The organism is Luteimicrobium sp. DT211, from assembly GCF_049844995.1.
In the GTDB taxonomy this organism is placed as follows: domain Bacteria; phylum Actinomycetota; class Actinomycetes; order Actinomycetales; family Cellulomonadaceae; genus Luteimicrobium.
This window is the reverse complement of the sequence record NZ_JBNCMC010000003.1, coordinates 522194-579864: the sequence shown is the minus strand read 5'-3', so window position 1 is coordinate 579864 and position 57671 is coordinate 522194. Positions and strand designations below refer to the sequence as shown.

The 57671-nt window shown below is 75.3% G+C and carries 48 protein-coding genes and 1 tRNA gene (1 of these 49 cut by a window edge); 19 read left to right on the top strand and 30 right to left on the bottom strand.

From position 1 onward, the window contains the following. Together ACLQ14_RS10205 and ACLQ14_RS10200 are read right to left on the bottom strand one after the other, a co-directional pair. Nucleotides 1-198 carry the beginning of a carbohydrate ABC transporter permease gene (locus ACLQ14_RS10205; RefSeq protein WP_425812545.1) on the bottom strand. The gene continues 828 nt to the left of window position 1, outside the view, so only the first 198 of its 1026 coding nucleotides appear in the window; the start codon lies at nucleotides 196-198; its stop codon lies off the left edge, out of view. A gap of 9 nt (nucleotides 199-207) precedes the next feature. Further along, nucleotides 208-1524: an ABC transporter substrate-binding protein gene (locus tag ACLQ14_RS10200; protein WP_425812543.1), complete on the bottom strand. Its 1317-nt coding sequence runs from the start codon at nucleotides 1522-1524 to the stop codon at nucleotides 208-210. A 157-nt stretch (nucleotides 1525-1681) separates the two neighbouring features. Between ACLQ14_RS10200 and ACLQ14_RS10195 the strand changes: the two genes are divergently transcribed. After that, a complete protein-coding gene (locus tag ACLQ14_RS10195; RefSeq protein WP_425812882.1) occupies nucleotides 1682-2671 on the top strand; it encodes a LacI family DNA-binding transcriptional regulator in 990 nt (329 codons plus the stop codon). 417 nt (nucleotides 2672-3088) lie between these two features. On the opposite strand, the gene ACLQ14_RS10190 is transcribed toward ACLQ14_RS10195, so the two are convergent. The 8 genes from ACLQ14_RS10190 to ACLQ14_RS10155 form a co-directional block, all read right to left on the bottom strand. Beyond that, on the bottom strand, nucleotides 3089-3352 hold the full coding sequence (locus ACLQ14_RS10190; RefSeq protein ID WP_425812541.1) for an acylphosphatase: 264 nt from the start codon (nucleotides 3350-3352) through the stop codon (nucleotides 3089-3091). Next, nucleotides 3349-3882 (bottom strand): dsRBD fold-containing protein, encoded by a 534-nt coding sequence (locus ACLQ14_RS10185; protein ID WP_425812539.1) that lies wholly within the window; start codon nucleotides 3880-3882, stop codon nucleotides 3349-3351. The genes ACLQ14_RS10190 and ACLQ14_RS10185 overlap by 4 nt, the downstream gene beginning before the upstream one ends. A gap of 14 nt (nucleotides 3883-3896) precedes the next feature. Then, nucleotides 3897-4025, bottom strand: a complete 129-nt coding sequence (locus tag ACLQ14_RS10180) for a hypothetical protein (protein ID WP_425812537.1) — start codon at nucleotides 4023-4025, stop codon at nucleotides 3897-3899. Between the two features lie 2 nt (nucleotides 4026-4027). Next, entirely contained in the window at nucleotides 4028-4426 is a 399-nt protein-coding gene (locus ACLQ14_RS10175; RefSeq protein ID WP_425812535.1) for a DoxX family protein, read from the bottom strand. 112 nt (nucleotides 4427-4538) lie between these two features. Further along, a tRNA-Met gene (locus ACLQ14_RS10170) sits at nucleotides 4539-4615 on the bottom strand. A gap of 85 nt (nucleotides 4616-4700) precedes the next feature. Beyond that, nucleotides 4701-7754, bottom strand: coding sequence for a UPF0182 family protein (locus tag ACLQ14_RS10165; RefSeq protein WP_425812533.1), 3054 nt, complete (start codon nucleotides 7752-7754; stop codon nucleotides 4701-4703). A 127-nt stretch (nucleotides 7755-7881) separates the two neighbouring features. Beyond that, nucleotides 7882-8958: a YlbL family protein gene (locus tag ACLQ14_RS10160; RefSeq protein WP_425812531.1), complete on the bottom strand. Its 1077-nt coding sequence runs from the start codon at nucleotides 8956-8958 to the stop codon at nucleotides 7882-7884. Nucleotides 8959-9052: 94 nt separating this feature from the next. Next, nucleotides 9053-10132 carry a nucleoside-diphosphate sugar epimerase gene (locus ACLQ14_RS10155; protein ID WP_425812529.1) on the bottom strand — a complete coding sequence of 360 codons (1080 nt, stop codon included), beginning with the start codon at nucleotides 10130-10132 and terminating at the stop codon, nucleotides 9053-9055. 173 nt (nucleotides 10133-10305) lie between these two features. On the opposite strand from ACLQ14_RS10155, the gene ACLQ14_RS10150 reads away from it, so the two are divergent. Beyond that, nucleotides 10306-11820, top strand: coding sequence for a zinc-dependent metalloprotease (locus tag ACLQ14_RS10150; protein WP_425812527.1), 1515 nt, complete (start codon nucleotides 10306-10308; stop codon nucleotides 11818-11820). 19 nt (nucleotides 11821-11839) lie between these two features. Here ACLQ14_RS10150 and ACLQ14_RS10145 read toward each other — a convergent pair whose 3' ends face one another. After that, a complete protein-coding gene (locus tag ACLQ14_RS10145) occupies nucleotides 11840-12346 on the bottom strand; it encodes a SprT-like domain-containing protein (RefSeq protein WP_425812525.1) in 507 nt (168 codons plus the stop codon). 165 nt (nucleotides 12347-12511) lie between these two features. Here ACLQ14_RS10145 and ACLQ14_RS10140 point away from each other — a divergent pair, with 165 nt between their 5' ends. After that, a complete protein-coding gene (locus ACLQ14_RS10140; protein WP_425812523.1) occupies nucleotides 12512-13606 on the top strand; it encodes a thiamine biosynthesis protein ThiF in 1095 nt (364 codons plus the stop codon). A 23-nt stretch (nucleotides 13607-13629) separates the two neighbouring features. Here the strand turns inward: ACLQ14_RS10140 and ACLQ14_RS10135 are convergent, their stop codons facing one another. Both ACLQ14_RS10135 and ACLQ14_RS10130 read right to left on the bottom strand, forming a co-directional pair. After that, entirely contained in the window at nucleotides 13630-14007 is a 378-nt protein-coding gene (locus ACLQ14_RS10135; RefSeq protein ID WP_425812521.1) for a WhiB family transcriptional regulator, read from the bottom strand. A 456-nt stretch (nucleotides 14008-14463) separates the two neighbouring features. Continuing rightward, nucleotides 14464-16554: an ATP-dependent helicase gene (locus ACLQ14_RS10130; protein ID WP_425812519.1), complete on the bottom strand. Its 2091-nt coding sequence runs from the start codon at nucleotides 16552-16554 to the stop codon at nucleotides 14464-14466. Nucleotides 16555-16765: 211 nt separating this feature from the next. On the opposite strand from ACLQ14_RS10130, the gene ACLQ14_RS10125 reads away from it, so the two are divergent. Next, entirely contained in the window at nucleotides 16766-16984 is a 219-nt protein-coding gene (locus tag ACLQ14_RS10125) for a mycoredoxin (RefSeq protein ID WP_425812880.1), read from the top strand. 19 nt (nucleotides 16985-17003) lie between these two features. Here ACLQ14_RS10125 and ACLQ14_RS10120 read toward each other — a convergent pair whose 3' ends face one another. After that, the gene (locus ACLQ14_RS10120; protein WP_425812517.1) at nucleotides 17004-17858 is read right to left on the bottom strand and encodes a class I SAM-dependent methyltransferase; all 855 of its coding nucleotides are present in this window, start codon (nucleotides 17856-17858) and stop codon (nucleotides 17004-17006) included. Continuing rightward, the gene (gene nudC / locus ACLQ14_RS10115) at nucleotides 17855-18865 is read right to left on the bottom strand and encodes an NAD(+) diphosphatase (RefSeq protein ID WP_425812515.1); all 1011 of its coding nucleotides are present in this window, start codon (nucleotides 18863-18865) and stop codon (nucleotides 17855-17857) included. The genes ACLQ14_RS10120 and nudC overlap by 4 nt, the downstream gene beginning before the upstream one ends. An 82-nt stretch (nucleotides 18866-18947) precedes the next feature. On the opposite strand from nudC, the gene ACLQ14_RS10110 reads away from it, so the two are divergent. Continuing rightward, complete coding sequence (locus ACLQ14_RS10110) at nucleotides 18948-19874, top strand: macrolide 2'-phosphotransferase (RefSeq protein WP_425812513.1); 927 nt, start codon at nucleotides 18948-18950, stop codon at nucleotides 19872-19874. Between the two features lie 22 nt (nucleotides 19875-19896). Here the strand turns inward: ACLQ14_RS10110 and ACLQ14_RS10105 are convergent, their stop codons facing one another. The 3 genes from ACLQ14_RS10105 to ACLQ14_RS10095 form a co-directional block, all read right to left on the bottom strand. Continuing rightward, complete coding sequence (locus tag ACLQ14_RS10105) at nucleotides 19897-23454, bottom strand: UvrD-helicase domain-containing protein (protein WP_425812511.1); 3558 nt, start codon at nucleotides 23452-23454, stop codon at nucleotides 19897-19899. Then, complete coding sequence (locus ACLQ14_RS10100) at nucleotides 23451-26861, bottom strand: ATP-dependent helicase (protein WP_425812509.1); 3411 nt, start codon at nucleotides 26859-26861, stop codon at nucleotides 23451-23453. Before ACLQ14_RS10100 ends, ACLQ14_RS10105 begins: the two co-directional genes overlap by 4 nt. A gap of 127 nt (nucleotides 26862-26988) precedes the next feature. Next, nucleotides 26989-27273: a hypothetical protein gene (locus tag ACLQ14_RS10095; protein ID WP_425812507.1), complete on the bottom strand. Its 285-nt coding sequence runs from the start codon at nucleotides 27271-27273 to the stop codon at nucleotides 26989-26991. Between the two features lie 232 nt (nucleotides 27274-27505). On the opposite strand from ACLQ14_RS10095, the gene ACLQ14_RS10090 reads away from it, so the two are divergent. Then, a complete protein-coding gene (locus tag ACLQ14_RS10090) occupies nucleotides 27506-28186 on the top strand; it encodes a TetR/AcrR family transcriptional regulator (protein ID WP_425812505.1) in 681 nt (226 codons plus the stop codon). Between the two features lie 439 nt (nucleotides 28187-28625). Then, a complete protein-coding gene (locus ACLQ14_RS10085) occupies nucleotides 28626-28850 on the top strand; it encodes a DUF3107 domain-containing protein (RefSeq protein WP_425812503.1) in 225 nt (74 codons plus the stop codon). Nucleotides 28851-28911: 61 nt separating this feature from the next. On the opposite strand, the gene ACLQ14_RS10080 is transcribed toward ACLQ14_RS10085, so the two are convergent. Further along, entirely contained in the window at nucleotides 28912-29664 is a 753-nt protein-coding gene (locus tag ACLQ14_RS10080; protein ID WP_425812501.1) for a ferritin-like fold-containing protein, read from the bottom strand. Nucleotides 29665-29957: 293 nt separating this feature from the next. Between ACLQ14_RS10080 and ACLQ14_RS10075 the strand changes: the two genes are divergently transcribed. Both ACLQ14_RS10075 and ACLQ14_RS10070 read left to right on the top strand, forming a co-directional pair. After that, nucleotides 29958-31631 (top strand): DEAD/DEAH box helicase, encoded by a 1674-nt coding sequence (locus ACLQ14_RS10075; RefSeq protein ID WP_425812499.1) that lies wholly within the window; start codon nucleotides 29958-29960, stop codon nucleotides 31629-31631. 172 nt (nucleotides 31632-31803) lie between these two features. After that, nucleotides 31804-33150: a uracil-xanthine permease family protein gene (locus ACLQ14_RS10070; RefSeq protein WP_425812497.1), complete on the top strand. Its 1347-nt coding sequence runs from the start codon at nucleotides 31804-31806 to the stop codon at nucleotides 33148-33150. A 22-nt stretch (nucleotides 33151-33172) separates the two neighbouring features. On the opposite strand, the gene ACLQ14_RS10065 is transcribed toward ACLQ14_RS10070, so the two are convergent. Both ACLQ14_RS10065 and ACLQ14_RS10060 read right to left on the bottom strand, forming a co-directional pair. Beyond that, complete coding sequence (locus ACLQ14_RS10065; protein WP_425812495.1) at nucleotides 33173-33919, bottom strand: dienelactone hydrolase family protein; 747 nt, start codon at nucleotides 33917-33919, stop codon at nucleotides 33173-33175. An 85-nt stretch (nucleotides 33920-34004) separates the two neighbouring features. Then, nucleotides 34005-34724 carry a GTP pyrophosphokinase gene (locus ACLQ14_RS10060; RefSeq protein WP_425812493.1) on the bottom strand — a complete coding sequence of 240 codons (720 nt, stop codon included), beginning with the start codon at nucleotides 34722-34724 and terminating at the stop codon, nucleotides 34005-34007. Between the two features lie 125 nt (nucleotides 34725-34849). On the opposite strand from ACLQ14_RS10060, the gene ACLQ14_RS10055 reads away from it, so the two are divergent. Beyond that, nucleotides 34850-35176 carry a DUF3467 domain-containing protein gene (locus tag ACLQ14_RS10055; RefSeq protein WP_425812491.1) on the top strand — a complete coding sequence of 109 codons (327 nt, stop codon included), beginning with the start codon at nucleotides 34850-34852 and terminating at the stop codon, nucleotides 35174-35176. Nucleotides 35177-35453: 277 nt separating this feature from the next. Here ACLQ14_RS10055 and ACLQ14_RS10050 read toward each other — a convergent pair whose 3' ends face one another. The 3 genes from ACLQ14_RS10050 to ACLQ14_RS10040 are packed head-to-tail and all read right to left on the bottom strand — an operon-like array spanning nucleotide 35454 to nucleotide 38437. Beyond that, complete coding sequence (locus ACLQ14_RS10050) at nucleotides 35454-36902, bottom strand: pentapeptide repeat-containing protein (RefSeq protein WP_425812489.1); 1449 nt, start codon at nucleotides 36900-36902, stop codon at nucleotides 35454-35456. 43 nt (nucleotides 36903-36945) lie between these two features. After that, nucleotides 36946-37563 carry a MarC family protein gene (locus ACLQ14_RS10045; protein WP_425812487.1) on the bottom strand — a complete coding sequence of 206 codons (618 nt, stop codon included), beginning with the start codon at nucleotides 37561-37563 and terminating at the stop codon, nucleotides 36946-36948. Between the two features lie 7 nt (nucleotides 37564-37570). Further along, entirely contained in the window at nucleotides 37571-38437 is an 867-nt protein-coding gene (locus tag ACLQ14_RS10040; protein ID WP_425812485.1) for a PHP domain-containing protein, read from the bottom strand. 116 nt (nucleotides 38438-38553) lie between these two features. On the opposite strand from ACLQ14_RS10040, the gene ACLQ14_RS10035 reads away from it, so the two are divergent. Together ACLQ14_RS10035 and ACLQ14_RS10030 are read left to right on the top strand one after the other, a co-directional pair. Beyond that, entirely contained in the window at nucleotides 38554-39417 is an 864-nt protein-coding gene (locus ACLQ14_RS10035; RefSeq protein ID WP_425812483.1) for an alpha/beta fold hydrolase, read from the top strand. 34 nt (nucleotides 39418-39451) lie between these two features. Continuing rightward, a complete protein-coding gene (locus ACLQ14_RS10030) occupies nucleotides 39452-41035 on the top strand; it encodes an aminopeptidase P N-terminal domain-containing protein (protein ID WP_425812481.1) in 1584 nt (527 codons plus the stop codon). Nucleotides 41036-41069: 34 nt separating this feature from the next. On the opposite strand, the gene ACLQ14_RS10025 is transcribed toward ACLQ14_RS10030, so the two are convergent. Beyond that, nucleotides 41070-42062, bottom strand: coding sequence for a general stress protein (locus tag ACLQ14_RS10025; protein WP_425812479.1), 993 nt, complete (start codon nucleotides 42060-42062; stop codon nucleotides 41070-41072). Between the two features lie 78 nt (nucleotides 42063-42140). Then, nucleotides 42141-43157 (bottom strand): ROK family protein, encoded by a 1017-nt coding sequence (locus tag ACLQ14_RS10020; RefSeq protein ID WP_425812477.1) that lies wholly within the window; start codon nucleotides 43155-43157, stop codon nucleotides 42141-42143. A 104-nt stretch (nucleotides 43158-43261) separates the two neighbouring features. On the opposite strand from ACLQ14_RS10020, the gene ACLQ14_RS10015 reads away from it, so the two are divergent. The 6 genes from ACLQ14_RS10015 (at nucleotide 43262) to galK (ending at nucleotide 49757) form a co-directional block, all read left to right on the top strand. After that, nucleotides 43262-44599 (top strand): magnesium transporter MgtE N-terminal domain-containing protein, encoded by a 1338-nt coding sequence (locus tag ACLQ14_RS10015; protein WP_425812475.1) that lies wholly within the window; start codon nucleotides 43262-43264, stop codon nucleotides 44597-44599. Continuing rightward, on the top strand, nucleotides 44592-45122 hold the full coding sequence (locus tag ACLQ14_RS10010) for a DUF1003 domain-containing protein (RefSeq protein WP_425812473.1): 531 nt from the start codon (nucleotides 44592-44594) through the stop codon (nucleotides 45120-45122). Before ACLQ14_RS10015 ends, ACLQ14_RS10010 begins: the two co-directional genes overlap by 8 nt. A 139-nt stretch (nucleotides 45123-45261) precedes the next feature. Beyond that, a complete protein-coding gene (locus ACLQ14_RS10005) occupies nucleotides 45262-46416 on the top strand; it encodes a P-loop NTPase (protein WP_425812471.1) in 1155 nt (384 codons plus the stop codon). 49 nt (nucleotides 46417-46465) lie between these two features. Then, nucleotides 46466-47257, top strand: coding sequence for a DeoR/GlpR family DNA-binding transcription regulator (locus ACLQ14_RS10000; RefSeq protein WP_425812469.1), 792 nt, complete (start codon nucleotides 46466-46468; stop codon nucleotides 47255-47257). Continuing rightward, entirely contained in the window at nucleotides 47254-48489 is a 1236-nt protein-coding gene (gene galT / locus ACLQ14_RS09995) for a galactose-1-phosphate uridylyltransferase (RefSeq protein WP_425812467.1), read from the top strand. Before ACLQ14_RS10000 ends, galT begins: the two co-directional genes overlap by 4 nt. After that, on the top strand, nucleotides 48486-49757 hold the full coding sequence (gene galK / locus ACLQ14_RS09990) for a galactokinase (RefSeq protein WP_425812465.1): 1272 nt from the start codon (nucleotides 48486-48488) through the stop codon (nucleotides 49755-49757). The genes galT and galK overlap by 4 nt, the downstream gene beginning before the upstream one ends. A 61-nt stretch (nucleotides 49758-49818) precedes the next feature. Here the strand turns inward: galK and ACLQ14_RS09985 are convergent, their stop codons facing one another. Beyond that, complete coding sequence (locus ACLQ14_RS09985; protein WP_425812463.1) at nucleotides 49819-50427, bottom strand: helix-turn-helix domain-containing protein; 609 nt, start codon at nucleotides 50425-50427, stop codon at nucleotides 49819-49821. A 53-nt stretch (nucleotides 50428-50480) separates the two neighbouring features. Between ACLQ14_RS09985 and ACLQ14_RS09980 the strand changes: the two genes are divergently transcribed. Further along, nucleotides 50481-51773 (top strand): MFS transporter, encoded by a 1293-nt coding sequence (locus ACLQ14_RS09980; protein WP_425812461.1) that lies wholly within the window; start codon nucleotides 50481-50483, stop codon nucleotides 51771-51773. Here ACLQ14_RS09980 and ACLQ14_RS09975 read toward each other — a convergent pair. The 3 genes from ACLQ14_RS09975 to ACLQ14_RS09965 all read right to left on the bottom strand — a co-directional run bounded on the left by ACLQ14_RS09975 (nucleotide 51761) and on the right by ACLQ14_RS09965 (nucleotide 57532). Beyond that, on the bottom strand, nucleotides 51761-52582 hold the full coding sequence (locus ACLQ14_RS09975) for an exodeoxyribonuclease III (RefSeq protein WP_425812459.1): 822 nt from the start codon (nucleotides 52580-52582) through the stop codon (nucleotides 51761-51763). The genes ACLQ14_RS09980 and ACLQ14_RS09975 overlap by 13 nt on opposite strands. Before the next feature lie 70 nt (nucleotides 52583-52652). Further along, nucleotides 52653-55592, bottom strand: coding sequence for a hypothetical protein (locus ACLQ14_RS09970; RefSeq protein WP_425812457.1), 2940 nt, complete (start codon nucleotides 55590-55592; stop codon nucleotides 52653-52655). 59 nt (nucleotides 55593-55651) lie between these two features. Then, entirely contained in the window at nucleotides 55652-57532 is a 1881-nt protein-coding gene (locus tag ACLQ14_RS09965; RefSeq protein ID WP_425812455.1) for an HSP90 family protein, read from the bottom strand. Between the last annotated feature and the right edge of the window lie 139 nt (nucleotides 57533-57671).

Genomic DNA, 57671 nt, shown 5'->3' with positions numbered 1-57671 from the left:
GATCACGAACGCGACGAAGACGACGATCGCTGGGCCCGACAGAAGAGTGATCTCGAGCCGCTGCTTCCATCCGATGCCACGCCGACGGCGGCCCGCCGGGGACGGCGCGACGTGCGCGCCGTCCCCGGTGGTGGAGAGATTCGCGGTCGAATCCACGTTCTGCACAGCCAGCGAGTTCTCGACCGGAGAATCGCTCATGTGCTCAGATCACCCCTTCGCCGCGGCCGCGTTGACGGTCGAGATGATGTCGGCGACGGAGCCCTTGCCCGCGAGCAGGTTGACGACGGCGGTGTTGAGCGCGTTGCCGACGTTCGCGCCGTACAGCGTGTCGAGCCACAGCGAGACGTACGGGGCCTGGTTGTAGGCCGCGATGGCCTCCTTGAGGTACGACTCGGTCACGACCGACTGCGCGTCGTGGTTGACCGGCGGCGCGTTGAACGCCTTGTAGAACTGCTCCTGCGTGTCCTTCGTGACGAGGAAGTTGAGCACGTCGGCGCACGCCTGCTTGGGCGCCTTGGCCGAGCACGAGAAGCCGTCGACGCCGCCCATGATCGCCTTCGGGTCACCCTTGCCCCCGGTCACGGCCGGGAAGCCGTAGAACCCGAGGTCGGGCAGCGGCTTCTGGTCCGGGGTGAGCGACGCGACCTGGCCGGGCTCCCAGGCACCCATGAGCTCCTGGGAGGCCTTGTGGTTGGCCAGCATGCCGGCAGAGCTGCCGGCGCCCTGCTGGGCCGACGTGCTGAGGAAGCCCTTGTTGAAGGGGTCCGTCTTGGCGAAGTTGTCGAGGTCCTCGCCCGCCTTGGTCCAGCACGGGTCGTCGAACTTCAGGCTGCTCGCGGTCGAGTTCAGCGTGTCCTCGGAGCACTCCCGGAGGGCGAACCAGTAGTACCAGTGCGCGGCGGGCCATGCGTCCTTCGCGCCGAGCGCGATCGGCGTGATGTTCTTGGCCTTGAGCTGGGTGACCGCGGTGTTGAGCTCGTCGATCGTGGTCGGGTTGCTCGTGATGCCGGCCTTCTGGAACAGGTCCTTGCTGTACCACATGCCGCCGGGGGTCACGGTGTACGGCATGGCGTAGGTCTTGCCGTCGATCTGCTCGGACTTGAGGACGCCGTCGCCGATCGCCTTCGTGGTCTCGTCGGTGATGAGGTCGGACAGGTCGAGGACCTGACCGGCGTCGACCATGTCGCCCATCTTGCCGCCGCCGCGCTGGTAGAAGATGTCCGGCGCCGACCCCGAGTTGATCGCGGTCTGGAGCTTGCCGTCGTAGTTCTCGTTCTGGATGTTCTGGATGTCCAGGGTGATGTTCGGGTACTTGGCGTGGACGTCCTTGGCGAACTGGGCGAAGTACTCGGTGCCCGGTCCGGTCGAGGCGTTCGTCCACATGTGGAGCGTGACGGGCGAGTTCGAGTCCCCGCTCGCGCCGCCGCCGCCGTTGTCGCCGCCGCCGCCCGAGCAGGCGGTGAGCGCGAGGGCCGCGCTCGCACCGAGCGCGAGCAGTGCCGCGCCACGGAACTTTCTGGTCATCGTTGAGCCTTTCGTCGTCGTCGACGGATCGAACCTGAGGTGACGGCTGCGAGTCTGGCGCGTCACGCACCGCGGTGTCAACCGATATCGATAACGTTTTAGCGACGACACCGATGCCACCTATGATCGGGGAGTGAACCTCGCCCCCCGGGTCAAGATGGCCGACGTCGCCCGCGAAGCCGGCGTCTCCGTGGCCACGGTCTCCAAGGTCGTCAACGGCCGCTACGGCGTCGCGCAGGAGACCCTCGACCGCGTCCAGGGCGTCATCGAGCGGCTCGGCTACGAGGCGAGCCTCGGGGCGCAGAGCCTGCGCTCGCGCCGCACCCACGTGCTCGGGATCCTCGTCGCTGAGTTCGAGCCGTTCTCCGCCGAGCTCCTCAAGGGCGCGTCGGACGCGATCACCGGGACGGGCTACGAGCTGCTCGCCTACTCGGGCGGCAGCCGGGGCGCCGACGTCGGGTGGGAGCGCCGCTACCTCTCGCGGCTGTCCGGGACGCTCATCGACGGCGCGGTCATCGTCACCCCGACCGTCGTCGACACCAACCACGGCGTGCCCGTCGTGGCCGTCGACCCCCACACCGGCCCGTCCGGGCTGCCCACGATCGACTCCGACAACTACGCCGGCGCGGTCGCCGCCACCCGCTACCTCCTCGACCTCGGCCACTCGCGGATCGGCTTCCTCGCCGGTCGTGGCGACCTCGAGTCGTCGCGGCTGCGCGAGGCCGGGTTCCGCCAGGCCATGGCCGACGCCGGTCTCGAGGTCGACCCGAGCCTCGTGCGCGTCGGCTCGTACATCCGCGACGCCGCCGCCGGCCCGGCCCGCGACCTCCTCAGCCGGCCCGACCGGCCCACCGCGATCTTCGCGTCCAACGACCTCTCGGCGCTCGCGACCATGGAGGTCGCCCGCGAGCTGGGCGTCCGCGTGCCCGACGACGTCTCGATCATCGGCTTCGACAACGTGCCCGAGTCGGCGCTCGCCACCCCGCCCCTCACGACCATCAGCCAGCCGCTGCACCAGATGGGCGCCGAGGCGCTGCGCCTGCTCGTCGACCTCATCGACGGCGTCGAGCGGGACGTCCACGTCCGGCTGCCGACGGCGCTCGTCGAGCGCGCGACCTGCCGGCGGATCGGCGCGCCCGTCGCGTGACGGCGGTTCGCCGTGACGTAGGCGTCCGTGGTCGGTGACGTAGGCGTCCGTGGTCGGGTCCGCGGGTGGGTTCGGGCAGGCGGTTCGGACCAACCGCATGCTCGGCACGCTGACGGGTCGCCCCGCGCCGAGGTCGAGGGTTCTGCGTCGAGGACGAGGGTCTCGGGCTCGTGCTCGGCGAGAAACCTCGTACTCGGCGCACGGTCCGCCGCGGGGATGAGGGGGGCCGGCCTCCTGCGGAGGTGCGACGGCCGCAAAAGGGTGGGACGGGGTGTGGCGCGCGGTCGTGGAGGGCCTGGCGGGAGCCGGAGCGAGGAACGAGCGCAGCCGGATGGAAGACCGCGTGCCACACCCCCGAACCGCCCGCCCCGACCACGGGACGTCACCGTCGGCGAACCGAGCGTCACCGTCGGCGACCTAGCGCTCGACGTCGACCCGTTCCACGCTGCCCGGCGGGCCGGACGGACCGACTCCTCGCAGCCAGGCGACGAGCACGTCGAGCGCCGCCGCCGGGCCCGAGGCCGTGACGACGACCGTCCCGTCTGACCGGTTCTCGGCGCTGCCACGAAGGTCCAGGCGCGCGAGCTCGCGGTCGGTCGACCAGCGGAAGCCCACGCCCTGCACGCGGCCGTGCACCACCGCGCGCAGCGAACCGCTCCCGTCCGGGGTGCCCGCCGTCATGCGTGGACGTGCGAACGATCGCCGGTCGCGTGCGCGATGTCCTGCTCGGCGTCCCCGAGCAGCCGGTTCGCGAGCCGGCGCAGCGCCCGGCCGACCGCGAGCTCGTCGCCGACCAGCGGCATGTCGGGGTCGCCGGGCGCACGCCTCGCCTGGCCGACGGACCGGAGCTCGTCGAGCCCCGACGCCAGGTCCTCGCCCGGCGCCACGAGCAGCGCCTGCGCGTGCGTGTGGCCACCGTGCTCGAAGACGTCCACCTGGACCCGCCACGTCGTGTGCGGCGCTGGCGCGCTCGCCGCCTCGTCCGGGTCGCCCGCGGACAGGTCCCCTCCTCCCGGCGCCGCGCCGTCGTCGTGCTCGAGCACCGTGTCCGGGCCGGGGAAGACCACGCTGCGCTCCCCCGTGTCGGCCCACTCCACGACGAACGGCGGCGACCCGTCCAGGTGGCGCAGCTCGACCACGCGCCCCTCGCGCGCGGGCGTCCCGATCGTGCCCGAGACGGTGATGACGCGGTCCCCGATCGAAGCCTTCATCGCTCCCACCTCCGTCACTCCATCATGCGCGCCCGACGACGCAACCACCACGAGGCGAGGGCGACGACGGCCGAGCACGACGAGGGTGCGGCTGCGGCGGCTCCCTCGCCCGCCGCCAGGTTGGACCACGTCGCGCCGACCATGTTCACGAGGAAGCCCGCACAGGCGCCCCCTCGAGCGGCAGGAACCGGGGCAGCAGACCCGCGGCGCGCAGCACGAGGACCCCGGCCGCCAGCAGCTTCGCGGTGCCGAGCATGGTCGCCAGGTACGGCGGGTAGCCGAGCCGTACGAGAGTGGGGAAGAACGGCGGCTGACGTGCGAGGTAGAGCACGCCGCCCACGGCGCACTCGGCGATCACGATCCCCGTGGTCGCCCGCCGGGCGACCCGCTCGACCACGGGGACCGCGCTCCCGCGCCGAGGCGGCCCGGCAGTGGCGCCGCACCAGCGCGGGCCCGGCTTGCTCTGCTCGCGCTCGTCGCCCGCGGTCGGCTCGTGGGGGCGCTCGGCTTCAGCAGTGACGGCGCGGGATCGGCGGATCGACATGCTGAACACGCCCGCAGCGCGGCGTCGCGTCGCCCTCGTCGACTTCGGCGAGACCTGATCGCTCCGGGCAAGGCGAAAGGCCCCCGACCGCTTCCGGTCGAGGGCCTTTCTCTGGTGGCGGGGGCGGGATTTGAACCCGCGACCTCTGGGTTATGAGCCCAGCGAGCTACCGAACTGCTCCACCCCGCGTCGACTCCGTAACCATACGTGACGACCGGGGGCAGGACCAAATCGGCCTGCCCCCGGTCGTGTGCACGGCGTCGGGAGCGGCCCGTCAGCCGCCCGAGCCCGACGTCCCCGTGGGCGTCGGCGTCGGCGAGGCGGTCGGGGTGGACCCGCTGCCGTCCAGCTCGTCGGACGCCTTGGTGGCCGCCTCGATCGCGGACTGGAGGCGCTTCTGCGCCTGGCCGTAACCGGCGAAGTCGCCGGCGCTGAGGGCCTTCTGACCGTCCTCGATCGCCTGGTGGGCGTCGGCGAGCGCGGAGTCGAGCTGGGCCTGCGCGCCCGAGCTCGTCCCGCCGTTCCCGCCGGTCCCCCCGGTCCCGCCGGTGCCGCCGGTCTGGCCGGAGCCCTCCCCCGTGCCGCCGGTGCCCTGGTTGCTGTCGTCGGCGCTGGTGCCGGAGTCGCCCTTGAAGACCTGGTTGAGCGCCTCGTCGAGCGTGTTGGCGAACCCGACCTGCTCGCCGAAGCCCACGAGGACCTTGCGCAGCAGCGGGAACGACGTGCCCGACTTCGACTGCACGTAGACCGGCTGGACGTAGAGCAGGCCGCCGCCGACGGGCAGGGTGAGCAGGTTGCCGAGCGTCACGTCGGAGTTGCCCTGCTTGAGCAGGGTGATCTGCGACGACACGGTCGGGTCGGAGTTGAAGTTGTTCTGCACCTGACCCGGCCCGGGCACCGTCGCGTTGCGCGGCAGCTCGAGGAGCCTGAGCTTCCCGTACCCGGACGACACCTTGCCCGTCTGGTCGCCCGCGTCGGCGTCCACCGCCAGGAACCCGGTCAGGATCTGTCTGTCGGTGTTGCCGCCTGGGACGAACGCCGACGTCAGGGAGAACGTCGGTGACTTCTGGTCCGGCATCTGGAGCGTCAGGTAGTACGGCGGCTGGTACGGCTGGGAGGACGCGGGCGTCGCGGACGAGCTCGTCGTCGGGTCCTTGGGCACGCTCCAGAAGTCCTGCCCGAGGAAGAACCGGGACGCGTCCTCGACGTGGTAGCGCGTGAGGAGCGTGCGCTGGACCTTGAACAGGTCCTCCGGGTACCGGACGTGGCTCATGAGGGCGCCGGAGATCTGCGACATCGGCTCGACCGTGTTGGGGAAGATGGACTGCCAGGCCTTGAGCACCGGGTCCTCGTCGTCGAACGCGTAGAGCGTCACCTTCCCGGTGTACGCGTCGACGGTCGCCTTCACGGAGTTCCGGATGTAGTTGACCTCCTGCGGCGCGAGCGCCGCGATCGCGGTGGACCGCTGGGTCAGCGCGTCGGCGGTCGCCGAGTCGAGCGCCGTGCCCGTCGAGTACGGGTAGCCGTTCGAGGTCGTGTACCCGTCGACCATCCACACCACGCGGCCCTCCACGACCGCCGGGTAGACCCGGCCGTCGAGCGTCAGGTACGGCGCAACCTTCTGGACGCGCTCGCGCGGGTCACGGTCGTAGAGGATCTGCGAGTCGGACGTGACCCGGTCGGAGAACAGCAGCTGCTCGTCGCCGAACTTGATCGCGTACGCGACCTTGGCGGCGAAGTTGCCGATGGTCGGCCCGCCGTCGCCCGTGTACGTGTAGTTGACCTGCCCGTTCGACGAGTCGTCCGGGTAGTCGAGCTCCCACGGCGCGGTGCCCTTCGGCGCCCCCACGATCGAGTACCCCGGCAGGTTCTGACCGAAGTAGATGCGCGGCTCGTACGTCCCGAGGGATCCCACCGACGGGATGTCGCGCTCGAAGAACGCCGGCTGACCGTCCGACGTCGTCGTGTTGCCGTAGGCCGCGACGACGCCGTAGCCGTGCGTGTAGACGGTGTGCTCGTTGGTCCAGTTGCGCTGGTCCGCACCCAGGCCAGCGAGGTTGAGCTCGCGCGCCGCGATGACGGTGTCCTGGCTCTTGCCGGCGATCGTGTACTTGTCGACAGCGAGCGTGTCCGGGAAGTCGTAGTACTGCTTGTTCTGCTGGAGCTGGCGGAACGACGGGCTGACGATCTGTGGGTCGAGCAGCCGGATCTGCGCGGTGGTCTGTGAGTCCGCCTTGAGGGCGCCCTTCTGCGCCGTCGTCGTCGCCTTGTAGGGCTGGTCGTCGACGTCGTCGAGGCCGAACGCCGTCTTGGTCGCGTCGATGTTCCGCTGGATGTACGGCGACTCCTTGGCCTGCTCGTTCGGGTTGACCGTGAAGCGCTGCACGACCGCCGGGTAGATGCCCCCGATCGCGATCGCTGCGACGACCATGAGCCCGACGCCGATGACAGGGAGCCGCCAGTCCCCGCGGAACGCCGTGATGATGAAGATGACCGCCACGAGCGCCGCGATCCCCGCGAGGATCAGCTTGGACGGGAAGACCGCGTTGACGTCGGTGTAGCCCGCCCCCGCGAAGTCGGTGCCGTTCTTCGTGAGCAGCGAGTACCGGTCGAGCCAGTAGTTCGCCGCCATGAGCAGGAGCAGCGCGGCCGCGGTGAGCGAGAGCTGCACCCGGGCCGCCCGCGTCGTGGCGAGGCGACCGCCGGCGCTGGCGCCCACCCGGATGCCGCCGTAGAGGTAGTGCGTGACGATCGCGACGAGCCCCGAGATGATGACGACCGCCACCCCGAACCCGACGACGAACCGCCAGAACGGCAGCGAGAACACGTAGAAGCCGAGGTCGAGGTGGAACTGCGGGTCCTTGGTCCCGAAGGACTGGGAGTGCAGCGCGAGCTGGACCTTCTTCCAGGCGCCCGCGGCGGACGCGCCCGCGAACAGGCCGATGAGGATGGGCAGGCCGATCGTGACGACGCGGCGCAGCGGCTCGATCGCCTCGCGGTACTGGTCGAGCGTCGCCTGCTCGGGCGTGCTCGGCGCGTAGAGCGGCCGGTTGCGGTAGGCGACGGCGATCGACGCGTAGAGCGCGCCCCCCATGACGAGGAAGCCCAGCAGGAACAGGACGAGCCGGGTGCCCCACTCGGTCAGCAGGACGTGGCCGAAGCCGAGCTGCCGGAACCACAGCACCTCGGTCCCGAGCTGGGAGGCCACCACCACGAGCACGACGACGGCCACGAGGACGAGGAGCGTGATCAGGAGGGGGCTGCGCCGTCGGGTGCGAGGGCCGGGCGCGGGCCGGCGGGGTTGGGACGGGGACGAGGCGAAGGACAAGGCGACCTCTTCGGATGGCTGGGACGCGGGGTCTCGTGCGGCTGCCCCCAGGCTCCCACAGGTGGACGGATCGGGACGGGTCGGTAAGAGCCGTCCGCGGCGTCGTCGCGGGCCGGGGGCTGCGGGGTCAGGGCCCCTGGCAGGTGGGCAGCCCGGAGGCGGTGCCGCGCTGGATCGACAGCAGGTCCGCGCGGGCCTCGTGCAGCGTGCCGACGGAGAGGACGTGCATGCCGTCCGGCACGTAGCCGACGACCTCGTCGCAGTTCGTCTTGGGCGCGAGGAACCAGGTCGCGCCGTCGCGCCGGGCCCCGACCATCTTCTGCCGGATGCCGCCGATGGCCCCGACGGTGCCGTCGACGTCGATCGTGCCCGTGCCGGCGACGGTCTTGTCCTTCGCGAGGTCCGCGGAGGTGAGCTTGTCGACGATCCCGAGCGAGAACATGAGGCCGGCGCTCGGCCCGCCGACGTTGGCGAGGTTGATCGTGACGTCGACCGGGAAGTCGAACTTCGGGTCGATGTAGACGCCGAGCTGCGCGTTGCCGTCCGCGGCGCGCGACGTCTTGACGGTGAGATCCTTGCTCGCCCCGCCGCGGGTGACGCCCAGGGTCACGGTGTCGCCGGGCGTCGTGTCGTCGAGCGCGGTGAGCAGGGCCGTGTAGGTGGTGACGGGCTTGCCGTCGAACGTCGTGACGACGTCGCCCTTCTCCACGACGCCCACCGCGCCGGAGCCGGGGACGGCACCCACGACGGTCAGCGTCGCGGGGACCTCGTAGCCGACCTCGGTCAGGGCTGCGACGGTCGCGGACTCCTGCGAGGAGACCATCTGCTGGTGGGACTCCTGCTGCTCCTGCTCCTGCGTCGTCCCCGGCGGGAACACGAGGTCGCGCGGCAGCAGCACGGTGTCCTTGCGGAACCAGCCCTCGACGGCCTGGTCGAGCGTGACCGCGTAGCCGGGGCCGCCCGCCTCGAGGACGGTGACCAGCCGGAGCTCGCCGGTCGTCGGGTAGGTCTTGGCCCCCGAGATCTGCAGGACCGGCTTGCCGCCGGACGTGCCGAGCGTGTCGAACGTCGGGCCGGGGCTGTTGACCACGAACGGCGCGGGCAGGAACACGAGCACCGCGAGCAGCACGACGGTGAGCAGCCCGGCCCACGACAGCGTGCGGGTCCGCGGCGTGACGACCGGACCGGCCTCGGTCGACGGCATGCTGCCGCCCCCCTGCGGGCTCACCGGTCCGGACACAGGGGACATCCTGGCGGAGAAACCTGGGAGGACGCGAACCGGCGCTCCGGCGCGGACGTCACCGGTGGCCGTGCCCGCGAGCCTGCCGCCACACCGCGGCCGTGCCGAGAAGGGCGACGGCGGCCCCCGCGGCGCCCAGGGCGGCGGCGTCCCGCGCCCCGACCCGGCGCCCGGCGAGCGTCAGGCCGGACCGCAGCCCCTCGACGAGCACGCCCACGCAGCGGGCCGACGACCAGGACGAGCGCCAGCCCGCGGCCACGAGTCGGGCGGGGTCGACGGTCCACGGATAGACCGCGAACGCCAGCTCGTCGGGCGGCGCCGGGACCGCCCCGACGCGGTGCAGGCTCTCCGCGAGCGCGAAGGCCGTCGACGCCGGCAGCGTGAGCAGGCGCCGGCCCGACAGCTCGGCCACCTCGTCCGACGTCAGAGCGTCGGGCGTCCCGTCGTCGCGCACGGGGCCCACCGTGAGCACGCCCGCGAGGCCGTGGCCAAGCGTCGTCCGGACGGCGGTCACGAGGTCGTCGAGGTGGAGGAGCTGCCAGCCCCGCGCGGCGTCGCGGACCACGAGCAGCCGGGGAGCCTCGAAGTGCCGGGTGACGAGCGTGTCGACACCCGGGCCGACGAGCGCGGCGCAGCGCAGGATCGTCGACCGGTGGTCGCCCTCGCCGGCCGTCGACAGCTCCGCCTCGAAGGCCCGCTCGAACGCGGCGATCCGGCCGACGACGCCCGGCGACGTGGACGCCACCTCGTCGCGCGGCTCGTCGTCGACGATGACGGGCCTGCCCGGCGCCGCCCCGCACACCATCGCCGAGCTCACGACGACGCCGTGGAGCCCGTGCTCGGCCACGGCCCTGGCCGCGCGGCGCGCCTGCTCGACGAGGCGGTCGCGCCGGTTCCGCTCGGTCGTCTCGAGGGCGAAGTCGGCCGTGTGGCCGAGGGCGACGAGGGCGCCGGCGTCGCGCAGCAGGTCCGTGGGGTCGTCGGGAAGCTCCGGCACGTGGGTGGCCCCGAGGCCGACGGCGAGGCGTTCGGCGAGCCGTCCCTCGCCCACGACGACCACGCGGTCGTGCGCTCCACCGGGGCCGTCAGCGGCGGCGTCGTCCGGGCTGCGCTGAGAGCGAAGTCGTGTGCCGACCACGGCTCACCTCCACCCTCACAGCCCCCGCAGCGGCTACGGTGAAGGACGAACGGAGCCGCCGACGACCGTTGTCGTCGTCTGGCCCTTGTCGATGCCCACCCGCCCCTGACGGCACGATATGGCCAAGATAACACCGGCGACAGGCGCAACCGCGGATCTTCCCTGGAGGAGTCATGACCGACCTGCCCGACGACGCCGCGCGCGGCGGATCGCCCGACCGGTCCGGCTGGGAGGAGCTTCTGCGCTCCGTCTTCGGCGCCGACGCGGACGAGGCGATGCGTGAGCTGCGCGCCCACGGCTTCGACCCCGAGGCGCTGGGCGCCAGCTCCGAGCTCGCCGCCAACCCGCAGCTGCTCGGGCCCATCCTCGAGCGCGTCCAGCGCATGCTCACGCAGCCCGGCGCCGGTCCCGTCAACGCGGACCTCGCGCACGACGTCGCCCGCCAGGTCGCGGTGACCGGCGGCGACCCGGTGGTCACCGCGGGCGAGGCGCGCGCCGTCGTCGACGCGCTGACCGTGGCCGACCTGTGGCTCGACACCGCGACCGAGCTCCCGCCCGCGGGCGGGGCGCGCGCCGCGTGGAGCCGGTCGGAGTGGGTCGAGCGCACGCTTCCGGCGTGGAACACGCTCGCTGCGCCCGTCGCCGCGTCGATGGCGGACGCCCTGTCCGGGATCCTCGCCGACCAGCTCGGGGACCTGCCCGAGGGCGAGACCGGCCTGCCCGAGCTCAGCATCCCCGGTCTGCCGCCGGGCGCCCTGAGCGGCCTGTCGGGGCTCGACCCCGCGACGATGATGCGGTCGATGGGCAGCGCGATGTTCGGCATGCAGGTCGGGCAGGCCGCGGGCACGCTGTCGCGCGAGGTCTTCGGCGCGACGGACATCGGCCTGCCGCTCCTCGACGAGCCGTCGACCGTCCTGCTCCCCCGCAACGTCGCCGACTTCGCCGAGGGTCTCGACGCGCCGCTCGAGGAGGTCCGCCTCTACCTCGCGCTGCGCGAGGCAGCGCACGCCCGCCTCTTCACGCACGTGCCGTGGCTGCGCGCGCACCTGCTGGGGCTCGTCGAGGCGTACGCCCGCGGCATCACGATCGACGTCCAGGCGCTCGAGGAGAAGGTCGCCGACGTCGACCTGTCCGACATGGACGCCCTGCGCGCGGCGCTGTCGGGCGGCGGCGTGTTCGGCCCCCAGCACACCCCGGAGCAGACCGCGACCCTCGCCCGGCTGGAGACGACGCTCGCGCTCGTCGAGGGCTGGGTCGACGAGGTCACCGCGACCGCCGCGCTCCCCCAGCTCCCGCACGCCGTGCCGCTGCGCGAGATGCTGCGCCGGCGCCGCGCCGCGGGCGGCCCCGCGGAGCAGACGTTCGCGACGCTCGTCGGGCTGGAGCTGCGGCCCCGCCGGTCGCGGGACGCGGCCACGCTGTGGGCGCGCATCGGCGCGGACCAGGGGCCTGAGGCGCGGGACCACGTGTGGGACCACCCGGACCTGCTCCCCACCGCCGAGGATCTCGACGACCCCGCCGGCTACGCCTCTCGGCGCAGCGAGGCGGCCGAGTCGTCCGCGGACCTCGACGCCGCGCTCGCGGAGATCCTGGGCGACGGGACGGGATCCGACGGATCCGGGGACGCGCCCGGCGCCGACACCGGCCACGACGCGCCCGGCGACGGCGGGGACGCACCCCGCGCCTGACGCGCGGTGCCTACGCCGGCTAGGAGGACTTCCCGAACGTGACGCCCTCGAGGTACCCGCGCGCCCGCTCGGTGCGCGGGTAGGCCTCGAGCAGCTCCCAGAACTCGGGCCCGTGGCCGGCGTGGAGCAGGTGCGCGAGCTCGTGCAGCAGGACGTAGTCGAGGACCCAGCTCGGCATGCCCTGCACCCGGTCGGAGATCCGGATCGAGCCGTCGAGCAGCGTGCACGAGCCCCAGCGTCGGCCCTGGTTGCTCGACCACCGGACGCTCGCGGGACGCGCCCGACCGTCCAGGTATCGGTCCGAGAGCTCGGTGGCGCGCTGCAGGAGCTGCTCGTCGGACGGCCGACGCCGCTGCTCCTTCTCCTCGAGGCGGGCCAGCATCCGCTCGACCCACTCGCGTTCCTGGGCGCGCGAGAAGCGCGCCGGGATAGCGACGATCGTGCGCTCGCCGTCGCGGTACGCGCTGACCGTGCTGACCCGCCGCCGGCTGCGTCGCACCTCGACCGTGCGCGTGACGTCGGCCACGTCCTGACCATAACCGGCCCTGACGTGCGGCGGAAGGACCGCGGCCGGGCGCGTCGGGCCCCTCACCAGCCCGGACGCCGCAGGTACCTGTGGATGACGCCGCGCCCGGCGGCCGGGACGTGCGACCGTGGGCCCCACCCGAAGCCCGCCCCCACGGAGGTCGCCGTGACCGCCAGCCCCACACGCACGCCGCCCGCGTCCGGACCGCTCGAGCGGCTCCGGCTGCGTCCCGAGCTCGAGGTCCTGTGGCGGTCGACCGGCGAGCTCCAGCTGGGCTCCGACCCCCGCACCGCCGTGCGGCTCGAGGGGCTCGCGCCGCACGAGACCCGCTGGCTGTCCACCACCGGCGACAAGCCGCTCCTCGCGTCCGCCGCGCGGGCGGGCGTGGACCGCGCTCGCGCCCGCGACCTCGTCGCCGCCCTCGAGCGCGCGGGCGTCACGTCCCGCCCCCGCCGGTCCGCTCCCGTCACCGCACCCGGCGCGGGCGCGGGCGACGCGCCCGCGCTCGGTGCCGTCCACGCCCGGCCCGGTCACGAGGTGCTCGAACGGCGGGCCGAACGCTCGGTGCTCGTCGCGGGCACCGGACGCACGGGCGCCGGCGTCGCCCAGGCGCTCGCCGCGGCGGGCGTCGGGACGCTGCTCCTGCACGACGCGCGGCCCGTGCTGGGGACCGACGTCGGCGTCGGGGGCCTCGTCCTCGCGGACGTCGGGCGGCGCCGGGACGCCGCAGTCGCCGCCCACGTCGCGGCCTCCTCGCCCGCCACCGCGGTCCGCACCGGCGCGGACGCCACGTCCGGCGACCCTGACCTGGTCGTCCTCGTCAGCCACCGTGCGCCCGACGTCGCCCGGGCCACCCGGCTCGTCGGCGCCGGCACCGACCACCTGGCCGTCGTGATCGAGGAGGCGGGCGCCGTCGTCGGGCCGCTCGTCGTCCCCGGCCGCGGCCCGTGCCTGCGCTGCGTCGACCTGCACCACCGCGACGCCGACTCCCGCTGGCCGACCATGGCCGTGCAGCTCCGCCAGCGCTACGAGGGCGCCGCAGCGCCCGAGGAGACCGTCACCGCGACGACCGCCGCCGCGCTCGCCGCCGGGCAGGTGCTCGCCCACCTCGACGGCCTCCCGACCACGGCCCTCGCCGCGAGCCTGGAGGTCCGGCTGCCGGCCGCCGTGCCCCGGATACGACGGTGGCACCCGCATCCACGATGCGGGTGCCACAGTCTTGAGATGGAACTCGAACCTGCTCCGGTGCCTCCGGCCTGAGCCCTGCCACCGCCGGCCTGGCCTCAGGCCGCCTCGGCGGGCCGGACCTTGCGGGGCCGGCCACGGCCACGCTTGGTCGCGACGACCACGCCGTCGACGAAGACCTGACCGCCCCAGACGCCCCACGGCTCGTGGCGCTCGACGGCGCCCGCCAGGCAGCCCTCCATCAGGGGGCAGTCGTGGCAGAGCGCCTTCGCGCGCTCGACGTCGGCCTGGCGCTCGGCGAACCAGAGCTCGGCGTCGTTCGTACGGCAGGGCAGGATCTCGGCGAGGATGCGGTCGAACTCGGCAGCCGTGCTCCCGACGGCCTCGGTGATGGTGGGGGCAAAGGTGTCGGGGGCAGGGTTCCACGGTCCGGAACCGCCCTGCGGGATCGAGTCGAGCAGCGTCGTGAGCCGCACGATGTCCTCCAGTTTCGTCCTGTCGTTGCTTGTCGTGACTGCTTCGACGGGGAATCCGGGGGCCTTCGTCCGACGCCTTCGTGGCGTCGGTCCCATGAGAAAGGCCGCGGATCCCTGTCGGGCTCCGCGGCCTGGAGGCTGCTAGGTCGGTTCGACCTACAGATGAGTCCAGAGTGCGGAGCCGGGTGCGGGGAGATCGCCTCGCGTCCCGCGCTTACGAGAGGTCGCGGAGACAGAGCTGTAGCCCGCAGACAGCGTGAAGCCGGTCTTCGGAGCCATGATCTCGATCGTCGTGTTGTTCACTGCACCCACCTCCTCTCTCGTTCGGCACCGTACGGGCGGACCCGCACGACACCCTCGGGCATCGGACTCGTCGACGGTACGCCCCGCCACACAGGGCGCACAACTTATTTACGGACGAGTTCTTCAGATTTTCTTCGCGGGTCCCGACGCCGGTCAGGACGGGCCTGCGGCGGACCTCACCAGCTCGAGCAGGCTTGCCCCGTATCGGTCGATCTTCGCCGGCCCGATGCCGTTCACGCGCGCCAGCTCGGCGACGGACGTCGGCCGGGCCTCGGCGATCTCGGCGAGCGTCGAGTCGACGAGCACCGTGAAGGCGGGCTTGTCGATCTCACGCGCGACGCCCGAGCGCCACTCGCGCAGGGACTCGAAGAGCGCCTGGTCGTACTCGCCGGTGAGCTGAACCGCGCCGCGAGCAGCCCGCCCGGCTCCCTTGCTCCCGGCGCCCCGCGACCGCCGCGCCCGGTCCGACGGGTCGTCGGGCCACAGCCCGTCGAGGAACCGGGTCCGCTTGCGCGTGGCCCGCCCGCCGGGGTGGCGCGACCGCCCGTACGACAGCTCGAGCCGCTCGCGGGCCCGCGTGATCCCCACGTACAGCAGGCGGCGCTCCTCGGCGACGGCGTCGTCCGTCTCCGCGAGCGAGATGGGCATGAGCCCCTCGCTCATGCCCGCGAGGAACACCGCGTCCCACTCGAGGCCCTTGGCCGCGTGGAGCGAGGCGAGCGTGACGCCCTCGACCGTCGGGGCGTGCTGGGCCGAGGCGCGCTCGTCGAGCTCCGCGACCAGGTCCGGCAGCGTGGACCCCTCGGGCAGGTCGTCCGCGAGCGCCACGAGCGCCTGCATCGCGTCCCACCGCTCCCGGACGGCACCGCGCGCCGCGGGGGGCTTCGGAGCCCAGCCGACCGTGATGAGCACGTCTCGCACCGCCTCGGGCATGGGCTGGTCCGGGTCGGCAGAGCGCGCCGCGCCGCGCAGCAGCACGATCGCGTCGCGCACCTCCTTGCGCTCGAAGAACCGGCCGCCGCCGCGCACCAGGTAGCCGATGCCGGCGTCCGCGAGGGCCTGCTCGAACGCCTCCGACTGCGCGTTCGTCCGGTAGAGCACGGCGATCTCGCTGACCGGCACGCCCTGCTCGACCAGGCGGCCCACCCGGGCGGCGATCCCGGCGGCCTCGGACTCGTCGTCGTCGTAGGCGGTGAAGCCCACGGGCGGGCCCGACGGGCGCTGCGCGATCAGCTCGAGCGGCGCGCCCGGGCCGCGGCGCCGGCCGGTGCTCGCGAGGAGCCGGTTGGCGAGCGTCACGACCTCGGGGGTGGAACGGTAGTCGCGCACGAGGCGCAGCACGTGCGCCCCGGGGTACGTCTTGGAGAACGTCAGCAGGTGGTGGGGCGTAGCCCCCGTGAACGAGTAGATGGTCTGGCTCGGGTCGCCGACGACGCAGATCTCCTTGCGGCCGCCGAGCCACTGGTCGAGCAGGAACTGCTGGAGCGGCGAGACGTCCTGGTACTCGTCGACGACGAAGTGCCGGTACTGGCGGCGGACCTCGTCCGCGACCGCCGGCGTGGAGCGCAGCATCTCGCCCAGCAGCAGGAGGACGTCCTCGAAGTCGATCACGCCGCGCTCGGTCTTGACCTCCTCGTACGCGGCGATGAGGCGCGCGATCGTGGTCGCGTCGTAGCCGGCCGGCGTCTCGCGGTCCACGGCCGCGCACGCGCGCTCGTAGTCCTCCGCGGTGACGAGCGAGACCTTGGCCCACTCGATCTCCGACGACAGGTCACGGACCGCCACCCGGTCGACGGCCACGCCGAGCCGCCGGGCCGCCTCGCCGACCGCCGGCGCCTTGTACTCGAGGATCCGGGGCGGCGCGCCGCCGACGACACGCGGCCAGAAGTACCCGAGCTGGCGCAGCGCGGCCGCGTGGAAGGTGCGGGCCTGCACGCCCTGCACCCCGAGCTGGCGCAGCCGCGTGCGCATCTCCCCTGCGGCGCGAGCCGTGAACGTCACGGCCAGCACGCTCGTCGGCGTGTAGACACCCGTCCGCACCCCGTACGCGATGCGATGGGTGATCGCGCGCGTCTTGCCGGTGCCCGCCCCCGCCAGCACGCACACCGGCCCCTGCAGCGTGACCGCGACGTCGCGCTGCTCGGGGTCGAGCGCGTCGAGGATCGCGTCCGCGGTGCGGGGCGGCGCGGCGTCGGGCCGGGGCGAGGTGCGGGAGGCGGGTCCGGGAGGAGGTGGCGTGGACATCACCCGCGATTCTCGCAGCCGCGGGTGACACGTGGGTCGTCCGTCCCCAGGAGCCCGCCTCCGTCGTCGGGCGGGCGGGAAGAACCACGGGTGACCGCGCGTTGCAGGGAGTTGGCGCGGGAGTTGCCGCGCCCGACGTGCACAGCTGAGGAGTTGCTCCGTGACCGAGACCGCCGTCTCCCCCGTCCTGCCCGAGCCCGGGTCCGTCGTCATGTACTCGACGACGTGGTGCGGCTACTGCCGCCGCCTCAAGACGCAGCTGGACTCCGCGGGCATCGGGTACACGGTCGTCGACATCGAGCAGCAGCCCGAGACGGCGTCCTACGTCGAGCAGATCAACGGCGGCAACCAGGTCGTCCCCACGGTCGTCTTCCCCGACGGCACCGCGGCCACCAACCCCAGCCTCGCCGAGGTCCGCTCGCGCCTCTGACGCACGTCCCCGTGTGGCGTCAGGCGGGTGGGCGTCGGCCGTGGCCCAGCAGGGCGACGTGCGGGAGCGCCAGGAGGCCGTCGTCGCCGCGGAGCTCGTCGGCGAGCCGGTCGAAGTGCGCCCGGGCGGCAGCCCGGGCCTCCGACGGGGCGCCGGTGAGCACCTTCCCCACCGTCGCCACGCCCGACGCCGGGCCGGCCCACCACGTGTCGGCGTCGACCCGGTGCACCCACCGGCGCTCCTCCACGACGACGTCGACCAGGCCCGCGTCGCGCAGCAACGCCGCCAGCCCGTCGGCCGTGCGCGGGAAGTCGTCGGCGCCGTCGAGCGAAGGGAACGTCGTCGGGCGCTCGATCCCCGCCGCCGCGAGCGCCCGGCCCACGAGCGTCTGCCCCGCGGCCGGAGGGCTCGCCCAGATCGTCACGGCCACGCGTCGGCCCGGCAACGCCACGCGGGCGAGCTCGGCCGCCGCCGCCCGCGGGCGGCCCACGTGGTTGAGCACGAAGCCAGCGGTCACCGCGTCGAACGACCCGTCCGCGAACGGCAACGCCGGGAGCGCGGCGACGACGCCCGTCAGGGGCGCACCGTCGCGGCCCGCGGTCCCGACGGCGGTCGCCACCATGCCCGGGTCCGCGTCGCACGCCAGCGCGTCCGCGCCGCGCCCACGTGCCAGGAGCGCGACCGTGCCGGTGCCCGTCCCGACGTCGAGCACGCGCGTCCCGTTCCCGGCGTGCGCGGCGTCGAGCAGATCCGGCGCGAGGTGTGCGCACAGGTGCGCGAAGGTCCGGGCGTAGGCATCCGCGGAGCCCCGCCAGATCGCGCGCTCCGAGCGGTCGAAGGGGGTCGCCAGGTCGGTGGCGGTCGTCGCCGTCACGCCTCGGCCGCGGGCGTGGGCAGCGGGCCGCCGAACCACTCCTCGATCAGCGCCCGCGCGATCGACACCCGACCCGGCGGGAGCAGCGCGCCCCTGGCGACCTGGTCCCGCAGCTCGTCCCGGGTGACCCAGCGCAGCTCGGCGAGCTCGACGCCGTCCGGGTGCAGCGCCGTCGTGCGCGCGCGGGCGCGGAAGCCCAGCATGAGCGAGGACGGGAACGGCCACGGCTGGCTCCCCCGGAACGCCACCTCGCCGACGTCCACCCCCGACTCCTCCCGCACCTCCCGGCGGACGGCCTGCTCGGCGGACTCGCCCGGCTCGACGAACCCCGCGAGCGTCGAGAAGCGGCCCTCAGGCCACGCGGCCGAGCGGCCGAGGAGCAGGCGGTCGTCCTCGTCGACGACCGCCATGATCACGGCCGGGTCGGTCCGCGGGAAGTGCGCGATGCCCTCCGCCTCGCACCGACGCACCCAGCCGCCGTCCGTGACGACCGTCGGCTCGCCGCAGTGCGGGCACCGTGGGGCGCGGTCGTGCCACTGCGCGACGGCGGTCGCCTCGGCAGCCAGCGCCGCCTCGTCGTCGGGAACGGTCACCGCCGCCTCCCGCACCGTCCGCCACTGCCGGTCGCGCAGCAGTCCCGACCACACGTCCTGCGGCGCGATGCCCTCGATGCCGGGCGCCGTCGCGTCGGCGGCGTCCGGCACGACGAGCGCGAGGACGGTCGCGCCCTCCACCTCGCCGAGCAGGATCCATCGGGCCACGGGCTGCGCGTCCGACGGCGGCCCGAACGCCGGGTCGCGGACCGCGGCGGCGGGCAGCAGGTCCAGCCGGGCTGCGCCCGTCACCGGCACGTGCGCGCGGTGCACGAGCAGGACCCGCGTCGCGTCGTCGGCGAGCGCCCGGGCCAGCTCGCCCGGGGCCGTCCGGCGCTCGGCGGCACGGTCCAGGGCGGTCGTGAGGGGCAGTGCGGCGAACGGGCCGGGCGGCACGGAAGGGAGGTCGGTCACCGGCTCACCGTAGCCGCCGCGATCCCCCGCCCCGCCGCGGGTCGGTCCCCTCCAGGCGTGTCCTCCCGCTACCGTGGGGCGGGTGACCCGCTCGCCCCTCGTCCTCGCCGCGCTGTCCACCCAGGCGGTGCACGGGCTGCAGGCGGTGACGGTCGAGCCGGTGCGCGACCGCGGGGACTTCGACGTCGCGGTCGTGACCGACGAGGACGGCGCACGCTGGGTCGTCCGCGCGCCCCGGACCGTCGCCGCGGGCGCGTCGCTCGAGGCCGAGGTCGCGCTGCTCGCACGCCTCGTGCCCTACGTCGACGCCGGCGTCCTCCCGTTCTCCGTGCCCGCACCGCGCGGGTACGCGCGGCTGCCCGAGGGCGGCCGCGCCGTCGTGCACACCGCCCTCGACGGCGCACCGCTGGAGCTCGACCGCCTCGGCCCGGGCCCCGGCCTCGCCGCCGACCTCGGGCGTGTCGTCGCCGCGATCCACGAGCTGCCCGTGAACGTCGTCGCCGACGCCGGCCTCCCCGTGTACACCGCGGACGAGTACCGGGACCGCCGGCTCGCCGAGCTCGACGACGCCGCCGCGACCGGGCACGTCCCGACCATGCTTCTGCGCCGCTGGGAGGACGCGCTCGAGGACGTCGCGCTGTGGAAGTACCAGCCCGTCGTCGTGCACGGGGACCTGGGTCCGGAGCAGGTGCTCGCGTCCGGGACCCGGGTGCGCGCGGTGACCGGCTGGGCCGACGCGCGGGTCGCCGACCCCGCGGACGACCTCGCCTGGCTGCTCGTCGCGGCCCCCGAGGACGCCACCGACTCGATCCTCGAGGCCTATCGGCTGCGGCGCACCGAGCTCGCCGACCCGCACCTCGAGGAGCGCGCCCTGCTCGCCGGCGAGCTCGAGCTCGTGCGCTGGCTCCTGCACGGGGTCAGGACCGGGCAGGACGACGTCGTCGCCGACGCGATCGACATGCTCCACGAGCTCGAGGACGCCGTGCAGGACGGCGCGGGCGAGCCGTAGCTCGCGCCGCGCGCGGACCCGGTCACCGGTCGCCGCGCACCAGCGCCTCGAGCGCGGCCTCGTCGAGCAGGTCGACGGGACGTACCACCGTGTCGTCGGCGACGTAGTAGAACGCCGCGGACACCTCCTCGAGCGGCAGGCCCGACCACCGCGCCCACGCGAGGCGGTAGGCCGCGAGCTGCACCTCGCGCGCGCGGCGCGCCGCCTCGTCGTGCGGTGCGCGGCCCGTCTTCCAGTCGACGACGACGGCGCCCGTGCGCCCGCCCGGTCCGTCGCCCGGCCGCGGTTCGAGCCGCTCCGGGAACACCGCGTCGATGCGGCAGCGCACGACGACGCCCGCGACCGGCGTCTCGACGTCCACCTCGATCGCGAGCGGCTCGCGCGACGCCCACACCGACCCGAGGAACGTGGCCCGCAGCGCCTCGAGCTGCTCGTCGGTCCGCACGTCGGCGTCGTCGGCGCCCGGGAGGTCCTCGACGTCGAGCAGGGCGGCCGCGCCGAAGTACCGCTCCACCCACGCGTGGAACGCCGTGCCTCGCCGCGCGTGCGTCGACGGCTTACGCGGCACCGGGCGGCGCCGCGACAGGGCGAACGCGTCGCGGTCCGCCGCGAGCGCGACCAGCCCCGACGCCGACACGTGGGCGGGGAACGCGACCTCCGCGCTCGCCGCGTCCCGAGCCGCGCGCTCGGCCAGGAGCAGGCGGGCGAGGGCGGCGACCGAGTCGTCCTGGGACGCGTCCTGGGCGAGGACCGACGCGCCCGTCGCGGCGGCCTCGCGCACGGCGTCCGCCGCAGCCCGCACCGCGCGGACCGCGGGCGACGGGCCGGGGGGCGCTTCGTCGGGGCGGGCGGCGTCGGTTCGGGCGGCGTCGGTGACGGCGCCCTGGGGCGCCGGCTCGGGGGCGACGTCGCCCGTGTCGTGCCCCGCCGGCGCCGCGGGCCACCACCCGGTGCGCACACGGTCGGCGAGCGGGTTCGACGCGCCGTCCTCGGGCGCGCCGGCCCACTCCTCCGGGCGCAGGCCGGCCCCGACCAGCTCGATCAGGAACACCGACGGCTCGCTGGGCCTGGTCCCGGTGCGCCACCACGACCCCGACAGGTGCAGCTCGTGCCGGGCGCGCGTGAACGCGACGTACGCGAGCCGGCGCTCCTCCGCGAGCTCGTGCTCGCCGGACGCGAGCTTGAAGGCCTTGAGGGCGTCGTTCAGCTCCGCCGGGTTCTCGGCGTCGTCGTAGGCGAGGCGGGGCAGGTCGCGCGCGTCCCCCCGCAGCGGGTACGGGAGGTTGCCGAGGCCGGTGAGCCAGCCGGAGTCGGTCGGACCGTCGTCGCCGAACCGCACCTGCGGGAACGCCTGCTGCACCAGTCCGGGCACGACGACGACGTCCCACTCGAGACCCTTCGCGCCGTGCACGGTGATGACCTGCACGGCATCCGGGTCGACGTCGCGCAGCGGCAGGTCGAGGCCGCCCTCCTGCGCCTGCGCGGCGCCGAGCCAGGCGAGGAACGCGCCGAGGGTCGGCATGTCCGCCGACTGGGAGAACTCGACCGCGACGTCGCGGAAGGCGTCGAGGTGCGCGCGCCCCAGCTCGCTGCCGCCCTGCGCTCCCGCGTCGAAGAGCGCCGCCGCGACGTCGACCTCGATGTCCAGGCCGAGCGCACGCTCCGCCTGCGTCACGAGCTCGGGCAGCGACAGGTACGTCTGGGTCCGCACGGCCCGCAGGTCGCGGGCCAGGGAGCCGAGCCGCGCATGGGCCGCCTCGGTGAGCGTCCGGCCGTCGCGGGCCGCGCGTCCCGGGGCGGGGAGGTCGTCGAGCGCGTCGACGAGCGAGCGGTGGTCGACGACGTCGCCCTCGAGGATCGCGGGGTCGGCCTCCGCACCCGCCGGGCCCGCCGCGTCGTCGGGGGCGGCGGCGGGTGCCGGGGACCCGTGGTCGTCCGGCGAGCCGTCCGCGGCCCGCTCGGCCCTGCGGTCCTGCGCGTCGGCGAGGTCGCGGGCGCGGCTCGCGAGCGCGAACAGGTCGGCGGCCCCAAGGTTCACGCGCGGCCCGGTCAGCAGGCGCGCGAGGGCATCGCCCCGCGACGGGTCGTGGGCGACCTGGAGGAACGCGACCAGGTCGGTGACCTCGGGCGTCGACAGGAGCCCGCCGAGCCCGACCACCTCGACCGGGATCCCGCGCGAGCGCAGCGCCGCCTCGACGGGGAGGAACTGGCGCCGCGCCCGGCACAGCACCGCGGCCGACGGCATGGGCCGCCCCGCCGCGGCGGCGCCCGCCCGTGCCCGGGCCACGACGTCGGCGAGGTGCGCGGCCTCCTCGTCCTCCGTCGCGTGGAACGTGACGTGGACACCGCCCGCGCCCGCGCCGGGGCGCGCGGCGAGCCGGTCCACGGGCACCTGCGACGACGCGCGCAGCGGCTCGGCGGTGCGGTTCGCGACGTCGAGGATCGCGCGGTCGTTGCGCCACGACGTCGAGAGGCTGAGCACGCGCGCCCGGGCGCCGCGGGGCTGCCCCGGCGTCGACGCCTCGCGGAACCGCTCGGGGAACCGTCCGATGCCGCCCGCGCTCGCCCCGCGCCAGCCGTAGATCGACTGGTTCGGGTCCCCGACGGCCGTGACGCCGTGGCCCGCGCCGAACAGGGCCGCGAGCAGCTCGACCTGGGCGTGGGAGGTGTCCTGGTACTCGTCGAGCAGCACGGCCCGGTACCGGCCGCGCTCGAGCCGCCCGACGACGGGCACCTCGCGCGCGAGCCGGGCCGCGATCGCGACCTGGTCGCCGAAGTCGAGCGCCTCGAGCCGCCGCTTGCGCTCGGCGTAGGCGGCGACGACGTCGAGCAGGCGTGCGCGCTCGCCGAGGCTCGCGAGCAGCTTGTCGACGTCGGAGTAGTGGGCCCGGCGCTTGCCGAGGGGGACCGCGGCGATCGCGTCGGCCAGCCGCTCGAGCCGGGCCTTCGCGTCGGAGGGCTCGAGCAGGTGCTCCGCCAGCGCACCGGACAGCGACCGCACGGCGTCGATCACGGACGACACGGCGGCGTCGGTGCCGAGGTCTCCCGCCCAGGACTCGACGACCTCGGCCGCGAGCTGCCACTGGCTCGCCTCGCTCAGCAGGCGGGAGCCGGGCTCGATCCCGAGCCGGAGCGCGTGGTCGCCGACGAGCCCGGCGGCGTAGGCGTTGTACGTGGAGACGGTGGGCCGGTCGAGCAGCGCGAGACCGTCGCTCGCCCCGCCGGTGCGCCGGGCGAACTGCGCGAGCCGGTCCTGAACGCGCAGCGCGAGCTCGCCCGCAGCCTTGCGCGTGAAGGTCAGCCCGAGCACCTCCTCGGGCTGCACGTGCCGGTTCGCGATGAGCCAGACGACGCGCGACGCCATCGTCTCCGTCTTGCCCGAGCCGGCGCCCGCGATGACGAGCAGCGGGGCGGCGGGGTCGGCCTCGATCACGGCGACCTGCTCGGGCGTCGGCGCCGGACGGCCGAGGATCTCCGCGATCTCGAGCGCCGCGTACCGTCGGCGGACCTCCGGCTCCGGCTGTGCCTCCGGCTCCGGCTCCGGCTCCGGCAGCAGGATCCGTTCGAGCTGCTCGGTCACGCGATCACCTGTCGTCCCTCGGGCTGGGCGGGGCACGTGCGCCGGACGGGGCACGACCCGCAGAGCCGGTTCTCCTGGGCGAGGAATGCGGACCCCGCCATGGTCCGCGCGACGCCGTCGACGAGCTGGGCCGCCCAGGCGCCGCCGTCCGGCTGCTCGGCGAGCGGTTCCTGCTCGCGCAGGGCCGCGTTGCGGCCGGTGCCCAGGTAGACGAGGCGGGCGCCGGCCGGGCTGGCGCCGTCGGGCAGGTCCGCGCCCGGGCCGTCCTCAGGCTGCTTCGAACCGTCCACGCCGCCGAGCTCGACGGCGAGCTGGTATGCGCCGAGCTGGGCGTGCTGCTCGGTGTCCGCCTTCGACGGCGCGTTGCGGCCGGTCTTGAGGTCGACGACCTCGACCGCGCCGGGGTCCTCGGTCGCCTCGACCCGGTCGATGACGCCGCGCAGCGTCGCCCGCTCGCCGACGTCCACCCGGAACGGCACCTCGACCGCGAGCGCCGTCCGGTCCTTGAGGTAGCCGGCGAGCCGCTCGACCATCGCGTCCGCCCGGCGCCGCGTCTGCGTCGCGGGCCAACCCGGTTTGAGGCCGAGCTCGGGGAAGCGGCGGTCGAGCTCGGCCGCGAGCGCCGCGTGGCCGCCGTCGGGCAGGGTCTCGGCGACGGCGTGGACGAGCGTGCCCAGGGTCTGGACGGTCGCGTCGGGCGCGGTGCCGCCCGCGGTCTCGAGCGCCCAGCGCAGCGCGCACGCGTCGACCAGCTCGACGCGCGACGGCGACACCACCACGCGCGCGTCGCCCGGGTGGAGCGGCTCGTCGCTCGTGACGTCGCCCGCGCCGTACCAGTGCGCGGGGTCGGCGCCCGGCACGCCCGCGCGGGCGAGATCGGCGAGCAGCGCGGCGGCCCGCGTCCCCTCGACCGGCTCCGCGCCGTCGCCCGCGCCCGCCTCGACGAGCGTGCGGCGCAGCGACCCGACCAGCCCGCGCAGGTCGAGCGAGGCCTCGCGGCGGCGGGGCGCCCGGCCCTCCTCCGGCGGAGGCTCCACGAGATCGAGGAAGACCGACGGGCGGTCGTCCGCGTCGTCGACGGCGGTCACGACGAGCCGGCGTCGCGCGCGGGACACCGCGACCGCGAACGTGCGCAGCTCGTCGGCGAGGACCGCGCGGCGGGCCGCGGCACCCGTCTCCCCCTCGGTCCCGCCGATCTCCCGTGCGGCGAGGAGCTCGACGAGCGCCTGCGAGCCGAGCAGCGAGTCGCGCAGGCGCAGGTCGGGCCAGACGCCGTCCTGCACGCCCGTGACCACGACGACGTCCCACTCGCCGCCCGCGGCGCCTGCCGGCGTGAGCGCCGACACGGACCCCGCGCCGACACCCTGCGCGGCGAGCGTGTCGGCGGGGAGGTCCTGGGAGCCGAGGTAGTCGAGGAACGCGCGGACGGGCGCCTGCGGGAGCCGGTCGACGAACGTCTCGGCAGCGCGGAAAAGCGCGAGCACCGCGTCGAGGTCCCGGTCGGCGCGCGCCCCGGCCGTCCCGCCCTCGAGCGCCGAGCGCTGCCAGCGCTCGGCGAGGCCGGTCGCCTCCCAGGCGGCCCAGAGCACGGACTGCGCGTCGGCGTCGGGCTCGCGCGACGCCGTCCGCGCGGCCTCGACGACCCGTGCGACGCGCTCCGCCGGGAGGCGTACGGCGGCGGGGAGGGTGGCCGCGCGGGCCGGGTGCTCCACGACCTCGGCGAGCAGCGCGTCCGACGCGCGGCCCCCGCCGCCCGCGCGCTCCTCCGCGCGCAGGGCCCGCCGCAGGCGTCGCAGACCGACGACATCGAGCCCACCGACCGGCGACGTCAGGAGCTCCGCGACCACGTCCGGGTCCGCGACGGGACCGGGGTCGGCGACGGGCTGCGGCTCGGCTGCGGCCTTCGCAGATTCCCCGGCCGCCAGGTCGGTCTCCGCCTCCTCGCCTGACGCCTCCAGGTCGAGCGCCAGCCCGACGACCGCGAGCAGGGGCCGGACCGCCGGCTCGTCGCGCAGCGGCACGTCGGAGCCCAGCAGGCTGACGGGCACCTGGGCGGCGAGCAGCCCGCGCCGCAGCGCCGCGAGCTGGCCGCCGGCGCGCGCGACGACGGCCATGCGCTCCCAGGGCGTGCCGCGCAGCAGGTGCTCGGCGCGGAGCACGCGGGCGACGTGCGCGACCTCCTCGGCCCCCGAGACGAAGGTCGCGACCTCGACCTCGGGCCCGACGGCGCCCGTCGCGCCGGGCGGGAAGACGCCCTCGCCCGCGCCCGCGCCGTCGTCGGGAGCGGGGAGCCGCTCGGGCGACGCAGCACGCCGGTGCGCGGCGGCGCCGAGGGTCGGGACCGCCGACGCGACCCGCGCGACGACGGCGCGCAGCTCGGCGGGGTGCCGCCACGCCGTCCCGAGGTGCAGCGTCAGGGCGTCGAACGCGCCGACCTGCCCTGGCCCGCCGCCCGGCCGCGCGCCGGCCTGGCCGAGCAGCGCCGGGCTCGCGCCGCGGAACGTCTGGACGGCGACGTCCGGGTCGCCCAGCAGGACCAGGCGCGCGCCGTCGTCGCGCAGGACCTCCAGGAACGCGGCGGTGGCCGCGGTGGCCTCCTGGTAGTCGTCCACGACGACGACGCGCCACCGAGGGCGCGGCACCCCGGGAAGGTCCGAGTCCCAGGTCCGCAGCGCCTCGGCGGCCTCGGCCACGACGACCGCGGGATCGACCCGGGCGCCCCGGTCGGGCGTCCCGGTGCCGAGCGCCATGACGGCGAGGTACTCGTCGTAGAGCTGGGCCGCGAGCGCCCACTCGGGGCGGTCGTGCCCACGGCCGAGCGCGGCCAGCTCGGACGGCAGCAGGTCGTGCTCGGCGGCGCGCATGAGCAGGTCGCGCAGCTCCTGACGGAAGCCGCGCAGCCCGAGCACGTCCTCCGGCAGACCGGGCGGCAGCCGGAGCGGCACCCCGACCCCGGCCACGTGGCCGGCCAGGAGCTCGGAGAGCAGGAGGTCCTGCTCGGGCCCGGAGACGAGGGTCGGGAGCGGGTCCCCGAGCGCCTCGGCCCGCGAGCACAGCACCGCGAACGCCGCCGACGCCGCCGTCCGCACCAGCGGCGCGGACAGCGTGCGGGCCGCCCTGTACGTCAGCACGTCGCGGAGGGACGCCGCCGCGCGCCGCGACGGTGCCAGCAGCAGGACCTCGTGCGGCGCGACACCCCGGGCGAGCGCCTGCGCGGCGACCTCGACCGCGACCGTCGTCTTGCCCGTCCCCGGCGCCCCGAGGACGACGAGCGCCTCCCCCGGCGCCAGGTCCCCCGCGGCCCGGAGCGCGACCGCCTGCGTACCGTCGAGAGCGCCGTCGGAGCCGGAGGTGCGCAGCGCGGGGGGCGCGGGCGGCAGGAGGCTGACGGCGGGAGCGGGCGGCACGGCCTCATCCCATCACGCACCGCCGACACCGCCGGCGCCGGCCACCGTCGGACCCACGTGGTCCGGCCGACGCCCGCGGAGCGGCCGTGCGATCGCGGAGCGGTCGTGCGATCGCCTGAGCAGGCGCTCAGGTCACCGGGCGCCGTCGTCCTCGCCCGACGGCGGGCCGCACCACGAGCCCGGCTGCGACTCCTCCCGCCGCCAGCGCCATCCAGCCCACCCGCCAGGGCCACGCGCCCGCCCGCATGCACCCGTCGCTGATGTCCTGCCGGGCCTCGGTCGAGAACTCCCCGCCGTAGACCACGTACCCGCTCCCGGGATGGGCACGGAACGCGCTCGGGCACGCCTCGCCGTCGACCTGTCCGGCCCAGCTCCAGGACAGGAGGGCGACGACGCCGCCCAGCGCGAGCATGACGGCGGCCCTGTTGACGGCCCGTCTTCGCCGGTCACCGCCCCGGTCGGGATTCATCGCGCCAGCGTGGCACGGTCCCTGTGTTCATGTGGCGTAGGTCTCATGGAAGCTACGTTCACGCTGGTCACGGCGGCGCCGTCTCACCAGGTGTACAGCCCCTTGGACAGGCGGACGACGACCTCTACCATCCGAGGAACCGGCTCGCGAAGCCAGGACCGAAGGGGGGAACGACGTGCCCGCCACAGCAACGCTGACCCACCGGATCCCGCGTGCCGCGCGCCGGGTCCAGCTCCTCGGGATCGCCACGCGGCTGTTCGCCGCGCACGGCTACCACCACATCTCCATGGACGACCTCGCCGACGAGGCCGGCGTGTCCAAGCCCGTGCTCTACCGGCACTTCCCGTCCAAGCTCGAGCTCTACCTCGAGGTGGTGGACGCCCGGGGGAACGACCTCGTCGCGGCGGTCGACGCCGCCCTCGCGCCCGCCCGTGCCGGCAACCCGTCCGCGTCGTTCGACGGCGGCGACGTCGTGCAGTCCGTCGTGGAGGCGTACGTGTCGTTCGCCGTCGACGCCGGGCAGTCGGCCACGCTGCTGTTCGAGTCGGACGTCATGCGCGACGACGCCGTCCGCGAACGCGTCCTACGACCCGACGCCGTGAACGCCGACGCCTTCGCCGACGTCCTCGTCCTGCGCTGCGGCATGGATCGCGAGCAGGCGCTCGTGCTCGGCCGCACCTGCACGGCCATCGCACGCTCCGCGGCGACGGAGGTAGCCGAGCAGGCCCGCGTCGCCGCCCGCCGCCCCGACCAGGGGAGCCGCTCCGGTCGCGGTGTCGACGACGCCGCCATCAGCAGCCTCCTGTCGACGTTCGCCTGGCGCGGCCTGCGCTCGTTCGTCGCCCCCGCCACCTGAACCTCGCTGGCGTCACGCGCCGTCGTCGCCCGCGAGATACCGAGATGCGCTCGAGATACCGATGCAAACTCGGTACCTCGACCCGACCTCGGTATCTCGCCGACGCGTGCCCGGTCTGCGCAGGGCTCGTCGCCGTTGGAGAACCGGGCGTCATCGTCGGCGAACAGAGCGTTCGGGCGGGCGACCATCGGCGAGGGCGGGACGGACGCGGAGGGTGGAGCGGGAGCCAAGCGAGGAACGAGCGAGGCGGATGGAAGGCCGCGCGCCACACCGCCGGACCGCCCGTCCCAGCCGAAAGAGCGTCACCATCGGCGAACCGAACGTTCAGCGCTGAGCGATCACGGCACGTCGCGGCGACCCGACGACGCACCCCCACCACTACGATCGTTCGAGGTGGTTGGCCCGCAGGCCCACCGCGAGACGATCGAAAGGAACCGTGGTGGAAGTCACGATCGGTGTGAAGCACCTGCCCCGCGAGCTCGTCATCGACACGGACCTCACGGCCGACGAGGTCGCCGCCGCGGTCGCGGCCGCGCTGAAGGACGAGAGCACCCTGGAGCTGAAGGACTTGCGCGGGCGCCGGTACGTCGTCCCCGGCGCGTCCGTGGGCTATGTCGAGATCGGCACCGAGGAGACGCGCCGCGTCGGCTTCGGCACCATCTGAGTCTCCTGACCACGAGGGGCCCGGCCGTCGGCCGGGCCCCTCGTGGCATCTGCGGCGACTGTCAGGCGGTGAGCCCCAGCCGCCGCATCCTCAGCGCGTGCCGCTCCGTGAGCTGGCGTAGCGCCCAGGTGTGGGTGTCGACCTCGGACGCGCGGGTGGGGGCGGCGTCGTCGGGCGTCTCGGCGGCCCGCGCGAGCGCGAGCAGGTGCAGGAACGTCGGGCTGCCGGTGAGCAGCGACTGAGCGAGCCGCAGCGCCTCGCCGACGAGCCGGCGCCCCCACAGGGCGAGCCGGGCGGACAGCACCCGGTCGGCTGCGGCCGCCTCAGCGAGCTGCTGCACGGCCTCCTCGTCCGCGACGCTGCCCTCCATGACGCGCAGGACGACGTCGCGTGAGACAGGGTCGAGGGCCGGCGCGCACAGCCGGCAGAAGTCCTCGGCGACGGACCGCCCGACGAACTCGCGCAGCACCTCCTCCTCCCACGTGCTGGGCGGGGTGCGGGCGTCGAAGTCGGCGAACGCGCCGTCGAACGGGGTCATGGCCGCCACGGGTGACGCGCCGAGCTCGCCGATCCGCGTGAGCACCCGCTCGCACCCCGCGAGTGCAACCCCGGCGCGGCGGGCGTGCGCGAGGCGGCCCTCGACGTCGAGCGCGTCGGCGGCCTCGGCGGCGAAGCGGGGGACGTCGTCGAGCTCGAACGCCCCGACCAGCCCGAGGAGCTCGACCACCTCGTCGACGCTCGCGGAGCCCGCGAGCCCGTCGCCGGGGCCGGGCGGCGGGGAAGCGGCGGGGGGCGTGGAGCTCGTGACGGCCATCCGTCCAGGATAGGCAGGGCCGCATCCGATACCATGTGCGGGTACCTCGGTTGCCCGGTCGTCCTGCAAGCCCTGGTTCGCGTCGAACGCGCGAGCCGCATCGACCACGACGGCCCGGACCTGGTCCGGATCGTCCCGCCACGACGGCGGCGCATCTTCACGATCGGCTGCCGGCCCTTGGCGCACGCGCCCCGGACAACGCCGTCCCGCACCCCGCCGCCCCTCATGGGCGCGAGCCCGGCGCGGGAGACCGGTCCGCGCGCAGCGGCGCCCCGACCCGAACACGAGGAACCGTGACCAGCACCACCGACGCGCCCGTCGCCGACGAGAGCGCCACCGACCTGAACACCAGCGAGGCCAGCGCCGAGACGGCAGCGGAGCCCGCTCCCACCCCGACCTTCGCCGACTTCAACGTGCGCCCCGCGATCGTGGACGCGCTCACCGACGCCGGCATCCTCCACCCCTTCCCGATCCAGGCGATGACCCTCCCGGTCGCGCTGGCGCGGCACGACATCATCGGCCAGGCGAAGACAGGCACCGGCAAGACGCTCGGCTTCGGCGTGCCGCTGCTCGAGCACGTCGTCGCGCCCGACGAGGACGGCTTCGACGCGCTCGACGCGCCGGGCAAGCCGCAGGCGCTCGTCGTCGTCCCGACGCGCGAGCTCGCCGTCCAGGTCGCGAACGACCTGGCCACGGCGTCGCGCCGCCGCCAGGTGCGCGTCGCGCAGATCTACGGCGGCCGCGCCTACGAGCCGCAGATCGCCCAGCTCACCGCGGGCGTCGAGGTCGTCGTCGGCACGCCCGGCCGGCTCATCGACCTGGCCAACCAGCACCACCTCGACCTGTCGCACGCGAAGACCGTCGTGCTGGACGAGGCCGACGAGATGCTCGACCTCGGCTTCCTGCCCGACGTCGAGAAGCTCATCGCCGCGACCCCGCCGCGCCGCCACACGATGCTCTTCTCGGCGACCATGCCGGGCGCCGTCGTCGCGATGGCCCGCCGGTACATGACGCAGCCGACGCACATCCGCGCCAACGACCCCGACGACGGCGGCGCGACCGTCAAGAACATCAAGCAGGTCGTCTACCGCGCGCACGCCCTCGACAAGGTCGAGATGCTCGCGCGGATCCTGCAGGCGCGGGGCCGCGGCCTCACCATCGTGTTCGCGCGGACCAAGCGGACCGCCGCGAAGGTCGCCGACGAGCTCGTCGACCGCGGGTTCGCCGCGGCAGCGATCCACGGCGACCTCGGTCAGGGCTCCCGCGAGCAGGCGCTGCGCGCGTTCCGCGCGGGCAAGGTCGACGTGCTCGTCGCGACCGACGTCGCGGCCCGCGGCATCGACGTCGACGACGTCACCCACGTCGTGAACTACCAGTGCCCCGAGGACGAGAAGACGTACCTGCACCGGACGGGCCGCACGGGCCGTGCCGGCAACAAGGGCACCGCGGTGACCTTCGTCGACTGGGACGACGTCCCGCGCTGGGGCCTGATCGACAAGGCGCTCGAGCTCGGCATCCCCGCGCCGGTCGAGACCTACTCCTCGTCCCCGCACCTGTACACCGACCTCGACATCCCCGAGGGCACCAAGGGCCGCCTCCCCAAGAGCCAGCAGGTGCGCGCGGGTCTCGGCGCGGAGGTCCTCGAGGACCTCGGCGAGACCGGCAAGCGCGGCGGCTCCCCCGCCCGGGCGCAGGGCTCGCACGGCGGGTCCGGCCGGTCCGACGACGGCCGCGACAGCGGGCGCTCCGGCGCACGCGGGCGCGGTGGCCGCGGCGGCTCCGGCGGGCGGCGTGAGGGTGGCCCCGACGCGGCGGGCTCCACCGGGCCCAAGCCGACCACCGCCGGTGGCGCGGCCGACGGCGCGACCCAGGGGACGTCGTCGGGCACGGGCGAGGGCCGCACGCGGCGCAGGACCCGCCGCCGCCGCTCGGGCGGCACCGACGGGTCCGCCCCCGCGGCGGACTGAACCCCAGCGCACGGATCGCGAGCCGCGCACCGACCCCGCTCAGCGGGGTCCGGTGCGCGGCTCGCGCCTTTCACGGCCCGCCCGACCGCCTGGTATCGGACCCGGACAGGTGCGACAATCCTCGCCAGCCGGATTCCACGGCCGACGCCCGCGCACCCGACCCGGAGGACCCATGCCCGCCACCCCGACCGTCTGGCGCCTGCACGGCGACGGGCGCCACGTCACGCCCGGGAAGGTCGTCGCACCCGACGAGCGCCTGACCTGGCCGCGCACCGTCGGTCTCGGTCTGCAGCACGTCGTCGCGATGTTCGGCGCGACCTTCCTCGTGCCGCTGCTGACCGGCTTCTCCCCCGCGACGACGCTGTTCTTCTCAGGGATCGGCACAGCGCTGTTCCTCGTCATCACGCGGAACAGGCTGCCCAGCTACGTGGGCTCGAGCTTCGCGTTCATCTCCCCGATCCTCGCGGCCACGGCGTCGGGCGGGAAGCACCTCGCCGTCGGCGGGATCCTCATCACGGGCGTGGTGCTCGCCGTCGTGGGCGCGATCGTGCACCGCGCGGGGGCCGGGTGGATCAACGCGCTCATGCCGCCCGTGGTCACCGGGACGATCGTCGCGCTGATCGGCCTCAACCTGGCGCCGGCGGCGTGGCAGAACTACCAGGTCGCGCCGTCCGCAGCGACCATCACGCTCGGCGTGATCCTGGTGGTCACCGTCTTCTTCAAGGGCATCCTCGGCCGCCTGTCGATCCTCGTCGGCGTGGTTGTCGGCTACCTCGTGACGTGGCTCGGCGGGAACGTCATGGGCTGGAGCACGTTCGGCTCGCTCGACTTCGCGACCGTCCGCAGCGCGAAGTGGTTCGGGTTCCCCGAGTTCACGACGCCGCACTTCTCGTGGTCGCTCGTCGGGCTGTTCGTCCCCGTCGTGCTCGTGCTCATCGCGGAGAACGTCGGGCACGTGAAGTCGGTGGCCGCGATGACCGGCCGCGACCTCGACCCGCTCACCGGCCGTGCCCTGTTCGCCGACGGCGTCGCCACCACGCTCGCCGGCATCGGCGGCGGCTCCGGCACCACCACGTACGCCGAGAACATCGGCGTCATGGCCGCCACGCGCATCTACTCCACGGCGGCCTACTGGGTCGCGGCCGCGGCCGCCTTCGTGCTGTCCATGTCCCCGAAGTTCGGGGCGCTGATCGCGACCATCCCCGGCGGCGTGCTCGGCGGGGCCACCACGATGCTCTACGGCATGATCGGCATCCTCGGCGCGCGCATCTGGGTCCAGAACAAGGTCGACTTCTCCGACCCCGTGCACCTCGCGAGCGCCGCGGTGCCGCTCGTCATCGCGATCGCCGACTTCCGTTGGAAGCTCGGGAACCTCGAGTTCACGGGCATCGCGCTGGGTGCCGGGGCAGCGCTCGTGATCTACCACGGCATGCGGTGGATCGAGCGCTGGCGCGGCACCGGGCAGGAGCCTGCGAGCCCGGCGTCGGTCCCGCTCCCGGACGAGAGCGCCGCACGGTAGCCCCCGTCGGCGCGGCGACCCGTCAGGCGCCGGGTGCCCTGCCCAGGTGTCGAGCGAAGAAACGGACCGCGCTGTCGATCTCGAACACGGGGACCCGGTGGTGGCCGCCGGGGTTGGCGTGCAGCGTCTTCTCGGCGGAGCCGAGGGCGTCGAACAGGGCCATCACGGCGTCCCGTGGGTTGCCCTCGTCGTCCCACTGGAGGACCAGCTCGACCGGGACGGTGATCCGCGCGGCCGGCTCGAGGAGCCACTCGCTCCCGATCAGGCCGAGGACCGCGGCCGAGATCCGAGTCTCCGCCGCGACCAGCCGGACGCCCATCTCGCCGCCCTGGGAGAGCCCGTAGTACCCCACGGGCCCGCCGCCGACGACGTCCAGCCGCTGCAGCGCGTCCAGGGTGGCCCGCCAGTCGGGGATCAGCTCGGCAGCCACCACGTCGCAGAGGGCCCGCCACTCCGGCCCGGGCGGCTCGCCCGCGAGCTCCCGTTCCTGGATGATCGCGACGAGCCGCCGGACCTCGGGGTGCTCGGGCCGGTCCCCCGTCCCGGGCGCGTCGATCGCGGCGACCGCGTAGCCGCACTCCTGCACGAACGGGATCGCCCGGGAGACGACCTCCCAGCCCTTCCGGTGCTGGCCGCCGCCGTGCCCCACGAGGACCAGCGGACGCGGCCCGGCGGCGTCGGCGGGGGTCCAGAGCGCGCCGGGGATCTCTCCGAGCGTGAACAGCTGCTCGCGGACGCCGTCGGCCGTGCTCTCGTCGGTGATGCGCATGGCGGCCAGCACAGCAGGGCCGGCGCCCGGCAACCAGCGAAATTGCCGTCGTGCGAGCTCGCGCCGTCCTGCGCGCACGACGCCGTCACGACGCGGCGCGGACCTCCGCGGGCCCCGGCGGCTCGTGCCGCGGGTCGCTCGTACCCTCGGGCGCGACGTCGGGCCCCGTCGTGACCTCGTCGCGGATGCGTTCCATCGTCTGGTCGAGAGTCATCGCGACGTCCGCGGCGAGCTTGAGCGCGTCGGTGATGTGGTGCGGCACCTCGCGGTCGTACTTGTAGTAGATCTTGTGCTCGAGGCTCGCCCAGAAGTCCATGGCGATCGTCCGCAGCTGGATCTCGACGACGACCTCCTCCACCCGGTCCGACAGGAACACCGGCACCCGCACGATGAGGTGCAGGCTCTGGTAGCCGTTGGGCTTGGGGTGCGCGATGTAGTCGCGCTCCTCCAGGACCTCGAGGTCCCGCTGCGCGACGAGCATGTCGCGCACCCGGTAGATGTCCGTGACGAAGCTGCAGGTGATGCGGACGCCGGCGATGTCGAGCATGTGCTCGCGGATCGACGCGGGCGTGAGCGCGATGTCCTTGCGGCGCGCCTTCGCGACGATCGAGTCCACCGACTTGAGCCGCGACCCGACGTGCTCGATCGGGTTGTCGTCGTGGAAGTGCTTGAGCTCGTCCCTCAGCACGCCGACCTTGGTCATCACCTCGTCTATGCCGAACTTGTACGTCATCATGAGGCGACGGACGTCCTTCGCCGTGGCGGGGCTCAGGGACGGTGCGCGATCGGTCGACTGCTGGCTCACGTTCCTTACGGTACGCGGACCGACCTGAGCGCTTCCTGAGGACCACGCCCGGTGGACCTGCGAGGCTGGGCACAGTCGCCGGCCCGTCGGAGGCCCGCCCGGCCCCGCCCACCCGAGGAGAACCCGTGCCCGAGTCGCAGCAGCTCCAGATCGACGTCCCCGACGACGTGGAGGTCGGTGTCCCCGCCGACTTCGCGTCGCTGTGGCACACCCCCGCGACGTTCGTCATCGACTTCGTCGCGCTCAAGCACCCGCCGCAGCCCGCCGTCGACGAGACGACGGGCGAGGCGCACCCGCTCGTGTCGGGACGGGTGGTGACGCGCGTCCGGATCCCCCCGGAGCAGGTCTTCGAGCTCGCCAAGGCCCTCACGACCCAGCTCGACGCGTGGGAGCGGGAGACCGGCCGTCGGGCCGACGGCAGCGGGCCGTCGACGTCGGCGCCCTCGGCCTGAGGTCCGGCCCGACGGTGACGTCGGGCGGTCGTGGCTGGGTCGGGCGGGTCGGGAGGGGCGCGCGACCGGGCCTGCGTCGGGCCGACATACCGAGTCCGGGCCGAGATACCGCGCGTGCATCGGTATCTCGAGCGCATCTCGGTATCTCACGCCCGACGACGACGGCGCTCGGCCAGGCTGCCGAGGCGAACCGCCTGCCCGCACCCACCCGCGGACCGACCACAGACACCGACGGCACGATCGGCGAACGCAGCGTCACACCGTCGGCATGTTCGGGTCAGCGCTTCCGGAGGTCCCGCACCGCCTGGTACGCAGAGGCGTTCGCGTCCGACGACGTCGCCACCGCCGCGACGGGTTCCGCCGCCACGCGGTCGTCGACCGCAGGCCCGCCGGTGGCCGCCGGCCGCGCGGCACGGGCGACGCGCAGTCGCTGCGTGACGCGCCCGACGAGCCAGCTGAGCGCGAGCAGCGCCGCCCCGACCCACGCGCCCGTCCACCCGCGGGCGTAGCCCCACGCGCAGGTCGCGGCCGTGCAGCTCGGGGCTCGCGGGTACTGGCCGAACGCCGAGCCCAGCAGCACGGACATGATCGTCGACACGAGCACGAAGTAGCCCGCGAGGCCGAGGGCCGCGGACACCGCGCCGAGCACGCCCCAGCGCGCCTGGAGCATCGCGGCGCCCGCGATCAGCGCGAGGAACCCCAGCACGGTGAGCATCGGCAGGATCATCAGCGCGTCGGACCAGTCGATGTCGGCCCGCAGCTCGGACACCGTCAGCGCCACGGCCCCCGCCAGCACCACCGCCCCCGCCGCCACCGAGGCCGGACCGGTCCCGCGCAGGTCCCTGCCCTCCCGGCGCCGTCGGGCGGCGGCACGCCGGCGCGGGACGACGACCCCCAGCGCCAGGAGCAGCGTGGCGACAGCAGCGATCGCGTCGAGCGGGGCGTCACCGGACGACGCGGCCGCGTCGCCGAAGCCCCCGGGGCGGGTCGTCTGCGTGAGGTCCGCTCCGGCGAGGACCGTGCCCGTCAGGCTCGCGTCCGTCAGGTCGGCCTGCGTGAGGTCCGCGCCCGTCAGGTCCGCGCCGCCGAGGCGGGCCCCCTCGAGGTGCGCCTGGCTCGCCTTCACGTCACGCAGGGTCGCGCCCGTGAGGTCCGCCCCCGTGAACGTCACCTGGACGAGGTCGGCTCCGGTGAGGTCGGCGCCCCGCACGCTCGTGCCGGGCGCGGCGGCCTGGACCAGGCTCGCACGGCTCAGGTCGGCGTCGTCGAGCACGGCGTGCTCGAGGTGCGCCTGGCCGAAGCTCGCGCCGGACGCTCGGGCGCCCGTCAGGTCGGCGCCCGTCAGCGTCGCCTGCCCGAGCGCCGTCCCGCGCAGGTCGGCGCCGGCCAGCCGCGCGCCCCCGAGGTCCGCCTGCGTGAGGTCCAGGCCCGCCAGGTGGGCGCCGCGGAGGTCTGCGCACCGCAGGTCGCGCGCGGCGGCCTGCTTCTGCGTGAGCGTCCGGCCCCGCAGCGCGGCGCCCTTCGTCGTGCCGCACACCGCGGCGCGCGCGGCGGACGCCGTCGACGTGGCGCTGGGCGACGTGGCGCTGGGCGACGGGCCGGCCGTCGCCGCTGACGCGGACGAGGTCCACGCCCCCGCGCCCAGCGCAAGCGCCGCGAGCGCGAGCACGACGAGCACGGCTCGTGACGCGGCGGGACGGCGGGGCGGCAGGGCGCGCTGGGGCACGGGAAGGGTCCTCACGGGGTCGGTCGGTGCGGCAGGCGGTGGGTCAGGCGGCCTTGACGAACGCCGTCACGGCGTCGGCGATCATCTGGACGGCGATCGCGGCCAGGAGCAGGCCGGCGATCCGGGTGACGAGCGTCGTCCCGGACTCGCCGAGCACCCGGTGGATGACGTTCGCGAACCGCATGGCCAGCCACAGGCACACGCAGACCGCGACCAGGCCGGCGAAGATCGCCACGTAGTCGGCCGCGCCGTCGGCGTTCTTCACGAACACCATGATCGAGACGATGGCGCCGGGTCCGGCGAGCAGCGGCGTGCCCAGCGGGACGAGCGCCACGTTCCCGCCGCGCGCGCTCGGCTCGGGGTCCTCGGCCTTACCGGTCAGCAGCTCCATCGCGATGAGCAGGAGCAGGAGGCCGCCGGACGCCTCGAGCGCAGGCAACGACACGTGGAGGTAGTTGAGGATCGACTGGCCGAACAGCGCGAAGGCCACGATGACGCCGAACGCCACCATCACCGCCGTGAACGCGGCAGCCTTGCGCTGCCTCGCGGTCATCGAGCTGGTCAAGGCCAGGAAGATCGGCACGGTGCCCGGCGGGTCCATGATGACGAACAACGTCACGAAGACCCCGACGAACAGCCGTGGGTCGAGCACGGCGTCCATCAGCGGCTCACGTCCTGATCACGGCGAGCGTCCCCATGTCCTCGATCCTCTCCAGCACGTTCGGTGCCGTGGTGTTCTCCGCGAGCCGGTTGGGTTTACCGGTCCCGTGGTAGTCGCTCGACCCGGTCACGAAGAGACCGAGACGCGCGGCGAGCCCCACCAGGTGGTCGACCTGGGGCGGGGTGTGGTCACGATGGTGGGCCTCGAGGCCGGCGAGGCCCGCGTCGGCGAGCTCCTCGATCACGGCGTCGGGCACGGTGCGGCCGCGGGCCGACGCGGCCGGGTGGGCGAACACGGGCACCCCGCCGGCCTCGCGCACCCGGCGGACGGTGTCGACGGCGCGCGGCGCGTAGTGCGGCACGTAGTAGGGGCTGCCCGCGTGCAGGACGGACTCGAACGCGGCCGACCGGTCGGCGACGACGCCCAGCCGCACCAGCGCGTCGGCGAGGTGCGGGCGCCCGACCGTCGCACCGGGCTCGGTGTGCGCGGCGATCTCGTCCCAGTCGACCGGGTAGTCGCGCGCGAGCAGGTCGACCATCTGGCGGGCCCGGTCGAGCCGGGCCGCGCGGACCTTCTCGCACTCCGCGGCCAGGGGCGCGTACGACGGGTCGTGGAGGTAGCTGAGGAGGTGTACCGACACGTGCCGCTCGCGCCCCCCGACGTCGAAGGCGGCCTGCGCCGAGAGCTCCGCGCCCCGCACGAGGCCGATGCCGTTCGCGAGCGCCGCGGCCGTCGCCTCGGGCCACCCCGCGACGGTGTCGTGGTCCGTGAGGGCGACGACGTCGAGGCCGGCCGCCGCGGCGTCGGACACCACCCGCCCCGGGGCGTCCGTGCCGTCGGACGCCGTCGAGTGCGTGTGGAGGTCGATGAGCACGTGCTCAGGGTATCGACCGCCGCGCACAGGACGTCCCCGAGCGCTCCGCAGTCCTCCCCCAGCCGGACGGAGAGGCGTCCAGGTTGCGGTGCCACCATGGAGGAACCCCCGAGATCGTGAGGCCCGTGTTGGACCCGAGCACCACCGCCCGCAGCGACGACGACGCCGCACCGGTCCCGGCCGCCGTCCGCCCGTCCGTCGTGTTCGTCCACGGGATGCGGACCTCCGGGGCGATCTGGGACGCGCAGCTCGCCGCCATGCACGACGCCGGCTACCCGGCGGCCGCGATCGACCTGCCCGGGCACGGGGTGCGGCGGCACGAGCGGTTCACGATGCAGGGTGCGTTCGACGCCATCGACGAGGCCGCCGCCGACCTCGCGGGCGGCACCGCCGCGCGCCCGCTCGCGCTCGTCGGCCTCTCGCTCGGCGGCTACACGTCGCTCGCCTACGCGGGGCGGGCACCCGAGCAGCGGGGCGCGCTCCTCCGGGGCGTCGTGGCGGCGTCGTGCAGCACGAACACGCACGGTCTGCCGCTGCGGACGTTCCAGGCCGGGCTGCGCGGATCGCTCGCGGCGGGTCGGCTCAGCCGCGAGCTGCGCGGCCGGACCGCGTCGGCGGTGTCGCGCCTCGTCGTCCCCCCGGCCACGCGGCGCGCGCTGCCGGGAGGTCGGACCCCTGCGGTCGCGCCGCTCCCCGTCGTCCGCGCTCCTCAGGCGCCGGGCTGGGACCTCGTCGCCGACGCGCTCCGCCACCTCGCCGGCGAGTCGTCCGTGCGCAACCTGCGCGCCGCCGACGTGCCCGTGTGGCTCGTCAACGGGTCGCGCGACCAGCTCCGGATGCAGGAGCGCCGGCACGCGCGCGCGGCAGCACGCCTGGTCGTCGTCCCCGGTGCCGGGCACGACGTGAGCCTCGAGGCGCCGGCCGCGTTCAACGACGTCGTGCTCGACGCGCTCGCCGCCTTCCGGCGGGCCCGCGCCTGACGGACCCGCCGGCGCTCGGTGCGAGACTGGGCGCATGACGACGAGCACCGCATCCGAGAACCCCCCGACCTCCGAGACGGGCGCGCCCGCGGACGGCCAGCCCGTCGGGTCGCGGGGCGAGAACCGGTCGCAGCGGCCGCAGTCGGAGGCGTTCCGGTCCTTCATCACGAGCGGCTGGGGGCCCCGGGCCGCGTCGGGCACGACGCGCTCCGAGGCCGCCGACTACGCGGCCGTGCGCCGCGCCCGCCTGTCCACCCGGTTCCCGGGCGTGCGCCTCGTGATCCCCGCGGGTGGCCTGCGGACCCGGTCCAACGACACCGACTACCGGTTCCGCGCGCACTCGGCGTTCGCGCACCTCACCGGCACGGGGACCGAGCTCGAGCCCGACTCGGTGCTCGTCCTGCACCCCGTCTCCGAGCCCGACGGCGCGGGCGGCACCACCGACGGCCACGAGGCCGTCCTCTACGTGCGTCCCCTCGCCGGACGCGACACCGAGGAGTTCTACGCCGACTCGCGCTACGGCGAGTTCTGGGTCGGCGCGCGCCCCAGCCTCGACGACGTCGAGGAGCTCACCGGGATCCGCGCCGAGCACGTGGACGGCCTGCGGGACGCGGTCGCGAAGGACGTGGGCACGGGCGGCGTGCAGGTGGTCGTCGTCACCGGTGCGGACGAGGCCGTCGAGGACCTGGTCGACGAGGTCCGCGCGTCCGAGAGCATCGCGAGCACCGCGCAGGAGGCCGGCTCGCACACCGACGAGGCGCTCGTCGAGGCCGTCTCCGAGCTGCGCCTGGTCAAGGACGAGCACGAGGTCCAGCAGATGCGCGACGCGGTCGCCGCGACGATCGACGGGTTCGAGGAGGTCGTGCGCGAGCTGTCCGCGGCGGCCGCGCACCCGCGGGGCGAGCGGGTCGTCGAGACGACGTTCGACGCGCACGCTCGTCTCGCGGGCAACGCGGTGGGCTACGAGACGATCGCGGCGTCGGGCGAGCACGCGACGACGCTGCACTGGATCACCAACGACGGCGCCGTCCGCGAGGGCGACCTCATCCTGCTCGACGCGGGCGTGGAGGTCGACTCCCTGTACACCGCGGACGTGACCCGCACGCTACCGGTCGACGGCACGTTCACCGACGTGCAGCGGCGCGTGTACCAGGCCGTGCTCGACGCCGCGGACGCGGCGTTCGCCGTCGCCGTCCCGGGCGCGAGGTTCCGGGACATCCACGCGGCCGCGATGGAGGTCATCGCCGCGCGCCTCGAGGAGTGGGGCCTCCTGCCCGACGGCGTCACCGCCGCCGAGTCCCTCGCCCCGGAGGGCCAGTACCACCGCCGCTGGATGGTCCACGGGACCAGCCACCACCTCGGCATCGACGTGCACGACTGCGCGCAGGCCCGCAAGGAGCTGTACCTCGACGGCGTCCTCGAGCCGGGCATGGTCTTCACGATCGAGCCGGGCCTGTACTTCAAGGCCGACGACCTCACCGTCCCCGAGGAGTACCGCGGCATCGGCGTGCGCATCGAGGACGACGTCCTCGTGACCTCGGGCGGCAACGAGAACCTGTCCGCCGCGCTCCCCCGCCGCCCCGAGGACGTCGAGGCGTGGATGGCCGGCCTGCGCTGACGCGCTGCCCTCGCGACGTAGTCCGGCCGCCGTACTACTTCGCGGCGTCGTCCGGGCCCGACGACGTTCCCTCCGGACGCTCCGCGCTCCCCTCCGCGGGGGGCTCGGCGGGAGTCGTGGGCTGGTCCTGCGGGGTCGCGCCGTCGGGCGCCGCGGGGCTCGCCGGCTCGGCCGCGGCGGGCTGGGCCGGGGCGATCGGCTGCTGGGGCGCGCTCGGCTCCTGGGACGCGGCAGGCTGCTGGGGCGCGGCCTGCTGCTGGGGCGGCGTCGCGGGCGTCGGCTGCTGCGGAGCCGGGGACGGGGTCGGGGTCGGGGCGGCCGGCGGGGCCGCGTCCCCGAGCCGGCGGCCGTAGCGCGGCTCACCGGTCGGCGTCTGGAACCGAGACGGCACCGGCGTCGACGCGACGGGTGCCGCGGGCGCCTGCTGCCCGGGCTGTGCCGTACCCGGGCCGGCGGGCGGCACGGTCCAGCCCGAGGCGCCCGGCGTCGGGGGCTGCGCGGGGCGCGGCGCGGCCGGGCCGGCGGGGCGTGCGGCGCCCGCCTGCCCGAGCCCGAGCTCGGACAGGACCTGCCGGGCCTCGCCCGCACGCTCGGCGACGCACAGGATCGCGTACGACGTGGCGACGATCTGCGACTGCGACGTGAAGTCCCGCTGGTTGCCGGTGAGCGCGTAGGAGATCAGCCCGAACAGCACCCCGAAAGCAGCGCCGATGCCGATGGCCGCCACGATCGTCGCCGCGGGGTTGCCGCCGCCGAACAGCGACAGCAGCAGCCCCACGAACAGCCCGAACCACGCGCCCGACGCGAGACCGGCGATCGCGACCCGCGAGTAGGTCAGCCGCCCCGTGATGCGCTCGACGGCCTGCAGCCCCTCCCCGACGATCGTGACGTTCTCGACCGCGAAGTGCTTGTCCGACAGGAAGTCGACGGCCTTCTGCGCCTCGAGGTAGGTGGGGTAGCGGGCGATCTCGACGCCCGTCGGCGGGGTCGGGACGCGGGGCACGGCGTTCGCGCGCGGCATGGACATGCCACCCAGTCTGTCCCAGATCGGCCGTGATTGCCGAGGCCTGTGCCCCGCCGCGCGGGCGATTCCGCGCCGGGCACGTCACACGCGCGCCCCGAGGTCGCTCGGGACCGGCCGGCCGGACGCCTCCCAGGCGAGCAGCGCCGCCCCGAACGTGCCCGCCTCGGCGCCCAGCCGGGCGGCCCGCAGCTCGGGCGCCGGGTGCACGGACAGGCGCGCGCGGACAGCGTCGCCGAGCGGCACGAGCAGAGCGTCGCCCGCCTTGACGAGGCCGCCGCCGACCACGACGGTGCGCAGCCCGAGCGTCCGGACGAGGCCGGAGACGAGGTCCGCGAGCCCCTCGACGCCGCGCTGCCAGGCGCCCGTCGCGACGTCGTCGCCCGCCTGGGCGCGCTCGAGGACCTCGCGCGCGCCGTCGACCATGACGCCGGAGCGCGCGGCGTACTGCCGGGCGATCCCGGCGGCGGACGCGTACGTCTCGACGCAGCCGCGCCCGCCGCAGGCGCAGAGGTCGCCGGCGGTCGCGCCGCCGTGACCGATCTCACCGGCCCAGCCGCCGCCCGGGTACACCCGGCCGTCGAGCACGAGGGCCGCCGCGATCCCCGTGCCGACCGACAGGAACGCGTGGTCGCCCGCGCCCCGGCCGGCGCCGAGCCGCCACTCCGCGAGCCCCGCGGCCCGCGCGTCGTGCCCGAACCCGACCGGGACGCCGGTGGCGTCCTCGACGAGCGCGCGCAGCGGCAGCCCGCGCCAGCCCAGGTTCTCGGCGCGCAGGACGACGCCCGACACGTCGTCGACCACGCCTGGCGTCACGACGCCGACCGCGGCGACGTGCTGCCCGCCCGGCACGGCGGCCCACAGGTTGCGGACGACGCCGAGGACCGCAGCCGTCGCGCCGTCGGGGTCGGTCGGGCCTCCGCCCGTGGGCGCCGACCGGCGGAGCACGACGCCGCCCGCGTCGACGACGGCGCCCTTGACGGTCGTGCCGCCGACGTCCAGCGCCAGGACGACGGGGACGCCCGGTCCGCGGGCGGCGCGGGGCGCCCCCGCGGGCGCCGGGACGCCGGTCGCAGGGACGTCGGGAGGGACGAAGGGCACGGTGGACCGTCCGGTGGTCGGCAGGGATGGGAGGGAGCGTGGGCTCGACGGCTCCCGGCGCTGCGAACCGGGCCCAGGGTAACGCGCAGCCCTAGGCTGGGGGCGTGAGCGCCGCCACCAGGGTCTACGTCGCACGGCTCGCCGGCACCGCCGTCTTCGACCCGGGCGGCGACCAGGTGGGCCGGGTCCGCGACATCGTCATCCTCCTGCGGGCCCAGCGCGCGCCCCGCGCGGTCGGGCTGGTCGTCGAGGTGCCGGGCCGGCGGCGCGTCTTCCTGCCGCTGACGCGGGTCACGAGCATCGACGCGGGGCAGGTCATCTCGACGGGGCTCGTGAACATGCGGCGGTTCGAGCAGCGTCCGCACGAGACCCTCGCGATCGGCGAGCTCCTCGACCGCCGCGTGCAGCTCGCGGACGGCTCGGGCGACGCGACGGTCGAGGACCTGTCGATCTCGCAGCAGCGCAGCGGCGACTGGGAGGTCGACAAGCTGTTCGTGCGGCGGGTCGCCACGCACAAGGGCCCCATCGGGATCCGCCGCCGGGGCGAGACGCAGGTGGTCGACGTCGACGCGGTCACGGGCCTCGCGGGCAGCGGCAGCGCGCAGGCGGCGACGCTCCTCCTCGCCGCCTACGACGAGCTCAAGGCCGCGGACCTCGCCGACGTCCTGCACGACATGGGGGGCACGCGCCGGCTCGAGGTCGCGACCGCACTGGACAACGAGCGCCTCGCCGACGTCCTCGAGGAGCTGCCCGAGGACGACCAGGTCGCCATCCTCCAGGGCCTGGAGACCGAACGGGCCGCCGACGTCCTCGAGGCCATGCAGCCCGACGACGCCGCGGACCTGCTGGGCGAGCTCCCCGACGACCAGGCCGCCCGGCTCCTCGAGCTCATGGAGCCCGACGAGGCGAAGGACGTCCGGCGCCTCCTCGCCTACGAGGACGACACGGCCGGCGGCCTCATGACGACCGAGCCCGTGATCCTGGGCCCGGAGACGCCCATCGCCCACGCGCTCGCGCACGTGCGGCGCAAGGACCTGCAGCCCGCGCTGGCGTCGATGGTCTTCGTGGTGCGCTCGCCCGTCGAGACCCCGACGGGCCGGTTCCTCGGCGTCGTGCACTTCCAGGCGATGCTGCGCGAGCCGCCGCACCAGTCCATCGGCTCGATCCTCGACACGGACATCGAGCCCGTCGGGCCGGACGCGTCGCTCGCCCGCGTGACCCGCGTGCTCGCCACCTACAACCTCCTCGCGGTGCCCGTCGTCGACCCGGAGCGCCGCCTGGTGGGCGCGGTCAGCGTCGACGACGTCCTCGACCACATGCTCCCCGAGGACTGGCGCGAGACCGACGACGACGACGACCCGACCTTGCTCGGCCCGGTCGCCGCGGTGCCGCCGCGCACCATCGCCCCGGGCGCCCCCGCGCGGGAGGTGCGCCGTGGCTGAGCGCCCCCGCCTCGACCTGCCCAAGGAGCAGCGGCGCGGGCTGCTGCCCCGCATCGAGGTCGAGGACGACGCCGTCGGGCGGATCAGCGAAGGCATCGCCCGGTTCCTGGGCACGCCCCGCTTCATCGTCTACCTCACCGTGTTCTGCATCGTCTGGCTCGTGTGGAACTCCTGGGGCCCGGCGACGCTGCGCTTCGACTCGGCATCCAACGGCTTCACGGCGCTCACCCTCGTGCTCTCGCTGCAGGCGTCGTACGCGGCGCCGCTCATCCTGCTCGCGCAGAACCGCCAGACCGACCGCGACCGCGTCACCTCCGAGCAGGACCGTCAGCAGGCCGCCCGCAACCTCGCCGACACCGAGTACCTGGCCCGCGAGATGGCCGCGCTCAGGCTGGCGCTCGGCGAGACCGCGACCCGCGACTTCGTCCGCGGCGAGCTGCGCAACCTCCTCGAGGAGCTGTCGGCCCGGGACGAGCCCGACGACGACGCTCGCGCGAGGGGCGGCGGCACGAGCCCGGCCTAGCGCCGCCGAGCATGCGCGCGGCCGCATGGTCGAGCTCGAACAGGCGAGCACACGCATGGTCGAGCTTCCAACGCTGGCCGCTTCGTCAGTCTCGTCACGAGCCTCCGTGCGGCCACGCGGCGCTCCGTACGATGGACTCGTGCCCGACTCCGCTCCCCCGCTCGCCCAAGCCGTCCGCGCCGCCCTGCGCGCGGTCATCGACCCCGAGATCCGACGCCCGATCGTGGACCTGGGCATGGTGCGCTCGGTCGAGGTGCTCCCGGGCGAGGCCCCGGGCGGCGGGGCGCGCGCCGTCGTCGGCGTGGACCTGACGACGCCGGCCTGCCCGATGCGCGGCACGCTGGTCCGCGACGTCACGGCCGCGGCCCTCGCGGTCGACGGTGTGGGCGACGTGAGCGTCGAGCTCGGCGCGATGGACGCCGAACAGCGCCAGTCGCTGCGCGCCCAGCTCCGGGGCGGGGACGGCACCGCCCGGATCCCGTTCTCCCAGCCGGGCTCCCTGACCAAGGTGTTCGCGGTCGCGTCGGGCAAGGGCGGGGTCGGCAAGTCGTCGGTCACGGCGAACCTCGCCGCCGCGATGGCCGCGGACGGCCTGCGGGTGGGCATCCTCGACGCCGACATCCACGGCTTCTCGATCCCCCGGATGCTGGGGGTCACGTCGAAGCCGACGCGGGTCGACGACATGCTGCTGCCACCGATCGCGCACGAGGTCAAGGTCGTGTCGATCGGGATGTTCGCCCCTGCCGGCAAGGCCGTCGTGTGGCGGGGACCGATGCTGCACCGGGCGGTCGAGCAGTTCCTTTCCGACGTGTTCTGGGGCGACCTCGACGTGCTGCTCCTCGACCTGCCGCCCGGGACAGGAGATGTGGCGATCTCCGTGGCCCAGCTCCTCCCGGGCTCGCAGATCGTCGTCGTCACGACGCCGCAGCTCGCCGCCGCGGAGGTCGCCGAGCGCGCGGGGCTCGTGGCGGCACAGACCGAGCAGGACGTCGTCGGCGTCGTCGAGAACATGGCGTGGCTCGACCAGCCGGACGGGTCGCGGCTCGAGCTGTTCGGCTCGGGCGGCGGGGACGCCGTGGCCGCCGGGCTCACGGAGGCGCTCGGGCACGACGTGCCCGTGCTCGGCCGCGTCCCCCTCGACGTCCGGCTGCGCGAGGGCGGCGACGGCGGGGTGCCCGTCGTCGTGGCGGAGCCCGACTCCCCCGCGGCCGTCGCGCTGCGGGAGGTCGCCCGGTCCCTCGCGGCCCGCCCGCGCGGGCTCGCGGGCCGCTCCTTGGGGCTGTCGCCCGTCTGACCGAACGCGCCATGTTGTGTTCTGTGCGGTCATGTTGGAAACTGTGGGCATGCTTGCGACAGTTCGACAGGACCGCATCCTCGCCGCGCTCGGCGCGCGCGGGTCCGTGCGGATCACCGACCTCGCCTCCGAGCTCGACGTCTCCGACATGACGGTCCGCCGCGACCTGTCGGAGCTCGCGGGCCGGGGCCTCCTCCGTAAGGTCCACGGCGGCGCCGTGGCCGCCGACCAGCACCCTGCGTCGTACGAGCCGGGCTTCCAGGCCAAGGCCGACCGCGAGGGCGCGGAGAAGGAGGCCATCGCCCGGGCCGCGGCGGAGCTCGTCCAGCCCGGCTCGGCCGTGGCGCTGTCCGCGGGCACCACCACCCACGCCCTCGCCCGCGTGCTCGCCGGCTCACCGCTGCTGCGCCCGCTCACCGTCGTCACCAACTCCCTCCCCGTGGCCGACACCCTGTTCCGGACGGGCGACACGGCGATCACGACCGTGCTCCTCGGCGGCGAGCGCACGCCGTCGGACGCGCTCGTCGGCCCGCTCGCCGAGGCCGCGCTCGCGACCCTGCGCGTCGACGTCGCGTTCCTCGGGGCGCATGGCGTGAGCCAGTCCGCGGGCCTGACCACCCCGAACCTCGCCGAGTCCGCGACCGACCGCGCGCTCGTCGCGAGCGCCGCGCAGGTCGTCGTCCTCGCCGACCACACCAAGTGGCGCGCGACCGGGCTCTCGCGCTGGGCCGAGCTCGACGACGTCGACGTCCTCGTCACCGACGACGGCCTGCCCGGGGCCGACCAGGCGGAGGCCCGCGAGCTCGTCGGGCGGCTCGTCGTCGCGGAGGTGGGCAAGTGAGCGCCCCGACGACGACCGGCACGTCCGGCGCCGCCGGCGCGACCCGGGGCGAGCGCACCCCCACGCGCCTGGCCGACGGGCGCGAGCTCGTCTACTTCGACGACGCGCCGCTGCCCGGCGAGCCGGCCCGCGCGCCGCACGCCCTGCACGACCCGCGCCCGCTCCCCGACCGGTTCGCGCCCGTCGCCGGCAAGCCGTTCGAGGGCCCCCGGATGCGCCACGACCCCCTCACGGGCGACTGGGTGCCGATGGCCACGCACCGCATGAACCGCACGCTCCTCCCACCCGACGACGCGTGCCCCCTGTGCCCCCGGCGTCCGGGCGCCGACTACACCGACGGCGAGGTGCCCGACACCGCGTACGACGTCGTGGTGTTCGAGAACCGCTTCCCGTCCCTGCTGAGCGTGCCCGGCGAGACCCACGGGGCCGACGCCGTGGCCGACGCGACGCCGGACGGGCTGCCCGGCGGGCTCTGGCTCGACGCGCCTGCCGCGGGGCGCTGCGAGGTGGTGTGCTTCTCGAGCGACCACGACGCGTCGCTGGTCTCGCTCGGAGAGCGCCGTCTGCGGACCATCGTCGACGCGTGGGCGGACCGCACCGCGGCGCTCGGTGCGCTCCCGACGACGCGCGAGGTCTTCGTCTTCGAGAACCACGGGCGGGAGATCGGCGTGACGCTCACCCACCCCCACGGCCAGGTCTACGCGTACCCGTACCTCACGCCGCGCACCGAGCGGCTGCTCACGCAGGCGGCGGCGCACCACGAGGCGACCGGACGGTCGCTGCTGCGCGACGTCCTGGACGCCGAGCTCACCGACGGACGCCGCGTCGTCCTCGAGACGGAGCACTGGGTCGCCTACGTGCCCTTCGCCGCGCGATGGCCCGTCGAGGTGCACCTGGCGCCACGCCGCGACGTCCTCGACCTGCCCGGGCTGACCGACGACGAGCGCGACGACTTCGCGGCCGCCTACCTGCGGCTGCTCGCCGCGCTCGACCAGTTCTTCGTGACCGCCGACGGCGGCGCGGTCCCCCTGCCCTACATCGCCGGCTGGTCGCAGGCCCCCGCCCGCGACCCGCGACGCGAGCTGAGCCGCCTGCGCCTCGAGGTGTTCTCGGTGCTGCGCGGGCCCGGCAAGCTGAAGTACCTGGCCGGGTCGGAGTCGGGCGCGGGCGCCTGGATCTCCGACACGACGCCCGAACGCATCGCCGACCGCCTCAAGGAGATCCTCGCGTGAACCAGCAGCGCACCGCCCCGACCGAAGCTCCGCCGTCGTGGGCGACGGCCTGGACCCCCGCCGAGGGGGCCGCCCGGGCCCGCGCCCTGTTCCGCGAGCGGCTGGGGCACGAGCCCGACGGCGTGTGGTCGGCTCCCGGGCGGGTCAACCTCATCGGCGAGCACACCGACTACAACGGCGGCCTGTGCCTGCCGACCGCGCTCCCCCACCGCACGTACGTCGCACTCTCCGTGCGCGACGACGACCGCGTGCTTCTCACGTCGGCGCAGGCCGACGGGGGCGCGGTCTGGGAGGGGCGGACCGACCGCCTCGGGCCGGGCGACGTGCGCGGCTTCCCCGCGTACACGGGCGGCGTCGCGTGGGCGCTGGACCACGACGGCGTCCTCGCGGGCGTGCCCGGGTTCGAGGCGGCGGTGGACGCGTGCGTGCCCTTCGGTGCCGGGCTGTCGTCGTCGGCGTCGCTGAGCACGGCGGTCGCCGTCGCCCTCGACGAGGACGCCGGCGAGGCGGTCTCCGAGACCGACGCCGGGCGGGTCCGGCTCGTCGACGCGTGCGTCCGCGCGGAGAACGACGTCGCCGGGGCACCCACGGGTGGGCTCGACCAGTCGGCGGCGCTGCGCTCCGCCGAGGGGCACGCGCTGCTGCTGGACTTCCGGCCGGGGCTCTCCCCTGCCCAGAGCGCGCGCCGGGTGCCGTTCGACCTCGCGGCCGCGGGCCTCGAGCTGCTCGTGATCGACACCCGCGCACCGCACGAGCTCGCCGACGGCCAGTACGCGCAGCGGCGCGCCACCTGCGAGGCTTCGGCCCGGACGCTCGGGGTCGCGACGCTGCGCGACGTCGACCCCGCCGGCCTCGAGGCCGCGCTGGACACCCTGCCCGACGACGTCTCGCGGCGCCGGGTGCGGCACGTCGTCACCGAGGTGGCGCGCGTCGAGCAGTTCGTCGCGCTGCTGGAGTCCCCCGAGGGCCTCGCGGCACACGCGTCCGAGCTGGGCGACCTGTTCGTCGCCTCGCACCGGTCGCTCCGCGACGACTACGAGGTCTCGTGCCCCGAGCTCGACGTCGCGGTCGACAGTGCCCTCGCCGCCGGCGCGCTCGGCGCTCGCATGACGGGCGGCGGGTTCGGCGGCTCGGCGATCGCGATCGTCCCGGCCGGCACCGAGCAGGACGTGGCGCGCGCCGTCGTGCGGGCGTTCGCGGAGCGCGGCTTCGCGGAGCCGCAGTTCCTCACCGCCGAGCCGTCGGGCCCGGCGCACCGCGAGCCCTGACCCGCGGATCCGCAGCTGTCAGAACCTGGTGAGGCCCGAGACCCACCAGGTTCTGACACGTCTACGCCGTGGGCGGCGTGTCAGAAGCGCGTGAGCCTCGAGGCTCGCCGGGTTCTGACACGTCGCGGGCACGACGGCGCTGCGCGTCCTCGTAGAACGCGTAGAAGACGGCGTAGGGCTCGCCCGCGGGATCGGGCTCCCGGTCGGCGAACTCCTGGAACAGCGCGACGACGCGCTCGGTCAGCTCGTTCCGCCCCGCCTCGTCGAGCCGCAGGCCCAGGCGGACGAGCTCGGTGGTCTCCGGCGGGGCCTCCGCGACCTCCTCGACGAACGCCTCGACGAGCACCGGCGCCTGCGACGGCGTCATGGGCGTGAGCCAGGACCGGCCCGTCGCGAGGTACGGCACCTCCCGCGACCCGCGGGGCCCGTCGCGCTCGGGCAGCGCCGCGAGGAAGCCCCGCGCGACCAGCGTCCGCACGTGGTGGAGCACGCTGCCGGGGTTCCGGCCGAGGGCGTGCGCGATCTCCTTGTTGGTGTGCGGCTCGTCGAGGCAGAGCCGGAGGATCCGCAGGCGCAGGGCTGAGGCGAGGGCCCGCGCGTCGGCGTCGGGGTCCGGCTCGGGCTCCGGTGCGGGGCCGAGCCCGAGCGCCCTCCACGTCGCGGTCGTCATGCCACCTATCTTACCGATTGACTTTTCCCAATCGGTCCGGTCACGATGGGACGGTGACCGCCGAAGCCCCCGCCCGACGCCGGTCCCTCGCCCGGGACCACGACTTCCGCGCGCTCTGGGCGGGCGACGCGTTCGGGCAGCTCGGCGCGCAGCTGGCCATGCTCGCGATCCCCGTGCTCGCCGTGAACACCCTCGCCGCGACCGCCTGGGAGATGGGCGCGCTGACTGCCGCCGAGTCCGCGGCGTTCCTGCTCATCGGGCTCCCGGCCGGCGCGTGGGTCGACCGGCTGCGCAAGCGCCGCGTCCTCATCGGCGCCGACCTCGTCCGGGCGACCGTGCTCGCCGCCGTCGTCGCGTGCGCCCTGACGGACACGCTCACCATGCCGATCCTCTACGCGGCCGCGCTGGTGATGAGCTGCGCGACGGTGTTCTTCGACGTCGCGCACCAGAGCTACGTGCCCTCGCTCGTCGGGCTGGACCACGTGGTGGAGGGCAACGCCAAGCTCCAGGCCACCGCGTCGGTGGCGCAGGTCGCGGGGCCCGCGCTCGGCGGGCAGCTGCTGCGGTTCGTCTCGGCCGGCGCCGTGGTGGGGGTCAACGTCGTGACCTACCTGCTGTCGATCGTCTTCGTCTCGCGGATCCGCGCCGTCGAGGAGCTGCCGCCGCGCGAGGACCGCAAGCCGATCCTGCACGAGATCCGGGAGGGCCTCGCGTTCGTCCTCCACCAGCCGCTGCTCGTCCGGATGGTCGCCTGCACCTCGATCGGCAACCTCGGCTGGTCCGTGATCAGCGCGCTCGAGACGCTGTTCGTCCTGCGGGTGCTGGGGCTGAGCCCCGCGGCGCTCGGGACCGCGCTGTCCGCCGCGTCCGTGGGCGGGCTGCTCGGCGCGCTCGTCGGCGAGCGGGCCGCACGCCTCGTGGGCGAGGCCCGGCTGATCCCCGTCTCGGCCCTGGCGATGGTCGCGCCCGGGGTGCTCGTGCCCCTCGCGGGCGTGCTGCCGTGGCCCCCCATGATCAGCCTCGTCGTCGGGCTCGGGCTCACGTTCTTCTCGATGGTCGTCTACAACATCGCGACCGTGAGCTTCCGTCAGCGCCTGTGCCCGCCGCGCCTGCTCGGACGGATGAACGCGTCCGTCCGGTTCATCGTGTGGGGCTCCATGCCGGTCGGCGGGCTCCTCGGCGGCTGGCTCGGCGCCTGGCTGGGCGTCGTGCCAGCCCTGTGGGTCGGCGTCGTGATCTCCGCCGCGTCGACGCTCCCCGTGGTCCTGTCGCCGCTGGTCACCATGACCACGCTCCCCCGCTACGAGGAGCAGCCCGTCGAGCAGGCCGCGCCTCAGACGTCGTAGGTCGCGACCACCGGCGCGTGGTCGGAGAAGCGCGCCTCGTAGGACTCCGCGCGGTCCACGTCCACGGACTTCGCCCGCGCGGCGAGCGCGGGGGTCGTGAGCTGGTAGTCGATCCGCCAGCCGGAGTCGTTGACGAACGCCTGCCCGCGCCACGACCACCAGGTGTACGGGCCCTCGACGTCGCCGGCGAAGCGGCGCCCGAGGTCGACCCACCCGAGCTCGTCGAACCAGCGGTCGAGGTACGCGCGCTCCTCGGGCAGGAAGCCCGCCGCCTTCCTGTTGCCGCGCCAGTTCTTCAGGTCGGCCTCGCGGTGGGCGATGTTGAGGTCCCCGGCGACCACCGCGAGCCCCTCCGGGTCGACGGCCAGCTCGCGCAGCCGAGCGGTGACCTTCTCCAGGTAGGCGTACTTCTCGTCCATCTTGGGCGTCCCGGCGGTTCCCGAGTGGAGGTACGCCGACACCGCGGTGAGGACGCCCGGGGCGCCCGGGACCTCGACGTCGACCTCGACCCAGCGGCCCGTGTCGACGGGCGGCTCGGCCGCGCCGTCCGGGTGCAGGTGCTCCAGCCCGACCCGCACGGCCGACACCGGGAGCCGGGACAGCACGGCGACGCCGGCGCGGCCCTTGAGGTCGCTCGCCTGGTGCGCGACGTGCCAGCCCTCGGGGAAGAACCCGTCGAGGATCTCGTCGGTCGCGCGAACCTCCTGCAGGAGCAGGACGTCCGGCGCGCGCACGGCGAGCCAGTCGAGCATGCCGCGCTTCACGGCGGCACGGATTCCGTTGACGTTGACGGTGGCGACGGTCAGCACCGGGACATCCTCCCCCACGCCCCTGACATCTCCCGCCGGCGCCGGTGGGCGGCGCCGACGCGTGGCGCGGTCAGCGGCGCGAGGAGACCGCCTCCGCCGCCGTCCGCTCCTCGGCCGCCTCCGCGGCGCGCCCGAGCCGCTCGAGGACGTCGGCGCGCTCGAGCCGCGTCACGGCCTCGCCGTCCGCCTCGCCCGCCCCAGCGAACTGGTCCGCCGCGGCCCGATAGACCGCGGCGGCCTCGTCCTCGCGGGTGGCCTCGAGGAGCGCCCGCGCCGCGAACAGCAGCGACCCCGCCCCGCTGCGGGCGTCGCCCACCTCCGCGAACAGGTCCGACGCCGCGAGCGCGGACGCCACGGCGTCGTCGAGGCGGTCGAGCACGACGAGCGACCGGGCTCGGGAGTCGGTCACGTCGGCGACCAGCCAGGAGGCCTCGTGCCGGCGTGCGAGCTCGAGCACCTCGTCGAGGTCGCGCAGGCCCGCCGGGTCGCCCGCGGCGCACCGCGCCCGGCCGAGCATGTGCAGGACGTCGACGAGCAGGCCGACCTGCTCGGTCTCGCGAGCCTGCTCCACCGCGGGTTCGAGCAGCTCGACGGCGTCGCGGGCGTACCCGGCCTGGAAGTGCAGGGTCCCGTTGGCGAGGCGCACCCGTGCGGCACCGGCCTCGGCGTCGTCCTCCTCGAAGAGGTCGACGGCGCGCGACCACGCGGACGCCGCAGCGCCCGGCTCGTCCGCGTCGCGCGACGCGTGCCCGAGCGCCTCGAGCGTCTCGGCGCGAGCGGCCGGGCGTGCACCCTCGGCCTCCTCCTGCTCCAGGACGGTCTGCAGCACCTCGACGGCCTCCGCGGACGCCCCGACGGCGGCGAGCTGGCGCCCGAGCGCGTACCGCGCCCCGATCGCGCGCGGGGACTCGGCGAGCTCGGCCTGCCGGACGGCGAGGCGGAGGCGGCTGACGGCCTCGTGCGGTCGCTCGAGGTCGGCGAGGATCGCGGCGCCGAGCATCGCCGCGTCGGTCGCGCGCTCGCGGGCGCCGAGCGCGAGGTCGAGCTCGAGGGCCTCGGTCGCGTCCGCGAGCGCCCGGTCGTAGCTCCCCGAGCCGGCGCGCAGGCGCGCGCGGAGGCGGTGGGCGTCGGCGAGCCGCGCGCGGTTGCCGCGGCTCGCGTGGAGCGAGGCGACGAGCTCGTCGAGGGCCGCGAGCGCCTGCTCGCCTCCCGACGGTCCGTTGAAGGCGCCCTCGGCCGCCCCCGCGGGCTCCGCAGGCCCGCCCTGCGCGAGCGAGAGCCCCAGGACGAACGTCGCGCCCTCCCAGAGCTCGTCGTAGCGCTCGGGCCCGCGCGGCGCCAGGAGCGCCGCGCGGCGCGCCGCCGCCACGATCCGCGGCCCGACGAGCGCCGGGTCGGCTCCCTCGTCGGCCGACCGACCGAGGAGGACCGCGAGGGTGAGCGACGTGTCGGCGGCCGCGGCGGGCTCCCCGGCCGCCTGCGCGGCGTCGACCTCCGCCCCGAGCCGGGCCGCGTCGTCGGGCCCGGCCGCACCGAAGAGTGCGAGGCCCAGTCGTTCCTCGAGGTCCGCCTGGTACTCCTGGCCGGACGCGCGCAGGGCGGCGATCCGGTCGGTCAGGACGAGCCGCGCGTCGTCGTGACGCTCCGCGCCCACGAGGATCCCGAGCCGCGTGCCGAGCAGCGCCGCGCGAGCCGGGTCGTCGGCGACCGCGAGGCCCCGGTCGACCGCCGCGAGCGCGCCGACCACGTCCCCGACGATCGCCCGCTCGCGGGCGCGCACGCCCCAGCCGCGCGCGTCCGCGGGGTCGGGGTCAGGGACCTCGACGGGCGCCGGCGCGGGGGCGTCGGTCTCGACCGGCACGTCGTACCGCTCGTCGCCGAGCGCCCGGAACCCGGCGAGCCGGCGGGCGAAGTGGTCGTTGCCGTTGCGGGCGTCGAACGCCTCCGCGATCCGGGCCGCCGCCTCCCAGGCGCCCGGCGCGAGGTCCGCGGCCGCCCAGCGGCCGTCGTGCTCGCCCACGAACGGCACGAGCTCGGCGCCGTCGGACCCGCGGACCGGGGCGTCCCCGTGGCCCGTCGCCGTGACGGCGTCGAGCAGCAGCGCCGCGGCGGCGAGCGCCTCGAAGTGCTCGAGCGCGTCGAGGCCGTCGTGGCCGAACCAGGGCAGGTGCCGCTCGAGCATCGACAGCCCGCGGGCCTCGTTGCCCGTGACCGCGCAGAACGTCAGGTGCCGGGCCACGATGCCGAGGTTGCCCGCGTTGCCGCGCGCGTCCCGGTAGCTGCGCAGGTGCGCGCCGCGGGCGTCGTCGAACCGGCCCGCCCGCAGCATCGGGACGAGCGCCTGCGACAGGGCGCGCTCGGGCTCCTCGCCGCAGGAGTAGCCCTCCGCGACCATCTCGTCGTACAGGCGCAGCGCCTCGTCCTCGCGCCCGACAGACGCGAGCCACTCCGCCGTCTCCGAGCGCACGCACGCGTCGCAGTGGCTGTACTCGTCGGTCGGCGTGGCCTGCAGCTCCGCGTACGCGGCCTCGGCCTCCTCGGCCCAACCGTTCGCGGAGGCGGCCCCGAACCGGGCCATCACGACGCCGCTGCGTCCCACGCCCGCGCGGTCGTACCGCTGCGCCATGTCGTCGAGGACGGCCCGGATCTGCTCCGCCGGGAACACGGGGTTGAGGGACAGCGCGCCCGACATCCACTTGTAGTGCCACAGCAGGTCCCCGCCGATCTCGGGGCCCGAGGTCGGGAAGCGCTCCGGGTCGCGGTCGTGCATCCCGACGCACCACGCGAACGACGACAGCACCGTGTCCGTGTCGCCCGTCATGTTCGCGGACGCCGTGAGCCGCATGCGGGCGCGGTACTCGCGCACCGCGTCCTCGCCCTCGACGGCGAGCGCGACGGCCTCGTCCAGGAGGGCTCGCTCGTGCGGCCCGAAGGGGGTCTGGTCGACCTCCTCGAGGAGGGCGTCGATCCGGCGTCCGGCGGCCTGGGCGTCGGGGGCGTGGGTGGTCATGGTGGGGGTCGTTCCTTCGGTTCGGCGGGTCGTTCGTGGGTCGGGCGCGCGGCGCCGGGCTAGCGGGCGGCGCTCAGCTGGACGAGGTCGGTGAGCGCGCCGGTGAGGAGCGCGCGGTCGTCGGGACGCAGCGGCCGGTGCCCCGCGAGCAACGCCTGCACGTAGAGAAGCTGGGCGGTCCGCGCGAGGACCGCGTCGTCGTCGGTCGCGGCCAGGGTCCGCACGAGCGGGCTGGACCAGTTGAGGCAGAGCCGCGGGCGCGCGGGGCCGGCAGGCGCGCCGCCCGGCGCGGCCTCCGACGCCTTGCCGAGGATGCCGGCCCACAGGCTCGGTGCGACCTGCCGCGCGGCGCCGCGGTCGACGGCCCGGAGCGCGTCGCGCCCGGCCAGGTAGAGCGCGGGGACGTCCGAGGGGTCGAACCGGCGCACGGCGACGTCGCACCCCACCGTGTCGAGCACGGTGCCCGCGCGGTCCTCGAGCCGCGCGACGGTGGCGCGGTCGTCGAGCGGGGGCACGTCGAGGGCGTCGAGCGCGTCCTCGACCGTGGCCCGCGCGATCGTCACGGCCTCGAAGACGTCGGGCAGCCGGCGGACCACGTCCGCGTCGTGGACGTAGCCGCCGTTGACGACGGGCCGGTCCGGCGCCGCGAGGGCGGCGACCTGCCGGAACTCGTCCACGGTCTCCGTGTAGCGCACGTGCGGGTACCGCGACACGAGCTCGTCGACCGTCAGCACCCCGACGGACGTCTCGAGCCGCAGCCACCGCAGGACGAAGGACGCGAGCTCGTCGTCGTGCACGACGAGCCCCTTGAGCGAGCGCTCGTGCACGGCCACGAACTCGGCGAGCCGACCGGGCCGGCGCAGCCCGAGCTCGAGCACCCAGCGTCGCACCGCGGCGCCGAGCTCTGCCCGCGTGAGCTCGAGGGCGTCGTCCTCGACGAGCGCCTCGCGCGAGGCCGTCGGCCGCAGGCCCGTGGTGTCCACGACCGCCCGGACGAAGAACGCCCAGTCCGGCAGCAGCCCGTCCCAGCGGTCGTCGAGGAGCATCCCGCCGAGGTGCACGACGCTCGCCTGCCGGGCCCCGGGCGGCGGCGCGAACGGCAGGACGTAGGCGGTGCCGCGCGTGCCCGTCGCCGGGACCGAGAGCTCGATCGCGTCGAACGGCTCCGCGCTGACGAGGTCGCGCCCGAAGGCCCGCACCTGCTCGGCCAGCGCCTCCCTGCGCTCACCGGTCGCGGCGAACACGGGCTCCTGCGTGACGGTCTCCCACGTCCCGTCGGGCCGCGCCACGCGCACCGGCACGTCGAGGAACCGCGCGTACGTGCGCGCGAGCCCCAGCACGCCGTCGTGGTCGAGGAGCGCGACGTCGTCGGGTCGTGCGGCGAGCCGGACCTCGGTGCCCACGGGGACCCGCGCGGCCTCGTCGCCGGTCAGCTCCCGCACGGAGAACGTGCCGTCCGCGCTCCCGACCCACTCGACGGGCGCGTCGCCACGGACCGACCGCGACCGCACGACGATCCGGTCCGTCACCATGAAGCAGCTCAGCAGCCCGATCCCGAACCGGCCCAGCAGCCCCTCGCGCGGCAGGTCGAGCAGGTCCCGCTTGGAGCTGCGCCCGACCGTCGCCAGGAGGTCGCCCACCTCGGCCGTCGTCAGCCCGGCGCCGTCGTCGACGACGCGCAGCACTCCGCCCGGGCCGTCCGCGGGATGGATCCGCACCTCCCAGGCCGGGTCGCGCCGGCGGTCCGGCTCCAGGTCCGCGCGGGCGCGGACGGCGTCGCGCGCGTTCTGGACGAGCTCGCGCAGGTACACGCGCGGCCCGGAGTAGAGGTGGCGGCCCAGGAGGTCCACGACCCCCCGCAGGTCGACCTGGAACGGGCGGGCAGCAGCGGGGTCGGGGAGCTCGGGCGCGCGTTCGGGGCCCCGGACGGTGTCGGTCATCGTCACCGATCGTGCCAGACGATCCCGACAGCTCCGACCCGCCGGGCACGGCCGCGGGGGGGGGGGGGGGGGGGGGGGGGGGCCCCCCCCCCCCCCCCCGGCGGGCCCCGGCGGGGCCCCCCCCGCCGGCGGGGGCCCG

Excerpts from the sequence above, each read along its gene's own strand:
- ACLQ14_RS10200 (WP_425812543.1), bottom strand. The coding sequence starts at position 1,524 with ATGACCAGAAAGTTCCGTGGCGCGGCACTGCTCGCGCTCGGTGCGAGC.
- ACLQ14_RS10195 (WP_425812882.1), top strand. The coding sequence starts at position 1,682 with ATGGCCGACGTCGCCCGCGAAGCCGGCGTCTCCGTGGCCACGGTCTCC.
- ACLQ14_RS10190 (WP_425812541.1), bottom strand. The coding sequence starts at position 3,352 with ATGACGGCGGGCACCCCGGACGGGAGCGGTTCGCTGCGCGCGGTGGTG.
- ACLQ14_RS10185 (WP_425812539.1), bottom strand. The coding sequence starts at position 3,882 with ATGAAGGCTTCGATCGGGGACCGCGTCATCACCGTCTCGGGCACGATC.
- ACLQ14_RS10180 (WP_425812537.1), bottom strand. The coding sequence starts at position 4,025 with ATGGTCGGCGCGACGTGGTCCAACCTGGCGGCGGGCGAGGGAGCCGCC.
- ACLQ14_RS10175 (WP_425812535.1), bottom strand. The coding sequence starts at position 4,426 with ATGTCGATCCGCCGATCCCGCGCCGTCACTGCTGAAGCCGAGCGCCCC.
- ACLQ14_RS10160 (WP_425812531.1), bottom strand. The coding sequence starts at position 8,958 with ATGCCGTCGACCGAGGCCGGTCCGGTCGTCACGCCGCGGACCCGCACG.
- ACLQ14_RS10150 (WP_425812527.1), top strand. The coding sequence starts at position 10,306 with ATGACCGACCTGCCCGACGACGCCGCGCGCGGCGGATCGCCCGACCGG.
- ACLQ14_RS10130 (WP_425812519.1), bottom strand. The coding sequence starts at position 16,554 with ATGTCCACGCCACCTCCTCCCGGACCCGCCTCCCGCACCTCGCCCCGG.
- ACLQ14_RS10125 (WP_425812880.1), top strand. The coding sequence starts at position 16,766 with ATGTACTCGACGACGTGGTGCGGCTACTGCCGCCGCCTCAAGACGCAG.
- ACLQ14_RS10095 (WP_425812507.1), bottom strand. The coding sequence starts at position 27,273 with ATGCTCGCGCTGGGCGGCGTCGTCGCCCTCCTGTCCTGGAGCTGGGCC.
- ACLQ14_RS10080 (WP_425812501.1), bottom strand. The coding sequence starts at position 29,664 with ATGGCCGTCACGAGCTCCACGCCCCCCGCCGCTTCCCCGCCGCCCGGC.
- ACLQ14_RS10070 (WP_425812497.1), top strand. The coding sequence starts at position 31,804 with ATGCCCGCCACCCCGACCGTCTGGCGCCTGCACGGCGACGGGCGCCAC.
- ACLQ14_RS10065 (WP_425812495.1), bottom strand. The coding sequence starts at position 33,919 with ATGCGCATCACCGACGAGAGCACGGCCGACGGCGTCCGCGAGCAGCTG.
- ACLQ14_RS10045 (WP_425812487.1), bottom strand. The coding sequence starts at position 37,563 with ATGGACGCCGTGCTCGACCCACGGCTGTTCGTCGGGGTCTTCGTGACG.
- ACLQ14_RS10030 (WP_425812481.1), top strand. The coding sequence starts at position 39,452 with ATGACGACGAGCACCGCATCCGAGAACCCCCCGACCTCCGAGACGGGC.
- ACLQ14_RS10025 (WP_425812479.1), bottom strand. The coding sequence starts at position 42,062 with ATGTCCATGCCGCGCGCGAACGCCGTGCCCCGCGTCCCGACCCCGCCG.
- ACLQ14_RS10000 (WP_425812469.1), top strand. The coding sequence starts at position 46,466 with ATGCTTGCGACAGTTCGACAGGACCGCATCCTCGCCGCGCTCGGCGCG.
- ACLQ14_RS09985 (WP_425812463.1), bottom strand. The coding sequence starts at position 50,427 with ATGACGACCGCGACGTGGAGGGCGCTCGGGCTCGGCCCCGCACCGGAG.
- ACLQ14_RS09970 (WP_425812457.1), bottom strand. The coding sequence starts at position 55,592 with ATGACCACCCACGCCCCCGACGCCCAGGCCGCCGGACGCCGGATCGAC.
- ACLQ14_RS09965 (WP_425812455.1), bottom strand. The coding sequence starts at position 57,532 with ATGACCGACACCGTCCGGGGCCCCGAACGCGCGCCCGAGCTCCCCGAC.